Annotated in this window: 49 protein-coding genes and 2 pseudogenes (1 of these 51 running past the window's edge); 24 read left to right on the forward strand and 27 right to left on the reverse strand. The window is 70.4% G+C overall.

The features are described 5' to 3' along the window. The 5 genes and pseudogenes from NCCP_RS14990 to pgl all read left to right on the forward strand — a co-directional run. A pseudogene (locus tag NCCP_RS14990) lies at positions 1 to 206 on the forward strand (transaldolase); the annotation flags it as partial. Beyond that, positions 203 to 1,855, forward strand: a complete 1,653-nt coding sequence (locus NCCP_RS09430; RefSeq protein WP_149957001.1) for a glucose-6-phosphate isomerase — start codon at positions 203 to 205, stop codon at positions 1,853 to 1,855. The pseudogene NCCP_RS14990 and the gene NCCP_RS09430, both read left to right, overlap by 4 nt. 79 nt (positions 1,856 to 1,934) lie before the next feature. After that, entirely contained in the window at positions 1,935 to 3,476 is a 1,542-nt protein-coding gene (gene zwf, locus NCCP_RS09435; RefSeq protein ID WP_149957002.1) for a glucose-6-phosphate dehydrogenase, read from the forward strand. Beyond that, a complete protein-coding gene (locus NCCP_RS09440) occupies positions 3,473 to 4,414 on the forward strand; it encodes a glucose-6-phosphate dehydrogenase assembly protein OpcA (protein WP_149957003.1) in 942 nt (313 codons plus the stop codon). Before zwf ends, NCCP_RS09440 begins: the two co-directional genes overlap by 4 nt. Beyond that, positions 4,404 to 5,201, forward strand: coding sequence for a 6-phosphogluconolactonase (gene pgl, locus NCCP_RS09445; RefSeq protein WP_149957004.1), 798 nt, complete (start codon positions 4,404 to 4,406; stop codon positions 5,199 to 5,201). The genes NCCP_RS09440 and pgl overlap by 11 nt, the downstream gene beginning before the upstream one ends. 84 nt (positions 5,202 to 5,285) lie before the next feature. Here the strand turns inward: pgl and secG are convergent, their stop codons facing one another. From secG to rapZ, 8 genes are all read right to left on the reverse strand, one after another. Continuing rightward, complete coding sequence (secG, locus tag NCCP_RS09450; protein ID WP_149957005.1) at positions 5,286 to 5,537, reverse strand: preprotein translocase subunit SecG; 252 nt, start codon at positions 5,535 to 5,537, stop codon at positions 5,286 to 5,288. A 38-nt stretch (positions 5,538 to 5,575) separates the two neighbouring features. Beyond that, on the reverse strand, positions 5,576 to 6,391 hold the full coding sequence (gene tpiA, locus NCCP_RS09455; protein WP_149957006.1) for a triose-phosphate isomerase: 816 nt from the start codon (positions 6,389 to 6,391) through the stop codon (positions 5,576 to 5,578). Between the two features lie 9 nt (positions 6,392 to 6,400). Continuing rightward, entirely contained in the window at positions 6,401 to 7,627 is a 1,227-nt protein-coding gene (locus tag NCCP_RS09460) for a phosphoglycerate kinase (RefSeq protein ID WP_149957007.1), read from the reverse strand. A 29-nt stretch (positions 7,628 to 7,656) separates the two neighbouring features. Beyond that, positions 7,657 to 8,679 carry a type I glyceraldehyde-3-phosphate dehydrogenase gene (gene gap, locus NCCP_RS09465; RefSeq protein ID WP_149957008.1) on the reverse strand — a complete coding sequence of 341 codons (1,023 nt, stop codon included), beginning with the start codon at positions 8,677 to 8,679 and terminating at the stop codon, positions 7,657 to 7,659. 220 nt (positions 8,680 to 8,899) lie between these two features. After that, positions 8,900 to 9,529 (reverse strand): superoxide dismutase, encoded by a 630-nt coding sequence (locus tag NCCP_RS09470; RefSeq protein ID WP_149957009.1) that lies wholly within the window; start codon positions 9,527 to 9,529, stop codon positions 8,900 to 8,902. An 88-nt stretch (positions 9,530 to 9,617) separates the two neighbouring features. Further along, a complete protein-coding gene (gene whiA, locus NCCP_RS09475) occupies positions 9,618 to 10,598 on the reverse strand; it encodes a DNA-binding protein WhiA (RefSeq protein ID WP_149957010.1) in 981 nt (326 codons plus the stop codon). Positions 10,599 to 10,611: 13 nt separating this feature from the next. Continuing rightward, on the reverse strand, positions 10,612 to 11,652 hold the full coding sequence (locus NCCP_RS09480; RefSeq protein ID WP_149957011.1) for a gluconeogenesis factor YvcK family protein: 1,041 nt from the start codon (positions 11,650 to 11,652) through the stop codon (positions 10,612 to 10,614). Positions 11,653 to 11,658: 6 nt separating this feature from the next. Beyond that, positions 11,659 to 12,552 (reverse strand): RNase adapter RapZ, encoded by an 894-nt coding sequence (gene rapZ / locus NCCP_RS09485; RefSeq protein ID WP_149957012.1) that lies wholly within the window; start codon positions 12,550 to 12,552, stop codon positions 11,659 to 11,661. Positions 12,553 to 12,689: 137 nt separating this feature from the next. Here rapZ and dtd point away from each other — a divergent pair, with 137 nt between their 5' ends. After that, complete coding sequence (gene dtd / locus NCCP_RS09490) at positions 12,690 to 13,130, forward strand: D-aminoacyl-tRNA deacylase (protein ID WP_149957013.1); 441 nt, start codon at positions 12,690 to 12,692, stop codon at positions 13,128 to 13,130. A 1,149-nt stretch (positions 13,131 to 14,279) separates the two neighbouring features. Here dtd and uvrC read toward each other — a convergent pair. The 5 genes from uvrC to NCCP_RS09515 form a co-directional block, all read right to left on the reverse strand. Further along, positions 14,280 to 16,241 (reverse strand): excinuclease ABC subunit UvrC, encoded by a 1,962-nt coding sequence (uvrC, locus tag NCCP_RS09495; protein WP_149957014.1) that lies wholly within the window; start codon positions 16,239 to 16,241, stop codon positions 14,280 to 14,282. A gap of 9 nt (positions 16,242 to 16,250) precedes the next feature. After that, positions 16,251 to 16,919 carry a lysophospholipid acyltransferase family protein gene (locus NCCP_RS09500; protein WP_149957015.1) on the reverse strand — a complete coding sequence of 223 codons (669 nt, stop codon included), beginning with the start codon at positions 16,917 to 16,919 and terminating at the stop codon, positions 16,251 to 16,253. Continuing rightward, positions 16,920 to 17,633 carry an HAD hydrolase-like protein gene (locus NCCP_RS09505; RefSeq protein ID WP_225873773.1) on the reverse strand — a complete coding sequence of 238 codons (714 nt, stop codon included), beginning with the start codon at positions 17,631 to 17,633 and terminating at the stop codon, positions 16,920 to 16,922. Positions 17,634 to 17,720: 87 nt separating this feature from the next. Further along, positions 17,721 to 20,615, reverse strand: a complete 2,895-nt coding sequence (gene uvrA, locus NCCP_RS09510; RefSeq protein ID WP_149957017.1) for an excinuclease ABC subunit UvrA — start codon at positions 20,613 to 20,615, stop codon at positions 17,721 to 17,723. 60 nt (positions 20,616 to 20,675) lie between these two features. Next, the gene (locus NCCP_RS09515; protein ID WP_149957018.1) at positions 20,676 to 21,053 is read right to left on the reverse strand and encodes a GntR family transcriptional regulator; all 378 of its coding nucleotides are present in this window, start codon (positions 21,051 to 21,053) and stop codon (positions 20,676 to 20,678) included. A gap of 145 nt (positions 21,054 to 21,198) precedes the next feature. On the opposite strand from NCCP_RS09515, the gene NCCP_RS09520 reads away from it, so the two are divergent. Next, a complete protein-coding gene (locus NCCP_RS09520; RefSeq protein ID WP_149957019.1) occupies positions 21,199 to 21,870 on the forward strand; it encodes an MBL fold metallo-hydrolase in 672 nt (223 codons plus the stop codon). 38 nt (positions 21,871 to 21,908) lie between these two features. On the opposite strand, the gene NCCP_RS09525 is transcribed toward NCCP_RS09520, so the two are convergent. Then, entirely contained in the window at positions 21,909 to 22,769 is an 861-nt protein-coding gene (locus NCCP_RS09525; protein ID WP_149957020.1) for a methyltransferase domain-containing protein, read from the reverse strand. Positions 22,770 to 22,849: 80 nt separating this feature from the next. On the opposite strand from NCCP_RS09525, the gene NCCP_RS09530 reads away from it, so the two are divergent. Next, complete coding sequence (locus NCCP_RS09530) at positions 22,850 to 25,384, forward strand: DEAD/DEAH box helicase (RefSeq protein ID WP_149957021.1); 2,535 nt, start codon at positions 22,850 to 22,852, stop codon at positions 25,382 to 25,384. Positions 25,385 to 25,439: 55 nt separating this feature from the next. Here the strand turns inward: NCCP_RS09530 and NCCP_RS09535 are convergent, their stop codons facing one another. Beyond that, complete coding sequence (locus tag NCCP_RS09535) at positions 25,440 to 26,294, reverse strand: metal-dependent hydrolase (protein ID WP_149957022.1); 855 nt, start codon at positions 26,292 to 26,294, stop codon at positions 25,440 to 25,442. 258 nt (positions 26,295 to 26,552) lie between these two features. On the opposite strand from NCCP_RS09535, the gene NCCP_RS09540 reads away from it, so the two are divergent. Both NCCP_RS09540 and NCCP_RS09545 read left to right on the forward strand, forming a co-directional pair. Beyond that, positions 26,553 to 27,074: a GNAT family N-acetyltransferase gene (locus NCCP_RS09540; protein ID WP_149957023.1), complete on the forward strand. Its 522-nt coding sequence runs from the start codon at positions 26,553 to 26,555 to the stop codon at positions 27,072 to 27,074. Positions 27,075 to 27,226: 152 nt separating this feature from the next. Then, complete coding sequence (locus NCCP_RS09545; RefSeq protein WP_149957131.1) at positions 27,227 to 28,510, forward strand: alpha/beta fold hydrolase; 1,284 nt, start codon at positions 27,227 to 27,229, stop codon at positions 28,508 to 28,510. Between the two features lie 10 nt (positions 28,511 to 28,520). On the opposite strand, the gene NCCP_RS09550 is transcribed toward NCCP_RS09545, so the two are convergent. The 4 genes from NCCP_RS09550 to coaE all read right to left on the reverse strand — a co-directional run bounded on the left by NCCP_RS09550 (position 28,521) and on the right by coaE (position 34,351). Next, positions 28,521 to 29,912 (reverse strand): MFS transporter, encoded by a 1,392-nt coding sequence (locus tag NCCP_RS09550; RefSeq protein WP_149957024.1) that lies wholly within the window; start codon positions 29,910 to 29,912, stop codon positions 28,521 to 28,523. 331 nt (positions 29,913 to 30,243) lie between these two features. Continuing rightward, positions 30,244 to 31,308, reverse strand: a complete 1,065-nt coding sequence (locus NCCP_RS09555; protein ID WP_149957025.1) for a TerC family protein — start codon at positions 31,306 to 31,308, stop codon at positions 30,244 to 30,246. A gap of 278 nt (positions 31,309 to 31,586) precedes the next feature. Beyond that, positions 31,587 to 33,689 (reverse strand): excinuclease ABC subunit UvrB, encoded by a 2,103-nt coding sequence (gene uvrB / locus NCCP_RS09560; protein WP_149957026.1) that lies wholly within the window; start codon positions 33,687 to 33,689, stop codon positions 31,587 to 31,589. Continuing rightward, positions 33,686 to 34,351: a dephospho-CoA kinase gene (coaE, locus tag NCCP_RS09565; RefSeq protein WP_149957027.1), complete on the reverse strand. Its 666-nt coding sequence runs from the start codon at positions 34,349 to 34,351 to the stop codon at positions 33,686 to 33,688. The genes uvrB and coaE overlap by 4 nt, the downstream gene beginning before the upstream one ends. Positions 34,352 to 34,564: 213 nt before the next feature. Here coaE and NCCP_RS09570 point away from each other — a divergent pair, with 213 nt between their 5' ends. Together NCCP_RS09570 and NCCP_RS09575 are read left to right on the forward strand one after the other, a co-directional pair. Then, complete coding sequence (locus NCCP_RS09570; RefSeq protein WP_149957028.1) at positions 34,565 to 35,245, forward strand: IMPACT family protein; 681 nt, start codon at positions 34,565 to 34,567, stop codon at positions 35,243 to 35,245. Next, positions 35,227 to 36,390 (forward strand): class I SAM-dependent methyltransferase, encoded by a 1,164-nt coding sequence (locus NCCP_RS09575; protein ID WP_149957029.1) that lies wholly within the window; start codon positions 35,227 to 35,229, stop codon positions 36,388 to 36,390. Before NCCP_RS09570 ends, NCCP_RS09575 begins: the two co-directional genes overlap by 19 nt. Positions 36,391 to 36,553: 163 nt before the next feature. Here NCCP_RS09575 and rpsA read toward each other — a convergent pair whose 3' ends face one another. Together rpsA and polA are read right to left on the reverse strand one after the other, a co-directional pair. Then, positions 36,554 to 38,020 carry a 30S ribosomal protein S1 gene (gene rpsA, locus NCCP_RS09580; RefSeq protein ID WP_149957030.1) on the reverse strand — a complete coding sequence of 489 codons (1,467 nt, stop codon included), beginning with the start codon at positions 38,018 to 38,020 and terminating at the stop codon, positions 36,554 to 36,556. Positions 38,021 to 38,197: 177 nt separating this feature from the next. Continuing rightward, positions 38,198 to 40,828: a DNA polymerase I gene (gene polA, locus NCCP_RS09585; RefSeq protein WP_263970137.1), complete on the reverse strand. Its 2,631-nt coding sequence runs from the start codon at positions 40,826 to 40,828 to the stop codon at positions 38,198 to 38,200. 82 nt (positions 40,829 to 40,910) lie between these two features. Here polA and NCCP_RS09590 point away from each other — a divergent pair, with 82 nt between their 5' ends. Beyond that, positions 40,911 to 41,420 carry a hotdog fold thioesterase gene (locus tag NCCP_RS09590; protein ID WP_225873775.1) on the forward strand — a complete coding sequence of 170 codons (510 nt, stop codon included), beginning with the start codon at positions 40,911 to 40,913 and terminating at the stop codon, positions 41,418 to 41,420. 39 nt (positions 41,421 to 41,459) lie between these two features. On the opposite strand, the gene NCCP_RS09595 is transcribed toward NCCP_RS09590, so the two are convergent. After that, a complete protein-coding gene (locus NCCP_RS09595) occupies positions 41,460 to 42,020 on the reverse strand; it encodes a dihydrofolate reductase family protein (RefSeq protein ID WP_149957033.1) in 561 nt (186 codons plus the stop codon). 259 nt (positions 42,021 to 42,279) lie between these two features. Here NCCP_RS09595 and NCCP_RS09600 point away from each other — a divergent pair, with 259 nt between their 5' ends. From NCCP_RS09600 to NCCP_RS09625, 7 genes are all read left to right on the forward strand, one after another. Then, positions 42,280 to 43,437: a hypothetical protein gene (locus NCCP_RS09600; RefSeq protein WP_149957034.1), complete on the forward strand. Its 1,158-nt coding sequence runs from the start codon at positions 42,280 to 42,282 to the stop codon at positions 43,435 to 43,437. A 414-nt stretch (positions 43,438 to 43,851) separates the two neighbouring features. Then, complete coding sequence (locus tag NCCP_RS09605) at positions 43,852 to 44,061, forward strand: dodecin (RefSeq protein ID WP_149957035.1); 210 nt, start codon at positions 43,852 to 43,854, stop codon at positions 44,059 to 44,061. Between the two features lie 385 nt (positions 44,062 to 44,446). After that, entirely contained in the window at positions 44,447 to 44,680 is a 234-nt protein-coding gene (locus tag NCCP_RS09610) for a hypothetical protein (RefSeq protein WP_149957036.1), read from the forward strand. Between the two features lie 13 nt (positions 44,681 to 44,693). Further along, positions 44,694 to 45,659, forward strand: coding sequence for a TIGR03885 family FMN-dependent LLM class oxidoreductase (locus tag NCCP_RS09615; RefSeq protein ID WP_149957037.1), 966 nt, complete (start codon positions 44,694 to 44,696; stop codon positions 45,657 to 45,659). A gap of 16 nt (positions 45,660 to 45,675) precedes the next feature. Further along, the gene (locus NCCP_RS09620) at positions 45,676 to 47,418 is read left to right on the forward strand and encodes an alpha-amylase family protein (RefSeq protein WP_149957038.1); all 1,743 of its coding nucleotides are present in this window, start codon (positions 45,676 to 45,678) and stop codon (positions 47,416 to 47,418) included. 9 nt (positions 47,419 to 47,427) lie between these two features. Continuing rightward, a complete protein-coding gene (locus NCCP_RS15440) occupies positions 47,428 to 47,562 on the forward strand; it encodes a hypothetical protein (protein WP_263970136.1) in 135 nt (44 codons plus the stop codon). A gap of 10 nt (positions 47,563 to 47,572) precedes the next feature. After that, complete coding sequence (locus NCCP_RS09625) at positions 47,573 to 48,010, forward strand: VOC family protein (protein ID WP_149957039.1); 438 nt, start codon at positions 47,573 to 47,575, stop codon at positions 48,008 to 48,010. Between the two features lie 20 nt (positions 48,011 to 48,030). On the opposite strand, the gene NCCP_RS09630 is transcribed toward NCCP_RS09625, so the two are convergent. Both NCCP_RS09630 and NCCP_RS09635 read right to left on the reverse strand, forming a co-directional pair. After that, positions 48,031 to 49,158 (reverse strand): NAD(P)/FAD-dependent oxidoreductase, encoded by a 1,128-nt coding sequence (locus tag NCCP_RS09630; protein WP_149957040.1) that lies wholly within the window; start codon positions 49,156 to 49,158, stop codon positions 48,031 to 48,033. Between the two features lie 171 nt (positions 49,159 to 49,329). Continuing rightward, entirely contained in the window at positions 49,330 to 50,433 is a 1,104-nt protein-coding gene (locus NCCP_RS09635) for an NADH:flavin oxidoreductase (RefSeq protein WP_149957041.1), read from the reverse strand. A 377-nt stretch (positions 50,434 to 50,810) separates the two neighbouring features. Between NCCP_RS09635 and NCCP_RS09640 the strand changes: the two genes are divergently transcribed. The 3 genes from NCCP_RS09640 to NCCP_RS09650 all read left to right on the forward strand — a co-directional run bounded on the left by NCCP_RS09640 (position 50,811) and on the right by NCCP_RS09650 (position 53,564). Continuing rightward, a complete protein-coding gene (locus NCCP_RS09640; protein ID WP_149957042.1) occupies positions 50,811 to 51,959 on the forward strand; it encodes a zinc-dependent alcohol dehydrogenase in 1,149 nt (382 codons plus the stop codon). 15 nt (positions 51,960 to 51,974) lie between these two features. Further along, positions 51,975 to 52,544, forward strand: a complete 570-nt coding sequence (locus NCCP_RS09645; protein WP_149957043.1) for a hypothetical protein — start codon at positions 51,975 to 51,977, stop codon at positions 52,542 to 52,544. A gap of 96 nt (positions 52,545 to 52,640) precedes the next feature. Further along, a complete protein-coding gene (locus NCCP_RS09650; RefSeq protein WP_149957044.1) occupies positions 52,641 to 53,564 on the forward strand; it encodes a 4'-phosphopantetheinyl transferase family protein in 924 nt (307 codons plus the stop codon). A gap of 74 nt (positions 53,565 to 53,638) precedes the next feature. Here NCCP_RS09650 and ppsA read toward each other — a convergent pair. Together ppsA and NCCP_RS14995 are read right to left on the reverse strand one after the other, a co-directional pair. Next, positions 53,639 to 56,019 (reverse strand): annotated as a pseudogene (ppsA, locus tag NCCP_RS09655) (phosphoenolpyruvate synthase). 289 nt (positions 56,020 to 56,308) lie between these two features. Then, a complete protein-coding gene (locus NCCP_RS14995; RefSeq protein ID WP_172627360.1) occupies positions 56,309 to 56,470 on the reverse strand; it encodes a hypothetical protein in 162 nt (53 codons plus the stop codon). 25 nt (positions 56,471 to 56,495) lie between these two features. On the opposite strand from NCCP_RS14995, the gene NCCP_RS09660 reads away from it, so the two are divergent. Then, on the forward strand, positions 56,496 to 56,828 hold the full coding sequence (locus NCCP_RS09660; protein ID WP_149957045.1) for a hypothetical protein: 333 nt from the start codon (positions 56,496 to 56,498) through the stop codon (positions 56,826 to 56,828). Here the strand turns inward: NCCP_RS09660 and NCCP_RS15000 are convergent. After that, positions 56,757 to 56,918 carry the 3' end of a GTPase family protein gene (locus NCCP_RS15000; protein WP_172627361.1) on the reverse strand. The gene runs 1,473 nt beyond the window's last position, so only the last 162 of its 1,635 coding nucleotides appear in the window; its start codon lies off the right edge, out of view; it ends in the stop codon at positions 56,757 to 56,759. The two genes, NCCP_RS09660 and NCCP_RS15000, sit on opposite strands and share 72 nt — an antisense overlap.

Genomic DNA, 56,918 nt, shown 5'->3' on the forward strand with positions numbered 1-56,918 from the left:
GACAGGTCACCGGCAACACCATCGCCGGAACCTACCAAGCCTCCCAGGCCGTCCTCGATGCCCTCGCCGCCCAGGGCATCGACTACAACGAAGTCGTCGCCCTGCTGGAAGAAGAAGGCCTGGCCAAGTTCGAGGCCTCCTGGGGCGAGCTGCTCGAGGATGTTGCGCTGGCCCTCAACTCCGCCAAGATCGGGGGCCAGGCATGACCTCCCTCGGATTCGAAGCCACGGGCGCGGCGCTGGACGCCATCGAGGCGCACGTGCCGCAACTGGTCGCGGACAGGGTCGCCTCCCGGCTGGCCGCCAAGGACGCCACCCTGTGGGGTCCCGACGCCGTGGCCGAGGCCTCCATCCGGCTGGGCTGGACCGACCCCACGCGGGCTTCGCGGGCCCTGGTGGGGCCGATCCTGGCCCTGCGCGACGAGCTGCGCGCCGAAGGCGTGGACCGCGTCGTGCTCGCGGGCATGGGCGGCTCTTCGCTGGCGCCGGAGGTGATCGCCGCGACGGCCGACGTCGAGCTGGTGGTGCTGGACAGCACCGACCCGGAGATGGTCGGCAACGCGCTTGGGGACCGGCTCTCTTCCTCGGTCCTGGTGGTCTCCTCCAAGTCCGGCTCCACGGTGGAGACCGACTCCCAGCGCCGGGTCTTCGAGCAGGCCTTCAGCGACGCCGGCGTGGATCCGGCGACCCGCATCGTGGTGGTCACCGACCCCGGGTCCCCCATGGAGGAACAGGCCCGGGCCGCCGGCTACCGCGCCGTGTTCACCGGCGACCCCCAGGTCGGCGGACGCTTCTCCGCGCTCACCGCGTTTGGCCTGGTTCCCTCCGGCCTGGCCGGGGTCGACATCGAGGAACTCCTCGACGACGCCGAGGAGACTGCCGAGTTCCTGTCCGAGGACGACGAGGACAACATCGCGCTGTGCCTCGGGGCCGCGCTGGCCGGAACCCGGCCGCTGCGCGACAAGCTGGTCTTCGTCGACGAGGGCTCCGGGATCGTCGGTTTTGCCGACTGGGCCGAGCAGCTCATCGCCGAGTCCACGGGCAAGCTGGGCACCGGCATACTGCCGGTGGTCGTCGAACCGGGCGATCCGGAAACGCTCTGGGACGCGGACGACACGCTGCTGGTCCGTCTGGTCGGCGAGGCCGCCGGGGAGGACGACGACGCCACCGCCGTGGGGCCGCTGAACCAGCTTGCGGTCTCCGGCTCCCTGGGCGGCCAGCTGCTGCTGTGGGAATGGGCGACCGCCGTGGCCGGACGGCTGCTGGGCATCAACCCCTTCGACCAGCCGGACGTGGAGGCCGCCAAGACCGCCGCGCGCGGCCTGCTCGATTCCACTCCGGAACCGGTTCCGGCCACTTTGGTCGACGGCGACGTGGAGCTGCGCGCCACCAAGGGCCTGCTCGAAGGCGTCTCCACCCTCGACGGCGCCCTTGAGGCACTGCTGGCGGCACTCCCGAAGAACGGCTACCTGAGCGTCCAGGCGTACCTTGACCGCCTGGGCTATGCCCCCCTGCAGGGGATCCGCCCCGAACTGGCCGCAGCCTCCGGGCGCCCCGTGACGTTCGGCTGGGGCCCGCGTTTCCTCCACTCCACAGGCCAGTACCACAAGGGCGGGCCGGCCATCGGCGCCTACCTGCAGATCACGGGGGACACGGCTGCGGACCTGAGCATCCCGGGCCGCCCGTTCACCTTCGGCGAGCTGATCGCGGCCCAGGCCGCGGGTGACGCGCAGGTCCTGGCCGGCCTCAGTCGGCCGGTCCTGCGCCTGCACCTGGTGGACCGCGAGGCCGGTCTGCGCCAGCTGCGCGAAGCCGTCCGCCGGCTGGGGTCCCCGCCCGCGCGCGGGATCGGCTAGGGTCTAACACCGGCACAGCATTTCCGCGCACGGCCTTTCCCGGCACGGCGCGGCACAACGAAAGCAGCACAACCACCCCATGCCCAACACCACGTCAAGCAACCCGTTGCGTGACCGGAGGGACCGGCGGCTGAACCGCATTGCCGGCCCCTCCGCGCTGGTCTTCTTCGGAGTCACCGGCGACCTGGCCCGCAAAAAGCTCATTCCGGCGGTCTACGACCTCGCCAACCGGGGACTCCTGCCCCCCGGCTTTGCCGTGGTGGGTTTCGGCCGCCGCGGATGGTCCCACGAGGACTTCACGGCGCAGGCCCGGGAATGGGTGCGCTCCAGCGCGCGCACCCCGTTCAACGAGACCGTGTGGGAGCAGCTCTCCGGAGGCTTCCGCTTTGTGTCCGGCGGCTTCGGGGACGACGACTCGTTCGTCCAGCTCCGCGAGACCCTGGAGGAGCTCAAGGACACGCGCGGCACGCGCGGCAACCACGTCTTCTACCTGTCCATCCCCCCGAACTCCTTTGAGCAGGTCTGCGAGCAGCTCTCCCGCCACGGCCTGGCCCGCGACGAATCGGAGCACCCGGGGTGGAGCCGGGTGGTCATCGAAAAGCCCTTCGGCCACGACCTTGCCTCGGCCCGCGAGCTGAACGCGATCGTCGAGTCCGTCTTCCCCGCCGACTCCGTCTTCCGCATCGATCACTACCTGGGCAAGGAGACGGTGCAGAACCTGCTGGCGCTGCGCTTCGCCAACCAGCTGTTCGAGCCGATCTGGAACGCCAACCACGTCGACCACGTGCAGATCACCATGGCCGAGGACATCGGGATCGGCGGCCGGGCCGGCTACTACGACGGGGTGGGCGCCGCCCGCGACGTCATCCAGAACCACCTGCTCCAGCTGCTCGCGCTCACGGCCATGGAGGAGCCCATCTCCTTCGACGCGGACCAGTTGCGCGCGGAGAAGGAAAAGGTCCTTGCCGCGGTGCGCCTGCCCGAGGACCTGTCCCGGCGTTCGGCCCGCGGCCAGTACACGGGCGGATGGCAGGGCGGCGAGAAGGTCACCGGATTCCTCGAGGAGGAGGGCTTCAACCCGGCCTCCACCACCGAAACCTACGCGGCCATCCGGCTGGACATCAACACCCGCCGCTGGGCCGGGGTCCCGTTCTACCTGCGGGCCGGCAAGCGGCTCGGGCGGCGGGTAACGGAAATCGCCATCGTCTTCAAGAAGGCGCCGAACCTGCTCTTCCGCGACGTCTCTGATCCCGATTTCGGCCAAAACGCCGTCGTGATCCGGGTGCAGCCGGACGAGGGCGCCACCATCCGGTTCGGCTCCAAGGTCCCGGGCACCCAAATGGAGGTCCGGGACGTGACCATGGACTTCGGCTACGGCCACTCCTTCACCGAGTCCAGCCCGGAGGCCTACGAGCGTCTCATCCTCGACGTGCTGCTGGGCGAACCCCCGCTCTTCCCGCGCCACCAGGAGGTGGAGCTGTCCTGGAAGATCGTGGACCCGTTCGAGAAGTACTGGGCCTCGCTGCCGGACCAGCCCGAGCCCTACGCCCCCGGCAGCTGGGGCCCGGCCTCGGCCGATGAACTGCTCGCCCGCGACGGAAGGACGTGGCGGCGGCCATGATCGTCGAACTCAAAGAAACCACTACCTCCAAGGTGGCCAAGAAGCTCGTTGAGCTGCGCGAAAGCGGCGGGGTGGTGGCGCTCAGCCGCGTGCTGACCCTGGTGGTCATCAGCCGCGCCGGCTTCGAGGAGGACGCGATTGCGGCCGCCAACCTGGCCAGCCGCGAACACCCCTGCCGCGTGATCGTGGTCATCGAGGGGCGCAGGAACGCCAAGACCCGCCTGGACGCGCAGATCCGCGTGGGGGGCGACGCCGGCGCCTCCGAGGTGGTGCTGCTGCACGGGTACGGGGCCCTGTCCGTGGCGGACGAGTCCCTGGTCGCCGCACTGCTGCTGCCGGACGCGCCCATCGTGGTCTGGTGGCCCCACGGCGTTCCCGACAACCCGGCCGGCACCCCGCTGGGACGGATCGCGCACCGCCGCATCACGGACAGCGCCAGCGAAAAAGACCCCCGCGCGGCCCTGTTCCGGATCGCGCGCAGCGTCACGGCCGGCGATACCGACCTGGCCTGGACACGGCTCACCCTCTGGCGCTCCCAACTGGCATCCGTCTACGACCAGTTGGATCCCGCGCAGGTCAAGGCCGTGACGGTGAAGGGAGCCAGCGACTCCCCCAGCACCGTCCTGCTCGCGGCCTGGCTGACGCTGTGCCTGCAGCTGCCGGTGACCATCGCCTCCACCCCGGCGGGCACGGGCGTGCGCAGCGTCCGCTTCAGCAGCCTGGACGGCGACATCGAACTCTCCCGCCCCCACGGCGACGTGGCCGAGCTCTACCAGCCCGGCCATCCGGTCCAGCGCATCTCCCTGCCCCCGCGCGAACTGCCCGAATGCCTGGCCGAGGAGCTGCGCCGGCTGGATCCCGACGAAGTCTTCGGCGAGGTCGTCCGCGCCGGGCTTCCCCGCACCAACCTGAGGAGCGTGCGTGCCAGTGAGCGCTGACCGGACCCCCGTTTCCCCTCCCCGCGGCCCGGGTGCCCGCGTGGTCGTCCATCCGGACGCAGCCACCCTGGCGGCCGCGGCCGCGGCACGCCTGGTGGTTGCGCTGCAGGACGCGCAGGCCGAGCGGGGAGAAGCCACCCTGGTGCTGACCGGGGGCAGCGTTGGCATCGAAACGCTGAAGGCGCTGGCCGGCTCTCCGGCCCTGGCCGCGGTGGACTGGTCCCGGGTCAACCTCTGGTGGGGGGACGAACGCTTCGTCGAAGCCTCCAGCGGGGACCGCAACGCCGTCCAGGCCGAGGTGCTGCTGTCCGTGCTGGACCGGCTGGGCCTGGACCGCGGCCGGGTCCACCCGATGGGGTCCTCCGACGCCTTCGCCACGCCGGAGGAGGCCGCGGCCGACTACGCGCGCCAGCTCGCGGCCGAGGCCGCGGAGGGCGCGGACCCGGCCCTGCCCGTGCCGGTCATCGACGTGCTGCTGCTGGGCATGGGCCCGGACTCCCACATCGCCTCGCTGTTCCCGGACCATGCCGGGGCAAGGGTGCGGGAGGGAAGCGTCACCGCCATCCACGGCTCCCCCAAGCCGCCGCCGCTGCGCGTGTCGCTGACCTTTGGTGCGATCAACACCGCCCGCCAGGTCTGGTTCCTGGTGGCCGGGCAGGACAAGGCGCCGGCGGTCGCCGTCGCCGTGACCGGGGAGGCTCCGCGTGAGCGGGTGCCCGCCGCCGGGGCTTCCGGCACCCGGGCCACCCTGTGGATGCTCGACGCCGCCGCGGCCTCGCTGATCTAGCCCCATACGCCAGGCTAGCCCCATACGCCAGGAGGGCGGATTCCCGCAAGGGAATCCGCCCTCCTGGCGTATGGGGCCGTGCCGCTAGGCGTCCGTGGAGAACCGCATGATCAGGCCCAGTGCCACGATCACGGCGCCCCAGACCAGGCCCAGGACAATGGTGATCCGGTTGAGGTTCCGCTCGGCCACGCCGGAGGATCCCAGGCTGGTGGTCATGCCGCCGCCAAACATGTCGGACATGCCGCCGCCCCGGCCCTTGTGCAGCAGGATCAACAGGGTCAGCAGCAGGCTGGTGATACCCAGCAGGACCTGCAGGACGATCTTCAGTGCTTCCACTTCGGCCTTTCGCTCGAAGCCGTGCCGGGAGGCACGGTCTACTCGGTCACCAGGTGGTGCTCGAACCTGACAATGCTAGCAAACTCGGCCGCGTCGAGGCTGGCACCGCCGACCAGCAGGCCGTCCACGTCGCGCTCGCGCAGGATGGACGCGGCGTTGGCGGACTTCACCGAGCCGCCGTACAGCAGGCGCACCCCGGCGGCAGTCCCGGCGCCGTACAGCTTCTCCAATTCGGCGCGGATCGCCGCGCACATTTCCTGCGCGTCGGCCGGACCGGCCACCTCGCCGGTGCCGATCGCCCAGACCGGCTCGTAGGCGATGACCAGCTGGGCCGCCTGGTCCGCGGACACGCCCTCCAGGCCGGCGCGCACCTGCTCCAGGGTGTGGGCCACGTGGGTGCCGGCGGTGCGGACCTCCAGCCCCTCGCCCACGCACAGCACCGGCACCAGGCCGTGCCGGTAGGCGGCGGCAACCTTGGCGCTGATCAGGGCGTCGTTTTCGCCGTGGAGGGTGCGCCGTTCGCTGTGGCCGACCAGCACGTAGCGGCAGCCCAGCCTGGCCAGGAACTGCCCGGAAATGTCGCCGGTGTAGGCGCCCGAGTCGTGCTGGGACAGGTCCTGGCCGCCGTAGGCGACCGGCAGGTCGTCCCCGGCCACCAGGGTCTGGACGCCGCGCAGGTCCGTGAAGGGCGGGAACACCGCCACCTCGACCCGCTCGAAGTTGTGCTTGGCGTCCTCGAGGGTCCACACCAGCTTCTGCAGCAGGGTGATGCCCTGGACATGGTCCATGTTCATCTTCCAGTTGCCGGCGATCAGCGGGGTGCGGTCGAAGTTTCCGTTCGTGGAGGTGGTCATGCGGCCCTTCTAGCGGTCGAGTGCGGTGAGACCGGGCAGTTCCTTGCCCTCGAGGTACTCGAGGGAGGCACCGCCACCGGTGGAAATGTGGCCGAAGTCGTCGTCGTGGAACCCCAGGGTCCGCACGGCGGCGGCGGAGTCGCCGCCGCCCACGACGCTGAACGCCTCGGAGTCGGCCAGGCCCTGCGCCACGGCGCGGGTGCCGCCGGCGAAGGCCTCGATCTCGAACACGCCCATGGGACCGTTCCAGAACACGGTGTTGGCCGAACGGATGTAGCTGGCGAAGTTCTCGCCAGACTCCGGGCCGATGTCCAGACCCAGCCCGGAGGCACCGAAGGTGCCGTCCTCGAGCTTGTCGGCGGGCAGGACCTCGTATTCGGCGTCCGCGCCAAACTTGGACGCCACGACGATGTCGGTCGGCAGGATGATGTCGCAGCCGACCTCCTTGGCGCGGGTCAGGTAGCCGCGCACGGTGTCCAGCTGGTCCTCTTCGAGCAGGCTCGCGCCGACGGCGTGCCCCTGCGCCTTGAGGAAGGTGAACGCCATGCCGCCGCCGATGAGCAGGTGGTCGGCGCGGCCGAGCAGGTTGTCGATCACGGCGAGCTTGTCAGAGACTTTCGAACCGCCCAGCACGACGACGTAGGGCCGCTTGGGCGCCTCGGTGAGGGTCTTGAGGACTTCCACCTCTGTGCGCACGAGGTCGCCCTGGTAGGAGGGCAGCAGCGCGGCAATGTCGAATACCGAGGCGTGCTTGCGGTGCACGGCACCGAAGGCGTCGTCCACGTAGGCGCCGTTGGCTCCGGTCAGCGCCGCCAGCTCGGCCGCGAAGGCGGCGCGCTCGGCATCGTCCTTGCTGGTCTCGCGGGCATCGAAGCGCACGTTTTCCAGCACCAGCACCTCGCCGTCGCCCAGCCGGGCGGCTGCGGCGCGGGCGTCCGGCCCGGTCACGTCCTGGGCAATGGCGACGGGGAACCCGGCCAGCTCGCGCAGCCGCTCGGCTGCGGGCTTGATGGAGTACTTGGGGTCCGGGGATCCCTTCGGACGGCCCAGGTGGGCCATCACGACGACGCGGGCGCCGGCGTCGGCCAGCTTGGCGATCACGGGAAGGGACGCGCGGACGCGGCCGTCATCGGTGACGGTGGACCCGTCGAGCGGCACGTTCAGGTCGCTACGGACCAGGACGTGCCGCCCGCGGACACCAACGGCGAGCAGTTCGTCGAGAGTGTGAGAAGTCATGGGTCTAAACCTAGCCGATAAGCATCGGCCTAACCGAGCCGCGACCCGACATAGTCGGTCAGGTCCACCAGCCGGGAGGAATACCCCCACTCGTTGTCGTACCAGGCGAGCACCTTCACCGTGCGTCCGATCACCCGGGTCAATGGCGCATCGAAGACCGCCGACGCGGGGTCGCCGGCGATGTCGGAGGACACCAGGGGGTCGGTGCTGTAGGTCAGCAGGCCCTTCAGCCCGCCCTTCAGCCCGCTCTCGGCGGCTTCCCGGAACACCGCGTTGACCTCCTCGACGGTGACGTCCCGGGAGACCTGGACCGTAAGGTCGGTCGCCGATCCCGTCGGGACCGGCACGCGCATCGCGCAGCCATCGAGCTTGCCCTTGAGCTCGGGGATCACGAGGCCAATGGCGCTGGCCGCGCCGGTGGAAGTGGGGACCATGTTCAGGGCCGCGGCGCGGGCGCGCCGCGGATCCTTCTTGTGCGGTCCGTCGTGCAGGTTCTGGTCCGCTGTGTAGGCATGGATGGTGGTCATGAGGCCGTTGACGATGCCGAACGCCTCATTGAGCACCATCGCGACCGGGGCCAGGCAGTTGGTGGTGCAGGAGGCGTTGGAGATGATGTGGTGGTTCTCGGGGTCGTACCGGTCCTGGTTGACGCCCAAGACCACGGTGAGGTCGTCGCCCTTGGCCGGGGCGGAGATAATGACCTTCCGCGCACCCGCCTCCAGGTGCTTGCGGGCGTCCTCCGCATTGGTGAAGCGTCCGGTTGACTCGATCACGACGTCGACGCCGAGTTCTCCCCACGGCAGCCGCGCGGGGTCTGTTTCGGCCAGGACTTTGATGCGGCGGCCCCCCACGTCCAGGAAGTCGCCGTCCACCCGCACGTCCTCCGCCAGGCGGCCCAGGATGGAGTCGTATTTCACGAGGGGGGCCAGAGTTTCGATCGAGCCGAGGTCGTTGACCGCGACGATCTCCACGTCCGCCCCTTGAGCCAGCACGGCCCGCAGGTAGTTGCGTCCGATGCGTCCAAATCCGTTGATGCCAACACGGGTAGTCACGAGCTGTTCTCCTTGCCGACGGGTGCCACTTCCGTGGGCCCCCGCTGCGAAAGCCCCGAAAGCGACGTGTGCAAAAAGGGGTGGGACACTCCGTAGTGCCGCCGGCCCGAGGGCCGGCCGCCGCCGCGGGTTCCAGCACCCGGCCGGGTACGGGAACCCGCGGCGATCGTTGCCGCCATCCTACGTCATGGGGCGCAGGCTGTGACGGCTTCCGCGGGGGCTACTTGCCGGGGACGACCAGGACCTGGGCGCCGGCGCGGGCCGCCTCGAAGCGGGCGGACACGTCGGCCCAGTTCACGATGTTCCAGAACGCCTTGACGTAGTCGGCCTTCACGTTGACGTAGTCCAGGTAGAAGGCGTGCTCCCACATGTCCAGCATCAGCAGCGGGGTGGTCGCGACCGGAACGTTGCCCTGCTGGTCGTAGAGCTGCTCGATGACCAGGTTGCCGCCGATGCCCTCCAGCGCCAGCACGGCCCAGCCGGAGCCCTGCAGGCTCATGGCCGCGGCGGTGTAGTGGGCGCGGAACGCGTCGAAGGAACCGAACTGGTCATCGATGGCCGCGGCCAGCTCGCCCTCGGGCTTGTCGCCACCTTCCGGGGAAAGGTTGTTCCAGAAGATCGAGTGGTTGGTGTGGCCGCCCAGGTGGAAGGCAAGGTCCTTGGAAAGCTTCGGGATGTTGCCGAACTCGCCCTTGGCGCGGGCCTCGGCCAGCTGCTCCAGGGCAGTGTTCGCGCCGGCGACGTAGGTCGCGTGGTGCTTGCTGTGGTGCAGCTCCATGATGCGCGCGGAGATGTTCGGCTCCAGAGCGGCGTAGTCGTACGGCAGCTCCGGGAGGGTGTACTGGGACATGCTTCCTCCAATAGTTGTGCACCCCGGTACCGGGGCGATCGGTGGGTAATGCATCCCGCGCCGCCAGGGCACGGAAAACTGGTGCCGCTCAGCCGTCCAGCATGTCGGCGGTGACGCTGGCCTCGGTTCCCGGGATCCCCAGGTCCGCGGCTTTCTTGTCGGCCATCGCCAGCAGGCGCCGGATGCGCCCGGCGATGGCGTCCTTGGTCATGGGCGGATCGGCCAGGCGCCCCAACTCATCCAGGCTGGCCTGCTTGTGGGCCACGCGCAGCTCCCCGGCGTACTTGAGGTGCTCGGGAACCTCGTCGGCGAGGATCTCCAGGGCGCGCTCCACGCGGGCCCCGGCGGCGACGGCGGCCTGGGCCGAACGGCGCAGGTTGGCGTCGTCAAAGTTGGCCAGGCGGTTGGCGGTGGCCCGGACCTCCTTGCGCATGCGCCGCTCCTCCCACACCATGAGCGCGTCGTGCGCGCCCATCCGGGTGAGCAGGGCGGCGATGCTGTCCCCGTCGCGGATGACCACGCGGTCCACGCCGCGCACCTCGCGGGCCTTGGCCACCAGTCCCAGCCGGCGCGCCGCCCCGACCAGGGCAAGGGCCGCCTCGGGACCGGGGCAGGTCACCTCAAGGGCCGCGGAGCGTCCCGGTTCGGTGAGTGATCCGTGGGCCAGGAAGGCCCCGCGCCAGACGGCCTCGGCGTCGGCCGCCGACCCGTTGACGATCACCGACGGCAGCCCGCGCACGGGCCGGCCCCGGCCGTCAAGCAGGCCGGTCTGGCGGGCCAGCGACTCGCCGTCGCGCACTACGCGCACCACGTAGCGGTTGCCGCGGCGCAGGCCTCCTCCCGAGACGACGATGATCTCCGAGGTGTGCCCGTAGACCTCGGCGATCGCCTGGCGCAGCCGGCGGGCGGTGGATGCGAGGTCCACCTCGGCCTCGATGACGATGCGGCCGGAGATGATGTGCAGCCCGCCGGCGAAGCGCAGGATGGCGGAGACCTCCGCCTTGCGCTCGGAGGATTTCTTCACGTCCAGCCGGGAAAGTTCGTCCTTGACCGATGCGGTCAGTGCCATGGGCTTCCGCTTCCTAACTGCTTGGCAAATCTTTGTCGAACGAGGTGAACACGTCGTGGTAGGCGGCGGCGAGCCGCAGGGGATCGTGGGTCGCGCGACCGGGACCGCTGCCTACTTTACCGAAAAAGCACCGCGCCCCCAGCCGTGCGGCGGCCTGCCGGAACGTTTCTTCGTCATCGACCGACGACGGGTCCGCCAGCACCGCATCAAGCCGAAGCTCCGGCGCGTAGCGCGCAATCACGTCGAGGTGGTCGGCGGCGTTCATGCCGGTCGTTTCCTTGGTTTCGGTGGCCAGGTTCATGGTGAGCAGCCGGCGGGCCTCCGTGTCCTGGAGCGCCTGGCGCATCTCGGGGAGCAGCAGGTGCGGCAGGACGGAGGTGTACCAGGAGCCCGGACCAAGGACCACCCAGTCGGCCAGCTCGATCGCGGAGAGCGCCTCGGCGCAGGCGGGAGCGTCGGCTGGCTCCAGCCGCACGTTGCTGACGATGCCGTTCTGGCCGGCGGTGGCCAGCTTCGCCTGCCCGACGATGTGCCGGCGCACCAGCTGTCCGCCCTCCCCCGGGCCGAGCACGTCCCCGGAGATCGTCAGCGGAACCGTACTCATCGGCAGGACCGTCCCGCGGGCCCCCAGCAGGGCGCCGGCCCAGCGAAGCCCCGCCACCGGGTCGCCCAAAAGCTCCCACAGGGTCGCGATCAGCAGGTTTCCCAGCGCATGGTTCTCCAGCGAGCCCGGGCTGCCGGACTTGGAGGTGAAGCGGTGCTGCATGACATCGCGCCAGGTGCGTCCCCAGTCGGTGTCGTCGCAGAGAGCGGCCAGCGCCATCCTCAGGTCCCCCGGGGGCAGCACGTCGAGTTCCTCGCGCAGGAGCCCGGAGGAGCCGCCGTCGTCGGCCACCGTCACGATCGCGGTGATCTCCGTGGTCAGGCGGCGCAGCGCCGAGAGCGAGGCGGACAGGCCGTGCCCGCCGCCCAGGGCGGCCACGCGCACCGTGCCGTTGCCCTCCCGCGGTGCCGGCCGCGGAACCAGCGGGAGCTGGCTGGTGTAGAAGGACATGGCCGCCTACTCCCGGCCAAGGTCGCGGTGGGAGACCTGCACCGTGACGTTAGGCAACTGGCGCAGCCGGCGGGCAAGCTCCTCGCTGACTGCCACCGAGCGGTGCTTGCCTCCGGTGCAGCCCACCGCCAGGGTCGCATAGTGCTTGTTCTCGCGGCGATACCCGTCGAAGACCGGTTCCAGGGCCCGTAGGTAGGTGGAGACGAATTCCTCGACCCCCTCCGCCGCGAGCACGAAGTCCCGGACATCGGCCTCCAGGCCGGTGTGCCGGCGAAGTTCCGGAACCCAGTGGGGGTTGGGGATGAAGCGCATGTCCGCCACGTAGTTGGCGTCCGCGGGCAACCCGTACTTGAAGCCGAAGCTCATCACGTTCAGGCGCAGCACCACGGTTCCGGTCTCGGAAAACAGCTCGGTAATGGCCGTGGCCAGGGCATGGACGTTCATCGGGGTGGTGTCCAGGACGATATCGGCAGCCTCGCGCAACTCGCGCAGCACCTCGCGTTCGGCGGCGATCCCGTCGAGGATCCGCCCGGGGCCCTGCAGCGGGTGCGGGCGGCGGCCCATCTCGAACCGGCGCACCAGCAGGTCGTCGCTGGCATCCAGGAACAGCACCCGGTAGTTCACTCCCGCAGCGCTCAGGAGCGCCAGGTTTTCCCTGACCTGCGGGAACAGCGCCTTGCTGCGCACGTCCATCACGACCGCGAGCTTCGGGATCGCCCCGTGCATGCGGGCCACCAGTTCCGTCAGCGTGCCCAGCATCTGCGGCGGCAGGTTCTCCACGACGTACCAGCCATGGTCCTCAAGGGCGTGCGCGGCGGTGGTGCGTCCGGCACCGGACATGCCAGTGATGATCAGGAGTTCGGATTCGACGGCGGTGACCTCGGACTGCTCGGTGGACATGGCCCCAGCCTATCCCGGGCACGCTCGCCCCAGCGCCTTTTTGCCCCGTGCCGGAGGCTGGATGCGGACCGCCGCGTAAAGTCTGTTCCGGCCCGAAGCCCGGGACCGGCGACGAGAAATTGAGGAGAAACCGCACCATGAAGGCCGTACTGCAGCGTGCCCGCACCGCTTCCGTCAGCGTCGACGGGGAAACCGTTGGCGCCCTTGACCGGCCCGGCCTGCTGGTGCTGTTGGGGGTTACGCACACCGACGGTCCCACCGAGGCTGCCCGGCTGGCCGAAAAGGTGTGGCGGCTGCGCATGCTGGAGGACGAGCAGTCCTGCGAATCGGCCTCCGCTCCCCTGCTGGTGGTCAGCCAGTTCACGCTCTACGGCGAGGTGCGCAAGGGCCGGCGCCCGTCCTGGACCGCAGCCTCCGGCCGGGACCACTCCGAGCCGCTCTATGAGGAGTTCATCTCCTGCCTGCGCTCGCTCGGCGCCGAGGTATCCACCGGCCTCTTTGGCGCCATGATGGAGGTTTCCCTCGTGAACTCCGGGCCGTTCACCCTGATTGTCGACACCGCCGACCTGCCCGGCTGAGTGCCGCACCCGCCGGCCCGTGCCGCAGGGCCCGGCCCTTTTGTCGTGGATTTTCTGTGGTGGTTCGGTGTGTCCGGAACTCTTTTACGGAGAGTAACGACTAAGTCAGAAACCGATCTAGATTACAAATACAAACCCGTTTTCACGATCCGGCACGCGCCGGGGCCCCGCCTCTGCGCACCGCAGCGGCGGCAACAGACAAGGACTTTGTGCCACCAGCAGCAGCAGCGGCCTCCCCCGCCCGCCTGACCTCGGGCGGGCCATCCCCGCGGGTCCGCGGCCTGCCCGCGCCAGGACGACAGGACCCCACGCGGGGGCTCAGCCCCCACCTCGCGCACTACGCTCCCGCCACCCGTCTCCCGCATCCCCTGCCCGAGATCCCCCGGCCCTCCCGGGCCGCCGCATACCCCGTGCCGGGGCGGCCAGCTTCGCGCCAGGGCCCCCGTCTCCTGTTGGACCCCTCCCCCGTCCGTCGATTGTTTTCCGTTCGGCAGGGTTGTTTGTTGCATACGCTGGACCTGACTAAGTCAGAAACCGATCTAGCATAGATATTTCTTCATAGGGGAGTCCCCCCGCGCCGGCGCCTTCCCGCGCCAGGGGACCCGCCGCGCCAAAACATCCACGGCGGCAGGACATCCATGGGACTGAACCATTCGCGGCACCAAGACGTCCGGGGCACCCTCAGCCGGGGCATCCACGAGACCGGGTTTTCACGACACCAGGGTCTTCACGACACCAGGGCCTCCTCTACGCCAGGGCCTCCACTGTCGACGTCCCCGCACCCCCTTTCCGGCAGGCCTGCGCCCTTCCGGGCCGGACTTCCCGGGCCCCGCCTGCCGGGCCCACCCCTCCCCCATCCGCGATCTTTTTCCTGCTGAACCGTGGTGCCGTTGCTGCACACGGCCCAATGGCAGTAGGTCAGAAATCGATCTAGCATATATATGTCATTAGGGGAGCGGGGCGTCCCGCACGCCAGGCGTGGGCCACGGACGACGCAGGCGCACCCGGCAGGGGGCGGGCAGGGCCCGCGCAGCAGGCGGCAAGACATGGCCCGCGCAGCAGGCGGCAGGACAGGGCCCGCGCAGCAGGAAGGCGCCGCCGAGGCAACGGTGGCGGCGGAGCGAGCGGTACCGAGGCCGGAACGGGTTCCTAGTCGAGGACCTCGCCGGTGGTCATGTTCACGGCAGGTGAGGCCGGCTCCCCCTCGGCCAGGACGGCCACCAGTTGCGCGGCGAGGGCGGGTCCGACGCCGGGCACCTCGCGGAACTCTTCTTCGGTGGCCGCACGCATGCGCTTGAGTGAGCCGAAGTGCTTCAGCAGCGCCGCACGCTTGGCCGGGCCCAGCCCCGGCACGTCGTCGAGCGTCGAGGAGATCATGGAGGCGGAGCGCTTCTTGCGGTGGAACGTAATGGCGAAGCGGTGCGCCTCGTCGCGGATCCGCTGGAGCAGGTACAGGCCGTGGGAGGCGCGCGGAAGGATGACCGGGAACTCGTCGCCGGGCAGCCACAGCTCCTCGAGCCGCTTGGCCAGGCCCACCACGTACACGTCGTCGATGCCCAGGTCCTCCAGCGCCTTCACCGCCGCGGCGACCTGCGGCGGGCCGCCGTCGACCACAACCAGCGAAGGCGGATAGGCGAACTTCCGCGGGGCGCCGCGCAGGGCGTCCTCCTCGGGGTCGACGGCACCGCTGATTGCCGGAGCCGTGTGCGTCTGGTCGGCCAGGTAGTGGCGGAAGCGGCGGGTGATGACGTCGTACATCGAGGCAGTGTCGTCGCGGGCGGCGTCCCCGGTGATGTTGAACTTGCGGTAGTCGGATTTCTTGGGCAGTCCGTCTTCGACGACCACCATGGAGGCCACCACGTTGGTGCCCTGGACGTGGGAAATGTCGTAGCACTCGATGCGCATCAGCGGCACCGGCAATCCCAGCGCCTCCTGCAGCTCCTGCAGGGCGGCGCTGCGGTTGCTGATGTCGCCCGCCCGGCGGGACTTGTGCAGGCGCAGCGCCTGCTCGGCGTTCTCCCGCACCGTCTCCATCAGCGCCGCCTTCTCGCCGCGCTGCGGCACGCGCAGGCTGACGGCGGCGCCCCGCAGCCCGCGGAGCCATTCGGCCAGGTCGGCGGCATCGGCCGGCTCCACCGGCACCAAGACCTCGCGCGGGATGCGTTCGGTTCCGGCCCCTTCCCCGTACACCTGCTGGAGCAGGTGGCCGATGAATTCCTCGGGCGTGGAATCCTCCACCTTCTCCACGACCCAGCCGCGCTGGCCCCGGATGCGGCCGTTGCGCACGTGGAAGACCTGCACGGCGGCCTCGAGCTCGTCCTCGGCCACGGCGAACACGTCCGCCTCGGTGTCCTCGGCCAGGACCACCGCGTTGCGCTCGAACACACGGCGCAGCGCGGCGATGTCGTCCCGGTAACGGGCGGCGTTCTCGTACTCCATGGCCGCGGCGGCCGCGGCCATCTTGGCCTCCAGGTCGCGAATGAAACGGGTGCCTTCCCCGCCCATGAAGCGGCAGAGGTCCGCGGCCAGCTCCCTGTGCTCCTCCGGGCTGATCCGGCCCACGCAGGGGGCGGAGCACTTGTCGATGTAGCCCAGCAGGCAGGGCCGGCCGCTGGCCTCGGCGCGGCGGAACACGCCCGCGCTGCAGGTCCGCACCGGAAACACGCGCAGCAGCGCATCGAGGGTGTCGCGAATGGCCTTGGCCGGGTAGAACGGCCCGAAGTACTTCACGTCCTTGCGCCGGTCCCCGCGCATCACTTGGGCGCGCGGGTACTTCTCCCCCATGGTGACGGCCAGGTAGGGGTAGGACTTGTCGTCGCGGAAGACAATGTTGAACCGCGGCGCGAACTCCTTGATCCAGGTGTACTCGAGCTGGATCGCCTCCAGCTCGTTACCCACCACGGTCCATTCGACGCTGGCGGCGGTGTGCACCATCGCGTGGGTCTTGGGCGTGAGGGTGGAGACGTTCGCGAAGTAGGAGTTGAGCCGCTGGCGCAGGTTCTTGGCCTTGCCGACGTAGACGACGCGTCCGTGCGGGTCTCGGAAGCGGTAGACGCCGGGGGCCGTGGGAATCTCCCCGGGCCGCGGCCGGTAGCTGGACGGGTCGGCCATGGGGAGAGGCTACTCCGCCGCGGGGGCCTGGTTGTACCCCTCGGCGCGCTGCTGGCCGCTGAGGGCGGCGATGGCGTCCACGATCGCGTCGGTGGCGCGGCGGCGCTCGGGCAGCGGGTGCTTGGGTCCGACCTTGTCAAAGCGCAGCGGCTCGCCGACCTTGAGCGTGAAGTGGCGCGGCACGATCCGGTTGCTGCCGGGACGCTGCAGCTTCTCGGTGCCGATCAGGCCCACGGGCACCACGGGAGCGCCGGTGGACAGGGCCAGCCAGCCGACGCCGGTGCGGCCGCGGTAGAGCAGGCCGTCGCGGGAGCGGGTGCCCTCGGGGTAGATGCCCACCGCTCCCCCGCCCTCGAGCACCCCGACCAGGGACTCCAGGGCCGCGACGGAGGCGGCCTGTTCGCCGCGCTCGACCGGAATGGAGCCGACCGACTCGAAGAACGCCTTCATGAGGGCTCCCTTCGCCCCGGGGGTGGTGAAGTACTCGGCCTTGGCGAAGAAGGCGACCGGCCGCGGCATCAGGGCCTGGATGATGATGCTGTCCAGGAAGGACAGGTGGTTGGAGGCCACGATGAACGGCTCCTCGGCCGGAATGTGCTCCATGCCGGTGACCGTTGGACGGCACGTGGCCTTAATGGTCCCGCGGAAGGATGCGCGGACGACCTCGAAGAATGGCACCTACTCTGCCTTGCCTTTCGTGTCGGGGACCGGGGTCCCGCGGAGGCCTCCGAAGAGGATTTCCTCCAGTTCATGGGCCGAATCGACGATCGCGGCGGCACCGGCCGCCTCCAGCTCGCCCGGAAGGGCGAAGCCCCAGGAGACGCCGATGCATTCGAGCCCGCAGACAGCGGCACCCTGGACGTCGTAGTGCCGGTCGCCGACCATCACGGCCGCCTCGGGATCCGCGGCCAGGGCTTCGAGGGCGGTGCGGACGATGTGTCCCTTGCCCGGGCCCTCCGCCAGGGAGTCCTGCTCGGCCGCCGTGGCTCCGCGGACGGCGTCGAACCTGTCCAGCAGTCCCTGGGCCTCCAGCAGGGCCAGGGCGATGTGCTCCGGCTTGGAGGTGGCCACGGCCAGGGCAATCCCCGCCGCGCGCAATCCGTCAAGCAGTCCGGGGATGCCGGGGTACGGATGGCCCTCGAAGATGCCGTGCCGCAAATACTCGTAGCGGTAGTCGCGGATCACCGCGGGCAACTGGTCCTCGGTCATGCCCGGAACGGTCATGAGTCCGTGGGCCAGCGGCGGGCCCACCAGCGTGTCCAGCAGCTCCTGCCCGGGGTCGGGGATTCCGCTGCTCAGCAGCGCGTGCCGGATCCCGCCCGTGATGGCTCCGGCGGGGTCGACGAGGGTGCCGTCGAGGTCGAAGAGCACGTAGCGGGGGGGAAAGTTCACCCGGATATTCTCGCACGTCGGAGCCGCCCGGCCGGTGCCCATGCCGCGCGCGGCATGCGTCCGGGCCGGGCCGGGCCGGCGGCGGGCTCAGAGGATCTCGGCCAGGAACCGCCCGGTGTGGCTCTCGGACACCTTCGCAACCTCCTCGGGGGTCCCCTGCGCCACCACCTGGCCGCCACCCGAGCCACCCTCCGGGCCCATGTCGATCACCCAGTCCGCGGACTTGACGACGTCGAGGTTGTGCTCGATCGTGATGACCGAATTGCCCTTCTCGACCAGCCCCTGCAGGACCAGCAGCAGCTTGCGGATGTCCTCGAAGTGCAGGCCGGTGGTCGGCTCGTCCAGCACATAGATGCTGCGGCCGTTGGAGCGCTTCTGCAGCTCCGCCGCCAGCTTCACGCGCTGGGCCTCCCCGCCGGAAAGCGTGGTGGCCGGCTGGCCCAGGCGGACATAGCCCAACCCGACGTCCACCAGGGTCTTCAGGTGGCGGGCGATCGGGGTGAAGGCCGCAAAGAACTCGGCGCCCTCCTCGATCGGCATGTCCAGCACCTCGGCGATGTTCTTGCCCTTGTAATGGACCTCCAGCGTCTCGCGGTTGTAGCGGGCGCCGTGGCAGACCTCGCAGGGGACATAGACGTCCGGCAGGAAGTTCATTTCGATCTTCAGCGTGCCGTCGCCGGAGCAGGACTCGCAGCGCCCGCCCTTGACGTTGAAGGAGAAGCGGCCCGGCTGGTAGCCGCGGACCTTGGCTTCGTTCGTCTCCGCGAACAGCTTGCGGATGTGGTCGAAGACACCGGTGTAGGTGGCCGGGTTGGAGCGCGGGGTCCGCCCGATGGGGCTCTGGTCGACGTGGATGACCTTGTCCAGGTGCTCCAGGCCCTCCACCCGGGTGTGCCGCCCGGCAACCTGCTTGGCGCCGTTGAGCTTGTTGGCCAGGACCTTGTAGAGGATGTCGTTGACCAGGGTCGACTTGCCCGAGCCGCTGACCCCGGTGATGGCGGTGAACACGCCGAGCGGGAATTTCACGGTGAGGTCGCGCAGGTTGTTTTCGCGGGCGCCCAGGACCACGAGCTGGCGCTTCTTGTCCACGGCGCGGCGCGTGGCGGGGACTTCGATCCGGCGGCGTCCGGACAGGTAGTCGCCGGTAATGGAGGCGGTGTTTTCCCGCAGGCCGGCCAGGGACCCCGAGTGGACGACCTGCCCGCCGTGCTCGCCGGCGCCCGGGCCGATGTCGACGATCCAGTCGGCCTCGGCGATGGTGTCCTCGTCGTGCTCCACGACAATGAGCGTGTTGCCCAGGTTGCGCAGCCGCGTGAGCGTCTCGATCAGGCGGCGGTTGTCCCGCTGGTGCAGGCCGATCGAGGGCTCGTCCAGCACGTACAGCACCCCCACCAGCCCGGAGCCGATCTGGGTGGCCAGCCGGATGCGCTGGGCCTCCCCGCCCGAGAGCGTGCCGGCGGCGCGCTCCAGGTTCAGGTACTCCAGGCCGACGTCGAGCAGGAAGCGCAGCCGGGCCTGGATCTCCTTGAGCACCTGGGCGGCGATCTGCGCCTCGCGGCCGGTCAGCTCCAGCCCCTCCAGGAACGCGGAGCACTCGCGCATCGGCAGCGCGCAGACCTCGGCGATGGACTTGCCGTTGATGCGCACCGAGAGCGAGGCCGGGTTCAGGCGGGCGCCGCGGCACTCCGGGCACGGGACCTCGCGCATGTACTCGGCGTACCGCTCGCGCGCGTTCTCGGACTCGGTTTCCTCGTGCTTGCGGTGGATGTACTGCACCACGCCCTCGAAGCCGGTGCTGTACTTGCGCTCGCGGCCGAAGCGGTTGCGGTACTGGACCACGACCTTGTGGTCCTTTCCGTGCAGGATCGCCTGGCGGGCCACCGCCGGAAGCTTGCCCCAGGGGGTGTCCATGGAGAAGTCCAGTTCGGCCGCCAGGCCCTCCAGCAGCCGGTTCCAGTACTCGGTGGTGGCCGTGCCCAGCGACCAGGGGGCGATTGCCCCCCCGCGCAGCGAGGCGTCCGGGTCCGGGACGATCAGGTCCTCGTCCACCTCCAGGCGGGTGCCGATGCCGGTGCAGGCCGGGCAGGCGCCGAACGGGTTGTTGAAGGAGAAGGAGCGCGGCTCGATCTCGTCGATGGCCAGCGGATGCTCGTTCGGGCAGGCCAGGTTTTCCGAGAAGGCGCGCACGCGTTCGTCGTCGGAGGCATCCAGGTCCACGAAGTCGGCCAGGACGCGGCCGTCGGCGAGCGCGAGGGCGGTTTCGATGGAGTCGGTGAGGCGCTGGCGGATGCCGTCCTTGACGACGAGGCGGTCGACGACGACCTCGATGGTGTGCTTGAACTGCTTGCCGAGCTTGGGGGGGTCGGTGAGTTGGATGGTTTCGCCGTCGACGCGGGCGCGGGAGTAGCCCTTGGCGGCGAGTTCCTTGAAGAGGTCGGCGAATTCTCCCTTGCGTCCGCGCACGACGGGGGCGAGTACCTGGAAGCGGGTCTTTTCGGGGAGTTCGAGGAGTTGGTCGACGATCTGCTGGGGGGTTTGGCGGGCGACGGGTTCGCCGCATTCGGGGCAGTAGGCCCGTCCCACGCGTGCCCAGAGCAGGCGCATGTAGTCGTAGATCTCGGTGATGGTGCCGACGGTGGAGCGGGGGTTCTTGCTGGTGGACTTCTGGTCGATGGAGACGGCCGGGGAGAGTCCTTCGATGAAGTCGACGTCGGGTTTGTCCACCTGGCCCAGGAACTGGCGGGCGTAGGCGGAGAGGGATTCGACGTAGCGGCGCTGGCCTTCGGCGAAGATCGTGTCGAAGGCGAGGGAGGACTTGCCGGAGCCGGAGAGGCCGGTGAAGACGATCATGGCGTCGCGGGGCAGGTCCAGGTCCACGTTGCGCAGGTTGTGTTCGCGTGCGCCCTTGACGATGATCCGGGTCAGGTCGTGGTGCTTGGCGGGGGCGGGGCTGACGTCGAAGATGCTGTTGGTGTTGGCCACGGACTTATGGTAGTCGAAAAGGCTTTCGAAGACACGTTCGAAGGCGGGGCTGGGGGCGGGCTAGCGGGCGCGGAAGGCGGCGCGCACGTAGTCGAGGGCGGCTTCCTCGTCGATCCCCCAGCGGGCGGCTTCGGCGGCGAAGGCCGCGGCTGCCTCGCCCAGGTGGCGGCCGGCGTCGTCGCGGGAGGCTTCGACGACGGTGCCGTTGCGCCCCCGGGTGGAGACGGCTCCGGCGTGTTCGAGTTCGCGGTAGGCGCGGGCGACGGTGTTGACGGCGACGCCGAGGTGTCCGGCGAGCGCGCGGACGGGGGTGAGGCGGGTGCCGGGAAGGAGGGTCCCGTCGGCGATGGCGTCGAGGATCTGGTGCCGGATCTGGTCGTAGGGGGCGCGGGGGTCCTCGGGCCTTACGGTCACGAATGCGAGCACCTCGGGGTCCATGGTTCCTCCGTTCCGGACGGTCCGGCGGGCGCCGGGTCCGCGGCCAGCGTACCGTTCGGGCGCACCGGGCGGCAGGGGCAGGGGCCGGTGCGGAGGTGGGGTAAAGGCGGGGCGGCGATGGGGTGGAGGTGGGTAGTGTGGGCCCATGACTGGTACATCCACACTGCTCCATGACCTGGCCCGCGTGAGCATCCGCTCTGTCGCGGTGTCCGGGCACGACAACAACGTCTACCTGCTGACGGCGAAGGATTCGGGCGCGCAGGTGCTGATCGATGCGGCGGATGACCTGCCGGCGATCCGCTCCCTGCTGGCGGAGGGGGCGGCGGATGCTGCCGGTGCGGCCCGGCTGGAGCTGGTGGCCACCACCCACCAGCATTGGGACCATGTGCGTGCGCTGCCGGAGCTGGTGGCGCAGACGGGGGCGCGGACGGCGGCGGGCGCGGAGGATGCCCCGGCGATCCTCGCGGAGAAGGGGGTGGCCACGGACACCGTGCTGCGCCATGGGGACGTGCTGGAGTTTGATGGCTTCTCGCTGGCGTGCGTGCACCTGCGCGGGCACACCCCGGGCTCGATTGCCTTTGTGTATGCGCCCCCCGAGGGTCCGGTGCACATCTTCAGCGGGGATTCGCTGTTCCCGGGAGGGGTGGGAAATACGCAGAAGGACCCGGAGCGGTTCGCCTCGCTCTACCGCGACGTGGTCGAACGTTTGTTCGAACAGTATTCGGATGATGCCCTGGTGCACCCGGGCCACGGGGCCGGAACCACCCTGGGCGCGGAGCGTCCGCACCTGGACGAATGGAGGGAGCGCGGCTGGTAGCGGCACCTTCCGCGCCCCTGCACGGGGGCGGATGCTCCTCAGCCGGCCTTGCGCCCGACGAGGAAGATCCTGCGAAACGGGAACACCGTCAGGGCCTGGCCCCGGGGGCCGGGGAAGGCGGGGTAGGCGGTGCGCAGCGCCGCGCCGTACTGGTCCTCGAAGGCTGCCGCCTCCTGCGCGTCCAGCGCGTCCAGCACCGGGCGCAGCGCGGCCCCGCGGACCCATTCCAGCACCGGGTCGGTTCCTTCGAGCACGTGCTGGTAGGTGGTTTCCCACACGTCGGCCTCGAACCCGTGGGCGAGCAGCAGCCGCAGGTATTCGTCCGGTTCGGCGACTGCCTCGGCGTGGTGCAGGGTCCGGCCCAGCCTCCCGGCCCACCGGGGGGAGGCTGCCAGGCCGCGCAGCAGCGCATGCGAGGGCGCCCCGAAGTTCCCCGGGACCTGTGCGGCGAACCAGGCGCCGGGGGCCAGCGCGTCCAGCCACCGTCCCACCAGCTCCAGGTGTCCGGGGATCCACTGGAGCATCGCGTTGGTGACCACCACGTCCGTCCGGGCGTCCGGTTCCCACGCTCCGGCGTCGGCCTGCTCGAAGGCGAGGTTGGGGCGGTGGGCGGGGGCGTCGGGGCCGTGCGCGGCACGGGCCTTGGCGACCATCTGCGGGGAGGAGTCCAGGCCCAGCACCCGGGCCCCGGGCCAGCGGTCGGCGAGCGCTGCGGTCAGGTGGCCGGGACCGCAGCCCAGGTCCACGACGGTGCGGGGCTCCCAGCTGCCGGGCTCACCGGTGCCGGACTCCCCCATGCGCGGCACGGGAGCAATGCGGGCAACGAGGTCGAAGAAGGGGCGGGCGCGGGGATCCGCGTGCCGCAGGTACAGGTCGGGATCCCAGCGGGTGGAGGACATGGGCCCAGCCTACGGCGCAGCGGGCCGGAACCGCACCCGACCGGAACCGCACCGGGCAGGGGCTATAGGCTGGGAGGACCATGAAACTCACCGAGCTGATCCCTGCCACCGCGCCCCGCGGCACCACTGCCGAATCGACCTACGCCGCCTTCATCGAATGGGTGGAGGACCGGGGCATCGGCCTGTACCCCGCCCAGGACGAAGCGGTGATGGAGCTGGTGCAGGGCCACAACGTCATCCTGGCCACCCCGACGGGGTCCGGGAAGTCGCTGGTGGCGGTGGCCGCGCACTTCCACGCGCTGGCCCGCGGGGAGGTGAGCTTCTACACGGCCCCGATCAAGGCCCTGGTCTCGGAGAAGTTCTTCGACCTGTGCGGGATTTTCGGGGCCGAGAACGTGGGCATGGTCACGGGGGATTCCTCCGTGAACGCGGACGCCCCGATCATCTGCTGCACCGCGGAGATCCTGGCGAACATCGCCCTGCGCGAGGGCCGGGAGGCGGACGTGGCCACCGTGGTGATGGATGAGTTCCACTTCTATTCCGACCCCCAGCGCGGCTGGGCCTGGCAGGTGCCGCTGCTGGAACTGCCGCAGGCGCAGTTCCTGCTGATGTCCGCCACCCTCGGGGACGTGTCCCGCTTCGAGGACGAACTGACGCTGCGCACCGGCCGGCACACGGCCACCGTGGCCCATGCTGAACGGCCCATCCCGCTGCACTACTACTACTCGCAGGACCCGGTCCAGGAGGCCATCGAGGAGCTGCTGTCCACCCGCCAGACCCCGGTCTACGTGGTGCATTTCTCGCAGCTGGAAGCGATCGAGCGCGCCCAGAACCTGATGAGCATCAACGTGTGCACCCGCGAGGAGAAGGACCGCATCGGGGAGCTGATTGCCGGGTTCCGCTTTTCCGCCGGTTTCGGCAAGACGCTGAACCGGCTGGTGCGGCACGGGATCGGCGTGCACCACGCCGGCATGCTGCCCAAGTACCGGCGCCTGGTGGAGCAGCTGGCCCAGGCGGGCCTGCTGAAGGTCATCTGCGGCACCGACACCCTGGGCGTGGGCATCAACGTGCCCATCCGCACTGTGCTGCTCACGGCGCTGAGCAAGTACGACGGCGTGCGCACCCGCCTGCTCAATGCCCGCGAGTTCCACCAGATTGCCGGCCGGGCCGGACGGGCCGGGTTCGACACCGCCGGCACCGTCGTGGTGCAGGCCCCCGAGCACGCGATCGAAAACAAGAAGGCCATGGACAAGGCGGTTGCCAAGTTCGGCGACGACCAGCGCAAGCTGCGCCAGGTGGTGAAGCGGAAGCCGCCGCAGGGTTTCGTCACCTGGGGGGAAAAGACGTTCGAGAAGATGGTCGCCTCCGTCCCGGAGCCGCTGACCTCCTCCTTCACGGTCACCCACGCGATGCTGCTGAACCTGCTGGAGCGTCCGGGCGACGCGTTCGCCGCGGCCCGGCGCCTGCTCACCGAGAACCACGAGCCCCCGGCCCGCCAGCGGGCCCTGCAGCGCCGGGCCCTGGGCATCCTGCGCGAACTGCTCGCCACCGGCGTCGTGGTGCGCCTGGAGGAACCGGACGCGTACGGCAACCGGCTGGCCCTGACGGTGCACCTGCAGCAGAACTTCGCGCTGAACCAGCCGCTGTCCCCCTTCGCGCTGGCGGCGCTGGACCTGCTGGACAAGGAGGCGCCCTCCTACGCCCTGGATGTGGTCTCCGTGATCGAGGCGACGCTGGAGAAACCGCGCCAGGTACTCAACGCCCAGGAGAAGAAGGCCCGCGGCGAGGCCGTGGCCGCCATGAAGTCCGAGGGCCTGGACTACGACGCCCGCATGGCCGCGCTCGAGGAGATCACCTACCCCCAGCCCCTGGCCGGGATGCTCGGGGAGGCCTTCGAAACCTACCGGCGCGGCGCCCCGTGGCTGGGGGACTTCGAACTGGCGCCCAAGTCCGTGGTCCGCGACCTGTACGAACGCGCCATGAGCTTTGGCGAATACGTCCAGTTCTATTCGCTGGCCCGCTCCGAAGGCATCCTGCTGCGCTACCTCACCGACGCGTACAAGGCGCTGAACCAGACCGTGCCGCAGGACGCGCTGCGCGAGGACCTCGAGGACCTGATCGCCTGGCTGGGAGAACTGGTCCGCCAGATCGACTCCAGCCTCCTGGACGAATGGGAACAGCTGGCCTCCGGGACCGTCCCCGGCAACCCCGCCGAAGACATCCTGCCCCCCGCCCCGGACCGGCTCACCTCCAACGAGCGCGCCTTCCGCGTCATGGTCCGCAACGAGATGTTCCGCCGCGTGCAGCTGTTCGCGGACGAAAAGGACGAGGAGCTGGGCGCCCTGGACGGAGCTGCCGGGTTCGACGCCGACGCCTGGGCCGACGCAATGGACGCCTACTTCGAGGAGCACGGGGACATCGACGACGGCCCCGGCGGCCGCGGCCCGCAGTACCTGCTCATCACCCCCGGCCCCGCGGAGTGGAAGGTGCGCCAGATCTTCAAGGATCCGGCCGGCCACAACGACTGGGGCATCGACGCCACCGTGGATTTGGCCGCCTCCGACGAGGCCGGCGCGGCAGTGGTCACCGTGACCCGCGTGGGCCGCCTGGACTAGCCGGTCCGGGGCGGTCGCCGCCGTGCCCGGGCGGGCACGGCGGCGGACGGCTGTCCTAGCCGCGCAACAGGCCCAGCGCGATCTGCGCCCCGGAACGCCCCCAGGCGTAGGCGGCGGTGCCGATGCCGACCACCGCGTAGGCCGCCACCGGGATCCCGAACAGCCATTCGCGCCAGGAGCCGGCCGCACCCAGGATCGGGAAGGCGACGCGCCCGCTGGGCTTCCACACGTCCTTGAGCACCGGCACGCGGCCCAGGGCCCGCGGACGGCGCACCTTCATGGGCCACAGCAGGTTGCAGCCGCCCAAGGTCAGCATGTCGCCCAGGATGTGCACCGCCGCGCCCAGGGCCACCGCCAGGACGAACCAGTACTGCTCTTCGGGGGCGTTCACCGCCACGAAGGCGCCCAACGGCAGCGCGATCACCCACGGCACGCGCTGCATGCGGTCGGGAATGAAGCGCAGCGCCTTGACCGCGAAGGCAATCAACAGCACCGCCAGGATCCCGGCACCGGGGTACACGGTCCCGAAGTCCGCGGTGTGCACGGTCCACAGGCTGGCCACCAGGGCCAGCGCGGAGAACGCGGCAATCCCCAGCAGGGAGTGGGTGCCGTTGCGGTGCCCGCCGGAGATGTTCCCGATGCCCGCGCAGATGGCGTTGGACACCGGCGGCAGGGACTGGGCGATGGTCGCATGGCGGTGGTCGGCGTCCGGGGCCAGCGCGGCGCCGGCGCAGACCATGGCGCCGGTGACCACCCCGGCCGGGGACAGGTCCATCAGCCCCAGGCCCAGCGGCACGGAAGCCGGCAGCCAGGGCGCGGCCCCGGCGAGCGCGGCGAGCGGGACCTGGAACGGGCTGGTCACGGCGATCCACGCGGCGGCGCCGGTGGCGGCGTGGTTTCCTCCCATCATGCGGGCGGTTCCCCTTTGCTTGTTCGAAAGGCGTGCGCGCAGCGCGGGTGCGGTGCGGGCCGGGCCCTTCCGGCGAGCACGGCAGTCAATGGAGCTCGTGGACTGCCGTTGGGCGCCTGCCGACCATCCTATAGCGTTGTTCGAACTTAGATACGAATTTCCCCGGCGGCGGGCCCGGATCCATCGGGCCCGGTCCGCCCCCGTTTTTCCGCCCTGCAGGGCGGGACCGGCGGCCATCGCCGCGGGTACGCTGGGCCCATGAACGCCATCCGTGATGCCCGCCCGTCAGATGTCCCGGCGATTTTGGGACTGATCCAGGACCTGGCCGCGTACGAGCGCGAGCCCGACGCCGTGAAGAACACGCCCGCCCTGCTGCATGAGCACCTCTTCGGCCCCGGGGCGCGGGTGTACGCGCACGTCGTGGAGGACACGCTGCCCGGGGCCGCGGCCCCGCAGGTGGTCGGGATGGCCGTGTGGTTCCTGAACTACTCCACGTGGGAGGGGGTGCACGGAATCTACCTGGAGGACCTGTACGTGCATCCGGCCGCGCGCGGGGCCGGGCACGGGAAGGCCCTGCTGGCCAACCTGGCCCGGATCGCCGTCGATCGCGGGTACGCGCGGGTTGAATGGTCCGTGCTGGACTGGAACGAGCCGGCGATCGGGTTCTACGACGCACTGGGCGCGGCGTCGATGGACGGGTGGACCGTGCGCCGCCTGACCGGCGAGGCGCTGCGCTCCGTCGGAGCGGCCGCGGCAGCCCCGGCGGGGGGCTTTGCGTGAACGGGCCCGGCGTGAACGGGCCCCAGGGCGCGCCCCTGCCGGCCACCGCGCGGCCCAGGGCCCACCACGTGCCCCGGCCCGCCGTGCGGGCCGGGTGGGAGGCGGCGGCCGCGGGCGAGCACCGGGTCGGGGCGGTGCACGAGTACCGCGGGATGCGCGCGACCGAGCACCATTTCACCGTGCCGCTGGACCACGCCGACCCGGAAGGGGAGGCGATCCGGGTGTTCGGCCGGGAGGTCGTTTCCCTGGCGCACCCGGACCCGGAGCGGCTGCCGTGGCTGCTGTACCTGCAGGGCGGACCGGGCGGGCAGTCGCCCCGGGTCAGTTCCCTCTCCGGGTGGATGGCGGAGGCGGCCAGGACGTTCCGCATCTTCCTGCTGGACCAGCGCGGGACCGGCCTGAGCACCCCCGCAACCCGGCAGACCCTGCCCCTGCGCGGGGATGCCGCGGCGGCGGCCGCCTACCTGGAGCATTTCCGCGCCGATTCGATCGTGCGCGACGCCGAGTGGATCCGCCGGCTGCTGGTGGACGGGCCCTGGACGGCTTTCGGGCAGAGCTACGGCGGGTTCTGCGTGCTCACCTACCTGTCCCTGGCCCCGGAGGGGCTGGAACGGGCGCTGGTCACCGGGGGCCTGCCCCCTTTGGACGGGCCTGCCGAGCGGGTGTACCGGGCGACGTTCGCGCGCATGGCCAGGCGCAACGCCGAATACTTCCGGGCCTATCCGGAGGACCGCGCGGTGCTGACCCGGATTCTCCGCCACGTCGGGGACACCGAGGAGAACCTCCCGGACGGGCGCCGCCTGACCGCCGGGACGGTGCAGCTGCTGGGCCAGTACCTGGGCGGGAACGCGCGCATCGACCAGCTGCACTTCGTCCTGGAGGCAGCGTTCGTGCCCACCCCGGCGGGACCGCGGCTCTCCGACGCGTTCCTGGACCTGCTGCAGGCCCAGGTCTCCCGCAGCTCCAATCCCCTGTACGCGCTGATGCACGAGTCCATCTACGCGCAGGGAGAAGCCACCAACTGGGCGGCGTGGCGGGTGCTGGAGGAATTTCCGGAGTTCTCCCCGGAGGCCCCCGAGCCGCTGCTCACCGGCGAGATGGTCTATCCGTGGTACTTCGAGCTGGATCCGGCGCTGCGCCGGCTGGAACAGGTCGCCGGGCTGCTGGCCCAGAAGGACGATTGGCCCGCACTCTATGACCGGGCGCGGCTGGCCGCGAACACGGTGCCGGCGGCCGCCGCGGTGTACACCCACGACGTCTACGTGGACCGGGACCTGAGCCTGGAAACCGCCGCCGCCGTGCGCGGGTTGCGGGTGTGGGAGACCGACAGGTTCCACCACGACGGGATCTCCGACGACGGCGCCGCCATCTTTGCGCGTTTGCTCGCCATGACCGGCCCGGAGGCGGGCGGGCCCCAAACGGGCGGGCTCGACTAGGCGGACCGGACTAGGCGTGGGCCGCCGGGCCGGGGGAACGCCGGTGTCCGTGCGCCTTGGCCAGGGCGTTTCCCAGCAGCGCCGTGATGGCGGCCACCACGGCGAGCGCGGCAAGGTTGAGCCCGGCGAATCCCCCCAGCGCCAGCACCAGGCCGCCGCCGGCGCCCCCGGCGGCACCGGCGAGGCCCATGAGCATGTCGGAGACGCCCTGGGCCGGCACGGCCGCCGCCCCGCGGACGCTTTCGGCAATGTAGGCGGAGGCGGCCACCGTCGCCATCGACCAGCCCAGGCCCAGCACGACCAGCCCTGCGGCGACCACTGCCGGCAGGGCCTGTCCCAGCGCGGCGGCGAACAGGCCGGCGGCGAACAGCAGTTGGGCCCCGGCCATGAGCCCCAGCCGCCCGTGGCGGTCCGCGAGCCATCCCATCACCGGGGAGAGCCCGAACATGCCGGCCACGTGCACGGAGATGACGATCCCCACCAGCACCAGGGTGTCGGCGGTGAGGCCGTATTCGTCCCCGGACGCCGGCAACGCCGCGTGGTTGCCTTCCACCAGGTGCTGCAGGTGCACCGGAGCCATCCCCATGACGGCCACCATGGTCATGTGCGCGGCGACGATCGTGGCTGCGCCCAACCGGGCGGGGGCCGATTCACGCAGCGCCCCGAACCCGGCACCGAGGGCACGGAGCGGGGCCGCGGGACCGGGGACTTCCGGATCAGGGACCTCCGGACCGGGAGCTCCGGAGTACCTGGCAGCGAGGGCCCGTGCGGCGAACAGCGGATCCGGGCGCAGGCCGGCTTCCAGGACGGCGAGGGCCATGGTCAGCCCGGCGGACGCGAGCAGGAACGGGCCGCTCAGCGCCGGCAGGCCGAGGGCGAGCCCGAAGTCCGAGCCGGCGCGGGCCAGGTTGGGCCCGGCCACGGCACCGATGGTGATGGCCCACATAACCAGTCCCAGGTCCCGGGCCCGGGTGGCGTCCTCGGCGAGGTCGGTTGCGGCGAAGCGGGACTGGAGGTTTGCGGCGAACCCGAAGCCGATCAGCGTGGCCCCGGCCAGCATGGCGGGAACACTGCGCCAGAGGGGGGCCGCCAGCAGCAGCAGGGCCCCCAGGACGGCCAGCGAGAGGCCTGCGGCGAGTGCGGCCCGCCGGCCCCGGCGCACGGCCCGGGCGGCCAGGGGCAGGGCACCGAGCGCACCGCCCAGGGCCAGGGCCGTGGTGGGGGCTCCGGCGTACGCCTGGCTGCCGGTGAGGTCCACGGCCATCAGCGCGCCCACGGACAGCGTCGAGGAGAGCCCCAGGGCGCTGAACAGCTGGCCCAACGCCAGGGCCAGGACCATGCGGCGTTGCAGCGATCTTTTGTCCCCGGGGTACGGGGCCGGGGCGCCGGATGAACCGGTCATGCCGCAAGGCTATGCCCGGCCCCGTCCGCAGGAGCTTGTGCGGAAGCCACAGTCCGGTGCCGCAATCCTTAGCCGGGCAACCCTTGGTGCGGCGTTCCGTACGGCTGCACAGTTCCATGCGGCTGCACAGTTCCGTACAGCCGCGCCCCGCGTCGCGTCCGCCGTCGGGCCAGGGACTGGGGGCAGGGTACTGGGGGCAGGGTACTTAGGGCAGGGTACGGCGACGGCCCGGGGCCGGCCGCTGCATGCGGCCGGCCCCGGGCCGTCGTGGCCCCCGAAGGCTCGGGTGCCGGGAAGCTGTGGTACCGAAAAGCTGCGGCACCGACAGAGGCTACTTGGAGTCGATCTCCGCGCCGCCGCCACCGTTCGCGTGCTCGGCGATCTCGATGTCCCTGGCCAGGCGCGCGTCCATGGCGGCCTTCTTGCCCGCCGGGGAGAGCAGGCTCAGGGCGGTGGCAACAACCAGGGTGCCGACGATGACCGCCAGGGAGGTGGTCGTGGAGATGTCCGGAACCCATTCGATGTGGTGGCCGCCGTTGATGAACGGCAGTTCGTTCACGTGCATCGCGTGGAAGACCAGCTTGATGCCGATGAACGCCAGGATCACGGAGAGGCCGTGCTTGAGGTACACGAGCCGGTCCATCAGCCCGCCCAGCAGGAAGTAGAGCTGGCGCAGGCCCATCAGGGCGAAGATGTTCGCCGTGAACACGATGAAAGCGCTCTGGGTCAGCCCGAAGATGGCCGGGATCGAGTCCACCGCGAAGAGCAGGTCGGTCATGCCGATGGTGATGAAGACGACGACCATCGGGGTGAAGACGCGGCGGCCGTTGACCGTGGTGCGCAGCTTGTTGCCGTCGAAGTCCTGGCTCATCGGGAGCCTGCGGGTGAGCTTGGCAATGAGGCCGTTCTCCGCGCCCTCCTCCTCGTCCTCGCCGGAGTCGGTGGCCTGCTTCCAGGCGGTCCACAGCAGGAACGCGCCGAAGAGGTAGAACACCCAGCTGAAGTTCTCGATGACGGCCGCGCCGAGCAGGATGAAGATGCCGCGAAGCACCAGCGCGATGATGATGCCGAACATCAGCACTTCCTGCTGGTAACGGCGGGGCACGCTGAAGCGGGCCATGATGATGATGAACACGAACAGGTTGTCGACGCTGAGGCTGTACTCGGTGACCCAGCCGGCCACGAACTGCTGCCCGAATTCGGGGCCCGCCTGCCAGAAAAGGATGCCGGCGAAGGCCAGGGCCAGGGCCACGTAGAAGCTGACCCACAGGCCGGCTTCCTTCATGGACGGCTCGTGCGGACGCTTGACCACATACAGGAGGTCGAACAGGAGAATGGCGCCAAGGACTGCGAACGAGATGAGCTCGAACTCCGTGGACAGGTGTTGGGAACCCATGAATGCCTTTCGAAAGGGTGCGGGGATGCGTGAAATCGCCGTAAGTCTCTCCGCCGACACCCAGATTGGTCGGCCGCCGCGCCCGGCCAGGCTGCACTGCCCGGCGTGTTGACGTTCACGGCACTTGGGATACTCCCCTACGCGGGATCCAGTCTAGCTGACATCGTGCGGCGGTCGCGGCAACAGGCCATGACAAGGCGGGGGCGATGCCGGCGCGCAGGTGCCCGCGCGCCGGCATCGCCCCCCACAAGGGTCACGCAAGAGCCGCGCAAGAGCCGCTAGGCGTGCCCGGCGCTCTTCATCTGGCGCAGTTCCTTTTTCAGTTCGGAGACCTCGTCGCGCAGCCGGGCGGCCAGCTCGAACTGCAGTTCCGCGGCGGCGCCGTGCATCTGCTCGGTGAGCTGGGTGATCAGCTCCACGAGGTCCTCCGCCGGGACGGCGGCCAGCCCGTCGCGGCGGACCGTCTCCGCGGCCCGGTCCTTGGCAGCGGTGTTCCGCCGGGCTCCCTTGGCCAGGCGCTGGTTGTTGAGCAGTTCCTGGGTGTCGGCATCCTCGCGGGCCAGCTGGTCGGTGATGTCGGCGATCCGCTTGCGCAGCGGCTGCGGGTCGATGCCGCGCTCGGCGTTGTACCTCTGCTGGATCTCGCGGCGGCGGTTGGTCTCCTCGATCGCCTGCGCCATCGAGTCGGTAATCCGGTCCGCGTACATGTGCACCTGGCCGGAGACATTGCGGGCCGCGCGGCCGATTGTCTGGATCAGCGAGGTGGCCGAGCGCAGGAACCCCTCCTTGTCCGCGTCCAGGATCGCCACCAGCGAGACTTCGGGCAGGTCCAGGCCCTCCCGGAGCAGGTTGATGCCGACCAGCACGTCGAATACGCCCAGGCGCAGTTCACGCAGCAGTTCCACGCGGCGCAGGGTGTCCACGTCGGAGTGCAGGTACTGGACCTTCACGCCGTGCTCGGTGAGGTAGTCGGTGAGGTCCTCGGCCATCCGCTTGGTCAGCGTCGTGACCAGGACGCGCTCGTCGCGCTCGACGCGGGTGCGGATCTCGTCAAGCAGGTCGTCAATCTGGCCCTTGGTGGGCTTGACGATGATCTCCGGGTCCACGAGGCCGGTGGGACGGATGATCTGCTGCACCACGCCGTCGGCCTTGCCCAGCTCGTACTTGCCCGGAGTGGCCGAGAGGTAGACGGTCTGCCCGATGCGCTCAAGGAACTCGTCCCACTTCAGCGGCCGGTTGTCCATTGCCGAGGGCAGCCGGAAGCCGTGCTCGACCAGGGTGCGCTTGCGGGACATGTCCCCTTCGTACATCGCCCCGATCTGCGGCACGGTCACGTGGGACTCGTCGATGACCAGCAGGAAGTCCTCGGGGAAGTAATCCAGGAGGCAGTGCGGGGCCGTTCCGGGCCCGCGTCCGTCGATGTGCCGGGAGTAGTTCTCGATGCCGTTGCAGAAGCCCATCTGCTGCATCATTTCAAGGTCGTACGTGGTGCGCATGCGCAGGCGCTGGGCCTCCACCAGCTTGTTCTGGGACTCCAGCACCTCCAGCCGCTCGCGCAGCTCGTCCTCGATGGCCGTGATCGCCCGGTTCATCCGCTCCGGCCCCGCGACGTAGTGCGAGGCGGGGAAGACGTACATCTCCGTCTCTTCGCGGATCACCTCGCCGGTGACGGGGTGCAGCGTGTGGATCGCCTCCACCTCGTCGCCGAAGAACTCGATGCGGATGGCCAGTTCCTCGTACATCGGGATGATCTCCACGGTGTCCCCGCGCACGCGGAAGGTTCCGCGGTGGAAGTCCGTGTCGTTGCGCGCGTACTGCATCGAGACGAACTTGCGCAGCAGCTGGTCCCGGTTCAGTTCCATCCCCTGGCGCAGCGTCACCATCCCGGCGATGTACTCCTCCGGAGTGCCCAAGCCGTAGATGCAGGAGACCGTGGCCACCACGATCACGTCGCGCCGGGTGAGCAGGGCGTTGGTGGCCGAGTGGCGGAGCCGTTCCACCTCCTCGTTGATGGAGGAGTCTTTCTCGATGAAGGTGTCCGTCTGCGGGACGTACGCCTCCGGCTGATAGTAGTCGTAGTAGGAGACGAAGTACTCGACGGCGTTGTTGGGCAGCAGTTCGCGGAACTCGTTGGCCAGCTGGGCGGCCAGGGTCTTGTTCTGCACCATGACCAGGGTGGGCCGCTGGACCTTTTCGACCAGCCAGGCGGTGGTGGCGGACTTGCCGGTGCCGGTGGCACCCATCAGGACAATGTCCTTCTCCCCCGCCGCGATGCGGCTGGCCAGTTCCTTGATCGCCTGCGGCTGGTCGCCTGCCGGCTGGTACTCGCTGACAACTTCGAACGGTGCGACGACGCGGTTGATCGGCTGGGCAAGACTCATGCTTCTAGGCTACGCCCCGCATCCGACACTTCGCGGGGCGCCGGCGGGGCGGCCGCGTCCCTGAGGGGGAGGATCCGTTCCCGCCATACCCGGTCCACCGCCGCGCGCAATTCCTCCAGCGTGCCGGAATTCTCCAGCACGACGTCGGCGATGGCCGCGCGCTCCCCGTCCGTGGCCTGCGCGGCGATGCGGGCGCGGGCATCGGACTCGGCCATTCCGCGATCCCGGACCATGCGCCGGATCCGTTCCGCCAGCGGGGCCTGCACCGTGATGACCAGGGCGAAGCGGTGCGCCTGGCCGCTTTCGGCCAGCAGCGGGATGTCCTCGACGACGACGGCGTCCGGGGCAGCCTGGGCTGCCTGGGCGCGCCGCTCCAACGCCGCCGCGCGCACCAGCGGGTGGACGATGCCGTTGAGGCGTTCCCGGGCGCTGGCGTCGGCAAACACAAGCGCGCCCAGGGCGGCCCGGTCAAGGGTTCCATCGGGGGCGATCACGCCGGGACCGAAGGCCTCGGCGATGGCGGCCAGGCCGGGGGTGCCGGGCTCAACCACGGCGCGCGCGAGGCGGTCGGCGTCGATCAGGACCGCGCCGAGTTCGGCCAGGCGGGTGGCTACAGCCGATTTGCCGGCGGCGATGCCGCCCGTGAGTCCAATGTCAAGCATGCGGCCAGTGTAGGCGGCGAGGGTCCCGCGTCGAGCGAAGCCAGGTGCGGGAGCCGCCGGAACGGTAGGCGGCGAGGGTCCCGCGTCGAGCGAAGCGAGGTGCGGGAGCCGCCGGAACGGTAGGCGGCGAGGGTCCCGCGTCGAGCGAAGCGAGGTGCGGGAGCCGCCGGAACGGTAGGCGGCGAGGGTCCCGCTCCCGCTAGGCTGGTAGGCGTGAATCCCGCCGACCAGTCCGCCACCACCACCTACACCACCGTCGACGGCGGCCACCGGCACGAGCTCGAGATCAAGCGCTCGCGCTTCATCACCCACCTGCGCCGGGTCGAGTCCGAGGAGGAGGCCCGCGCCCTGGTCGCTGAGCTGCGCAGGACCCATTTCGACGCCCGCCACCACTGCAGCGCGTTCATCCTGGGCCCGGACCGGTCCGTGCAGCGCAGCAACGACGACGGCGAGCCCTCCGGCACCGCGGGCCTGCCCATGCTGGAGGCGCTGGCCAGGCGCGAGACCTTCCCCGGGGCCACGGACCTTTCCGACGTCGCCGCCGTCGTGGTGCGCTACTTCGGCGGGGTCCTGCTGGGCGCGGGCGGACTGGTCCGCGCCTACTCCGAATCCGTCTCCGCGGCGCTGGACACCGCCCGGCTGCTGCGCCGCCAGCGCATGCGCCTGTACGGGGTGGGGGCCGGCTACGCTGACGCGGGCCGGCTGGAAAACGACCTGCGCGCCGCCGGGACCGAAGTCCTCGGCACCAGCTACGGACCCACCGAGGCGACGCTGAAGGTGGCGCTGAGGGACAGCCCGGAGGCCTCGCGGGCGTTCGCCGAGCGCCTGGCGGCGCTGACCGCCGGCGCCTCCACCGCCGTCGACCTCGGGACCGAATGGGTGGACCTGCGGTGAGCGGGGCACTGGACCACGCACGGCTGCGGCGCTGGCCGGACGTGGAGGCGGAGAACCTTTTCGCCTATGACGCCGGGGACCAGTACCTGCTGGAATCGGCCGCGGCCGCCGGGCTGCCCCCGGGGCGGGAGATCGTGGTGGTCAACGACCACTACGGGGCACTGACCCTGGGTCTTGCCGCGCAGGGGGCCACCGGCCTGCGGGTGCACCAGGACGCCCTGTCCGGGGAACGGGCCATCGATGCCAATGCCGCGCGGCTGGGGCCGGAGCTGGGGCTGGACCTGTCCGGGGCATACCGGCACCTGCCGCTGGGGCGGGAACTGTTCGAGGGCGCCACGCTGGTGCTGCTGCAACTGCCGCGCTCGCTGGATGCGCTGGACGAAATCGCCTGGCAGGCCGCGCGGTGGGCGGACCCGCGGGCGCGCCTGCTGGCCGTGGGCCGGGTCAAGCACATGGGTTTGGCCATGAACGAGGTCCTGGGCAAAAGCTTCGCCTCCGTTACGGCCGGGCTGGCCCGGCAGAAGTCCCGGGTGCTGGCCGCGTCCCTGCCGCGGGGCGCCGGCCTGCCCCCGGCGCGGTTCCCGCTGCGGGCCCGCCACCGCGCCGCCGGAACCGCGCTGGAACTGCGCGCCTTCGGCGCGACGTTCGGCGGGGCGAAGCTGGACCCGGGCACCCGGTTCCTGCTGGAGCACCTGGACGGGCTGCCCGCCGCCGGCGAGGCCGTCGACCTGGGCTGCGGCAACGGCACGATTGCCGCGTTCGTGGCCCTGGCCCGGCCCGGGCTGCGCGTGCTGGCGTGCGACCAGTCGGCTTCGGCGGTGGCCTCCACGGCCGCGACCGCGGAGGCCAACGGCGTTGGCGGGCGCGTGGTGGCGGTGCGCGACGACGCGCTGTCCGCCCTGGGCGACGGCTCCAGGGACCTGGTGCTGCTCAATCCCCCGTTCCATATGGGCAACACGGTGCACGCGGGCATCGCGTTGAAGCTGTTCGCCGACGCGGGGCGGGTGCTGGCTCCGGGCGGGCAGCTGTGGTGCGTGTGGAACTCGCACCTGCGCTACCGGCCACAGCTGGAGAGGCTGGTGGGGCCGACGCGGCAGGTGGCCCGCAATGCCAAGTTCACCGTGACGGTGTCCGCCAAACCGTAGCCGTGCCGCGCACCGGCAGGGCCGGAGCCGTGCGGGTGCGCGGCAACGCGAAGGGCCCCGCACCGTTTCCGGTGCGGGGCCCTTCATGGTCCAGCCGATGCTTCAGCCGGCTGCCCTGCCTGGGGCCGGCCCTGGGCGGGCCGGCTCAGGCCGGCATCGGTGCCTAGGCGCCGGTGAGCTTCTCGCGCAGCGCGGCGAGGGCCTCGTCGGACGCCAGGGTGCCCTGCTCCACGGCCGGAGCCTCGGAGGAGTAGCTGGTGGCGGCGGACTCGCCGGCACCGGACTCGGCGGCGGCGTCGTCGGAGATCGCCTGGGCAACCTGCTTCTTGTGCGACTCCCAGCGGGCCTGGGCGTTCGCGTACTGCTGCTCCCAGGCGGCGCGCTGGGTCTCGAAGCCCTCGAGCCACTCGTTGGACTCCGGGTCGAAGCCCTCCGGGTACTTGTAGTTGCCCTCTTCGTCGTACTCGGCGGCCATGCCGTAGAGCGCCGGGTCGAACTCGGTGCCCTCCGGGTCGACGCCCTCGTTGGCCTGCTTCAGGGACAGCGAGATGCGGCGGCGCTCGAGGTCGATGTCGATGACCTTGACGAACAGCTCGTCGCCCACGGAGACAACCTGCTCGGCCAGCTCGACGTGGCGCACGGCCAGCTCGGAGATGTGCACGAGGCCCTCGATGCCGTCCTCGACGCGAACGAACGCACCGAACGGAACCAGCTTGGTGACCTTACCCGGGACAACCTGGCCCAGCGCGTGGGTGCGGGCGAAGGTCTGCCACGGGTCTTCCTGGGTGGCCTTGAGGGACAGGGACACGCGCTCGCGGTCCAGGTCCACCTCGAGCACCTCGACGGTGACTTCCTGGCCAACCTCGACAACCTCGGACGGGTGGTCGATGTGCTTCCAGGACAGCTCGGAAACGTGAACCAGGCCGTCGACGCCGCCCAGGTCCACGAACGCACCGAAGTTGACGATGGAGGAGACAACGCCCGGACGGACCTGGCCCTTCTCCAGCTTGTTGAGGAACGTGGAGCGGACCTCGGACTGGGTCTGCTCGAGCCATGCACGGCGGGACAGCACAACGTTGTTGCGGTTCTTGTCCAGCTCGATGATCTTGGCTTCGATTTCCTGGCCGATGTACGGGGCCAGGTCGCGCACGCGGCGCATCTCGACGAGGGAAGCCGGCAGGAAGCCGCGCAGGCCGATGTCCAGGATCAGGCCGCCCTTGACCACCTCGATGACGGTGCCGGTGACGACGCCGTCCTCTTCCTTGATCTTCTCGATGTCGCCCCACGCACGCTCGTACTGCGCACGCTTCTTGGACAGGATCAGACGGCCTTCCTTGTCCTCCTTGGTGAGGACGAGGGCCTCGACGTTGTCGCCGACGGCGACGACGTCGCCCGGGTCAACATCGTGCTTGATGGAAAGCTCGCGGGAGGGGATGACACCTTCGGTCTTGTAACCGATGTCGAGCAGAACTTCGTCGCGGTCGACCTTGACGACGACGCCTTCGACCAGGTCGCCATCGTTGAAGTACTTGATGGTGGCGTCGACGGCTGCGAGGAAGTCTTCAGCGGTACCGATGTCGTTGATGGCGACCTGCGGGGTACCGGTCTTCTCGTTGGAGGTGATGGTCATGTAGAAGGGGCTCCGATGTGGATAGTTAGCTCAGTCGGGCAGCCGGAAGTCCCGGCATTTTCCGAAATTGGTTCTTGTGGCGCGTCCCGCCGCGCGCGCAAATGCGCGCAGAAAACGCGTTCCTAGTCTAAAGCCCCCTGTGCAATCCGGTCAAAAGGACAATCCGGCTGCGCGGACCTAGTGGCCGGCGTCCTGCCAGCTGCGGCCCAGGCCCACCTGCACGTCCAGGGGCACGCGCAGGTCGGCGGCGCCCCCCATGCACTTGCGCACCAGCGCCTCCAGGGCCTCGGCCTCTCCGGGGGCCACCTCGAAGACCAGTTCGTCGTGGACCTGCAGCAGCATCCGCGAGGCGAGCCCGGCCTCGGCCATCGCGGCGTCGACGTCGAGCATGGCCTTCTTGATGATGTCCGCGGCGGAGCCCTGGATGGGGGCGTTCAGCGCGGCGCGCTCGGCCATGTCCCGCAGCTGGCGGTTGTCGCTGGCCAGTTCCGGCAGGTAGCGGCGCCGGCCCTCGATGGTGGAGGTGTAGCCGTCCACGCGGGCCTGCTCGACGACCGAGCGCAGGTAGTCCCGCACCGCGCCGAAGCGGGCGAAGTAGTCCTTCATCAGCGTGCGGGCCTCATCCACGGGGATGTTCAGCTGCTTGGAGAGGCCAAAGGAGCTCAGCCCGTAGGCCAGTCCGTAGGACATGGCCTTGACCTTGGCCCGCATGTCGGGCGTGACGTCGGCGGGCGCGACGTTGAAGACGCGCGAGCCGACGAAGCGGTGCAGGTCCTCACCGTCAAGGTAGGCCTGGACCAGCGACTCGTCCCCGGACAGGTGGGCCATGATGCGCATCTCGATCTGCGAGTAGTCCGCGGTGAGCAGGGTCTCGTAGCCCTCCCCCACGGTGAAGACCGCGCGGATGCGCCGACCCTCCTCGCTGCGTACCGGAATGTTCTGCAGGTTCGGGTTCAGCGAGGACAGGCGCCCGGTGGCGGCCACGGTCTGCGCGTAGGTGGTGTGGATGCGCCCGTCGTCTGCGACGGCCTTGCGCAGCCCCTCCACGGTCTGGCGCAGCTTGGCGGCGTCGCGGTAAGCCATCAGGTGGACCAGGAACGGGTGCTGGGTCTTGGCCAGCAGGTCGGCCAGGGAGTCGGCGTCGGTGGTGTACCCGGTCTTGATCTTCTTGGTCTTGGGCAGGCCAAGCTCCTCAAAGAGGACCACCTGCAGCTGCTTGGGCGAACCCAGGTTCACCTCATGGCCGATCGCCGCATAGGCCTCGGCGGTGGCGGCGTCGATGGTGCGGGTGAAGTCGGCCAGCAGCCCGTCGAGCCGCTCCGCGTCCACGGCGATGCCGGTGCGCTCCATCTTGGCCAGCACGACCGACAGCGGCAGCTCCATTTCGGACAGCAGCCTCAGGGACCCGCGTTCGAGGACCTGCCCGGCCAGGTGCCCGGAAAGCAGGCGCACCACGTGGGCGGCGCGCACGGCCGGGGACACGACGTCTTCGCCGCCCAGGTCCAGGGCCAGCTGGCCGGCGTCGGCGGGGGCGGTGGCCTCGAGCGGAATGCGCAGGTGGTGCTGGGCGATATCCGCCAGTTCGTGGCTGCGCCGGTCCGGCTGGATGAGGTAGGCGGAGATCATCGTGTCGTCCTCGACGCCACGCAGTTCGATTCCGCGCTCCAGCAGCAGCTTGTAGGCCGCTTTGAAGTCGTGGACGGCCTTCTTGTGGTCCGCGGAGCCCAGGATGCGCGCCAGTTCGGCCTCGGTCTCCGCGTCCGCGGCTTCCAGGTCGGCGTAGGCGGCCGCCTCCACGGTCGCGAAGGCGACGCCGACGGCGTCGTTCCCGGCCGGGCCGGCGACGGTGCGCAGGTGCACGCCGAAGGTGTGTCCCCCGTTGGCGGCGAACCAGTCATGGACGGCCGCCGCCGAATCCAGCAGCACGTGGGCCGGAACCTCCTCGGTTTCCGGGGCCTCCGCCTCCTCCTCGCCGAAGAGGTCGAAGAGGCGCTTGCGCAGGGTGTTGAACTGCAGGGCGTCGAAGAGTTCCTCGACGGCGTCGCGGTTGGGCCGCTCCAGCTCCAGGGCCTCCAGGGTGACCGGAAGCTCCAAATCGCGCAGCAGCTGGTTGAGGCGGCGGTTGCGCCTGACGTCCTCAACGTGCTCGCGCAGGGAATCCCCGACCTTGCCCTTGATGGCGTCCAGGTTTTCCAGGATGCCCTCGAGGCCGCCATACAGGTTGATCCACTTGGCCGCGGTCTTGGGCCCGACCCCGGGCACGCCGGGCAGGTTGTCGGCGGTCTCGCCAACCAGCGCCGCCAGGTCGGAGTAGTGTTCCGGGCGCACGAAGTACTTGGCCTCCACCGCGTCGCCGTCCATTGGCGGGATGTCGGAGACGCCCTTCTTGGGGTAGAGGACAGTGGTCTTGTCGGTGATCAGCTGGAACGCGTCGCGGTCGCCGGAGACGACGACGACGTCCCAGCCGGCCGCCTCGCCCCGCGCGGCGAGGGTGGCGATGATGTCATCCGCCTCGTACCCGTCCTTGGTCAGGGTGGGGATGTTCATGGCTTCCATGACCTTCTGGATGAGGTCGATCTGGCCGTGGAACTCCTCGGGGGTCTTGTTCCGGCCGGCCTTGTACTCGGTGTACTCCTCGGACCGGAAAGTCGGGGTGTCCAGGTCGAAGGCGACCCCCACGTGGGTGGGGGCCTGGTCCTGGATCATGCGGATGAGCATGGAAACGAAGCCGTAGACCGCGTTGGTGTGCTGGCCGGTGTCGGTTGCGAAGTTTTCCGCGGGGAGGGCATAGAAGGCGCGGAAGGCCATGGAATGCCCGTCGATGACAAGAAGGCGCGGGGAACCGGCGTCGTTTTTGGTTGTAGAGCTCACGGGTGCCAGCCTAGTTGGCATGACGGACAATTTCACGCGGACCGCGGGCCTCCCAAAGCACGCCGCCGGAGCCGCCGGACCCGACGCCGGCCACCCCTTCCGGGGGCAGTTGGTGGCGCATGGGATTCCGGAGGAGATGCACGGGCGCTTCGCGGCGCACGGCGTGGGCACGCTGGTGGAGAAGTTGGGAATCGTGTTCCGCGAGATCACGGTGGAGCGGGTGGTGGCCACCATGCCGGTGGAGGGCAACCAGCAGGTGGCCGGGATCCTGCACGGCGGCGCGTCGGCGGCGCTGGCCGAGACGCTGGGCTCGGTTGCCGCGGCGGCCTACGGCGGGGAGGACCGCCGTCCCGTAGGGGTGGACCTCAATGTCACGCACCACCGCCCGGGACTCTCCGGGCTGGTCACCGGCACCTGCATGCCGATCCACCTGGGCAGGACGCTGACCACCCACGAGATCGTGATTACCGGCGAGGACGGCAGGCGGGTGTGCACGGCGCGCATCACCAACATGCTGCTGGACAGCTAGGCCGGACCCGGCCGGCCCGGCCTCAGGGCTGCCCCGCCCTCAGGGCTGTGCCGCGGGGGTGTCTTTGAGGACGGTGTAGCGCGTCTCGCGGATGCCGCCCCCGTACTCGCGGGAGGACGTCACCTCCAGCCGCAGCGGGGTGCCGGCCGCCAGGAGCGGCCGGCCGCCGCCCAGCACCACCGGCATGGTGAAGAGGATAATCTCATCCAGCAGCCCGGCGTCGGCGAATTCCCCGGCGACGCGGCCGCCGCCGACCACCCACACGTCCTTGTCTCCCGCGTCCGCGGCGATGTCCGGGGCCCACTCGGAGAGGTCGCCCCGGATGAACGTCAGGTCGGCGCCGGGCCAGCCGGCCTGCTCATGGTGCGTCAGGACCCAGGTGGGCAGCCCCGGGTAGGGCCACGCGCCCGGAGCGTGGGCGTGCATCCATGCGTAGGTCTCGCCTCCCATGACCAGGGCGCCGATGCCGGTGAGGAAATCGTCGTAGTTCTGCTGGTGCCCCTCGAAGCCGTCAAAGGCCAGCAGCCAGCCGAGGTCGTTGTTTCTGTCGGCAATGAAGCCATCCACCGATGCCGCCACGTAGTACCGGAAGCGTGCCATGGGGCACATCCTAGCGGCAGCATGGCGAACCGGCACCGCCTGGGGCAGGCCGGCCGGTGGCCCGGCCGGAGGCGCACTTTTGGGCCACACGGTGCCTGGCTGCCGCGGAAAGAGCTTGACTTGGGCATATGATCTTGGCGGGGGGGACTTTCGAGGGGGACACCAGGACCGCAGGCCGCACGCCGACCTCGCCTCCTGCACCCGTGTCCACGCGGTGCCTCCGCGCGCTTGAGAGGAAGCCAGCCCGATGAGGTTGCGTATGCGTTCCATCCTTGTTTCCGCCGGGGTCGGCGGAGCCCTTCTCCTGGGGGCCGGACCGGCCCAGGCCGATCCGGCGGCCTCAGACGCCGCGGCTGCGCAGGCACCGGCGGAAGAAGGTTCCGCCTTCCTGCAGGGCGCCGGGAACTCCACCGCCGGCCCGGCAAGCCCGCTGGAGGAAACCCCCGACGGCGGGGCATCGGATGCCGCTCCGGCAGCCCAAGAGGGTCCCGAAGACGCCACCCAGGCCCCGCAGGCCCCCGAGGTCGCAGGCCAGGAAACCGCGGGCCAGGAAACCGCGGGTCAAGACACCGCGGGCCAGGAAACCGCGGGCCAGGAGGACTCCGTGCCGTCCGAAGCTCCCACCGAGGTATCCCCCTCGCTCCTCACCGGGACCGTGGAACTGCTTCCGGTGGAGGCGGACACCGCCCCGGGCGGGGATGGAAGCCCGGCGGGGAACGCGGCGCCGGACTCCGGCGAAGGGACCGTCCCCGACGTCCCCAGCGACGTCTCCAACAACGTCCCCACGGACGGGGAGACCGGCACCCCGGCCAACGAACCGATCAGGATCGGCGACAGGCTCTTCGACCCGGAAGACTTCAACATTCCCGCCGGGGTCGCCAGCGACCCGGCCCTGCTGGAGGAGTGGCTCCTCGACGAGGCGAACCTGGACCTCCTCCTGGAATCGGAGGGAATGCTGTACCTGATGGACCTGATGACCGAACTCCTGCTGGCCGGAGACTGGGAAGGCCTCGAAGCCCTGTTCCTGGACCTGCTGGCCGGCGACGAGGAGGCGGTCGCGGAACTCATCGGCGGGATCCGGGGAATGTTCGAGTTCCTCGAGGAGGCCGGGAACGACGGGGCGGACGCGGGCACCGATCCGGCATCCGCCGGGACAGGTGCCGAAGCCGGAGCCGAAGAAGCTCCCGCCGCCGTGGAGCCTGCGGCCGGGAAGACGCCCGCACGCCTTGCCGTCACCGCAGCCGGGCTGGCCGCTCCCCTGGCCCACTCCGCTGCGCTGGCCGAAACCGGTGCCGGAAGCACTGCCGGGATCGCCGCCGGCGGGTTCTCGCTGGTCCTCGCCGGGGCTGCCCTGACCGCCTGGCGGCGCCGCACTGTCCAGCTCCAGCCGGTCCAGCTCCAGCAGGTCCAGCTCTAACCGGTCCTGCTCGGCCGCGCCTTGACCGGTCCAGTCGGGTCCGACCCCGGCGGCGCCCCTCCGCCTCCGGCCGGGCGCCGCCGTCCGCCGCTGGCCACCGTCGCTGGAAGTGGGAGTGGACGTGGATTTCGTGGCGCCACTGATCCGCCTGCCGTGGCGGCACCACCGGCAGGTCAGCGTGGTACCGGCCGGCCAGGGGCCGCCGACGGCGGTGAGCTTGCCGCCCGCCCGCGCCCTGCCCGCAGCCCGGACGGGAACGGCGTCCCGGCCGCCAAAGGGTCCAGGCCTCCGGCCCGATCCTGTTGGCCCGGAGGCTAAAGCTGCCGGGGATTCCCCTAGTCCCATACGGTCCATGGCGCTAGCGTGGCCGGTGACACCCGGGGACAAGCCCCGGCCCGCCATCCAGGAGGAACCATGGCCAACCACGTCTACAACGTCACGGAAATCGTCGGATCCTCTCCCGAAGGGATCGAAGCGGCGGTCAACAATGCCATCGGCGAAGCATCCAAGACCCTCCGGAACCTTGACTGGTTCGAAGTCACCTCGGTACGCGGGAACCTCGACGAAGGACGCGTGGCCGACTGGCAGGTCACCATCAAACTGGGTTTCCGCCACGAAAGCTGAACATCACAAAAGCCGAACACCGAATTTTCGCGGCCGCGCCCGGCCCCGGCACGAGCCTGGCTCCAGGCCGTGCCGGGGCCGGGGCGGCCGAGAGCCATCGAGCTGTCCTGGTTCCGGCGTTTCCGGCCCTGCTCCGTATGAGTGCACCCGTGTGGGTGCACCCCCGCGGGCGCACCCCGGGGCGTCCGACGCCGGAGGCGGGAGCGCGGTGACGGCTTCACATGCCTCCGGGGTGTTGTTAGCGTGAGGGGCACAGGCGCGCCGGAAACCCGCCAGCGGAAGGAACCCGAGGGTCGGATCCGGCCGGAATCACCACCCGAACCACAGCCGGCACCACGCCCAGTGGGCCCGTCAGTCTTCTGGGAAGCCGGCGCGAGGAGGAACGATGGCCACCTGCGACATGTGCGGCAACGAGTACCAGAACACCTTCACCCTGAGCCGCGCCGGCGAAACGATGACCTTCGACAGTTTCGAATGCGCCATCCACATGATGGCGCCGAAATGCGGCCACTGCGGCTGCCGGATCCTCGGCCACGGGGTCGAGGCGCCCGAAGCGGTGTACTGCTGCTCCCACTGCGCGCGCCAGGCCGGCCATGAGCAGGCCAGCGACCGCGCCTGACCAGGGACGGACCATGGCGCTCATCGGATTCCATGCCTCCCACGAACAGGCCGGCCCCACGCAGCTTCTCAACGACGTGCGCCACGCCGAGGCGGCCGGCTTCCAGGCCGCCATGTGCTCGGACCACTTCAACCCCTGGACCTCGGCGCAGGGCCATTCGGCCTACACGTGGGCTTGGCTGGGTGCGGCGCTGGCCACGACGGGCCTGCGCTTTGGCACCGTCACCGCCCCCGGCCAGCGCTACCATCCGGCCATCCTCGCGCAGGCAGCCGCCACGCTGGCCACGATGTATCCGGGACGGCTGTGGATGGCAGCCGGAACCGGGGAGAACCTCAACGAGTCGGTGACCGGGGAACCGTGGCCGCCCAAGGACGTGCGCAGCCGGCGCCTCGCCGAGTCCGTGGACGTGATGCGCCGGCTCTTCGCCGGTGAACGGGTCACCCACCGCGGAACCATCCACGTCGAGGACGCCAGGCTGTGGGACCGGCCCGGGGAAGCGCCCAAAATCCTGGCCCCGGCCATTTCCACCGAGACGGCGGCCTGGTCCGCCGGATGGGCCGAGGGACTGATCACGATCAACCAGCCGGAGGAGCAGCTCCGAAAGGTTATCGACGCCTACCGCGGCGCCGGAGGCACCGGCCCGCTGGCCCTCCAGGTCCACCTTTGCTGGGCACCGGAGGAGTCTGAGGCGGAACGGATCGCCCATGAACAATGGGCGGGGAGCAGCGTCGCGCCGCCCGTCACCTGGGACCTGCCGACGCCCGAACACTTCGAGGCCATCGCCGCGCGCACCTCACCGCAGGAGGTCCGCGGGTCCGTGCTGGTCTCCTCCGACCTCTCCGAACTCACCGACCGTGTGGCGGCGCTGGCCGCACTCGGATTCGACGAGGTCTACCTGCACCACGTGGGACAGGAGCAGACGGCGTTCATCGACGCATTCGGGGACCACGTCCTGCCGCATCTGGCTGAGCAGCCATGAGCGTGGCTAAGGCGCCATGAGACTCACCGACACCTCCGACCTCTGGTGGAAGACCGCCGTCATCTACTGCGCGGACGTCGAAACCTTCCACGACGCCAACGGGGACGGCATCGGGGACCTTGAGGGACTCGGCCGGCGGCTGGACCACCTGGTGGAGCTGGGCGTCACCTGCCTCTGGCTCATGCCGTTCTATCCGACGCCGGAGCGGGACGACGGGTACGACGTCGTCGACTTCTACGGCGTGGACCGGCGCCTGGGCAGCCTCGGCGACGTCGTCGAACTGGTCCGCACCGCCAAGGACCGGGGCCTGCGCGTCATCGCCGACCTGGTGGTCAACCACACCTCCAGCCAGCACCCCTGGTTTCTCCAAGCGCGCGAGGACCCAAAAAGTCCCTACCACCAGTACTACGTGTGGCGCGAGGACAAGCCGCCGGACACCTCGGGGATGGTGGTGTTCCCCGGCGAGCAGGAGGCGATCTGGACCAGGGACCGCAAAGCCGGAAAGTGGTATCTGCACCACTTCTACAGGCACCAGCCGGACCTGAACCTGTCCAACCCGGCCGTCCGGACGGAGATCGCGAAGATCGCCGGATTCTGGCTGGAACTGGGCTTCGACGGGTTCCGCGTGGACGGCGTTCCGCAACTGCTCTCCCTGGGCCCGCCGAACAAGCCGAAAAATGACGACGTCGCCAACCCCCACGAGGTGCTGCGGGACCTGCGCTCCTTCATCGGGCGGCGACGCGGCGACGCCGTGCTGCTCGGCGAGGTGAACATGCCCTACGACGGGCAGCGGTCCCTCTTCGGGGAGTCCGGTGCCGCCGAACTGGACCTGATCTTCGATTTCGTGGCGATGCAGTACCTCTACCTCTCGCTGGCCCGCGGTGATGCCAGCGCCCTGGCCACCGCCCTCAAGAACCGCCCGGCCATCCGGCGCGAGGCCCAGTGGGCGGTCTTCGTGCGCAACCACGACGAGCTCACCCTGGACCAGCTCACCGAGGCCGAGCGCGGCGAGGTGTTCGCCGCCTTCGGCCCCGCCCCCGAGCACCAGGTCTACGGCCGCGGCCTGCGCCGGCGGCTGCCGCCCATGCTTGATGGCGACCAACAATGGCTGCGGATGGTGTATTCGCTGGTCTTCTCCCTGCCGGGGACCCCCACGCTGCTCTACGGCGAGGAGATCGGCATGGGCGAGAACCTGGCCGCCCCGGGCCGGCACGCCGTGCGCACCCCGATGCAGTGGTCCCCGGATCCGGGCGCGGGCTTCTCCACCGCAAACCCCAAGGCGTTCCCTGCTGCGCTGGTCGAGGGCCGGTTTGGCCCGGAACGCGTCAACGTCGAAGAGTGCAGGTCCGACCCGGAATCCCTGTTCAACTTCCTGCGCCATGTGATCGACGTCTACCGGCGGCACCCCGAGCTCGGCTGGGGGGAGCTGGAAATCCTCGACCAGCCGCTGCCCTGCGTGCTGGCGCACCGCGCCGCCACCGGCGAGGCCTCGATCGTCGCGGTCCACAACTTCTCCCCCGAGCCGGTCAGCACCTCCGTCAAGCTGCCCGGCGTCCAGCCCGGACACGAGCTGCACGACCTGATCTCCGCGCGATGGCGCCCCGGGCCCGGCGCCCCCCAGGGCTCGGACCCGCCGCTCGTGGTCGACGGCGAAGGCCGGGTCGCGGTCCAGCTGGGCGCCCGCGGCTTCCGCTGGTTCGGCGCCCCGCAGGCACCGGGAACACGGGGTTCACAGGCGGACCTCCCCGATCTGGGGTGAAAGGCCCGGGTGGCCGGTTCGAAACAGTCCAGCCAGCGGGTCCCGGAGCTGGTGCCGGGCGGCGACGGCCACCGCTGCGCCGGGCTGTTCCAGCGCCTGCGCGGCCACTCCCGGATGCTGGTGACGGCGGGTCCGGCTCGGTAGCGTGAAGCGCATGGCCATCAAACTGGAGAATGTTGGCATTGCGGTGCGCGACCTGGAAGAAGCCATTGCCTTTTTCACCGACCTTGGCCTCACGGTCATTGGCCGTGACACCGTCCGGGGCGCGTGGGCCGACACCGCCGTCGGACTGGACGGCAACCATGCCAACATCGCACTGCTCCAAACACCGGACGGCCACGGGCGCCTGGAACTGTTCGAGTACATCCACCCCGAAACGGTCGACCCGGGACCCGCCCGGCCCAACGGGATCGGGATGCACCGCGTCGCCTTCTCGGTCGACGACCTCGACGCGGCCCTGGAGACCGCCGCGAAGCATGGCTGCCGGCCGCTACGCGGTGTGGCAGCGTACGGGGACACCTACAGGCTCACCTACGTCCGCGGTCCCAGCGGCATCATCGTGATGCTCGCCGAGGAACTGAAGAAGGCCTGACGGCCCGGACCGGCGTGGCACTAGGACCTGAACCAGCGTGCGCGCCGCACCGCTCCGAACTGCGCCTTCTCGGCAGCGTACGCCCGCGTCGGACCAAGGAACGGCGCGGTCGGCCCGCCGGGGGCAAGGAAGTCGACGTCGACGCGCCCGACCTCGCCGTCGCCGTACTCGATGTAGCACAGCCCCTTGCCGCCGCGCTCGGGACCGCCCCGGCCCCTGACCTCCCGTACGATCTGCGCGGCGACGACGCGGGCGGCGCTCTCGGCGAACGTCCCGGCCTTGGGGATGCCGGACTCGGCGCAGTCCCCGAGCGCGTAGACGCCCGGGAACCGGGTCCCGTACGTGAGCGGATCGACCGCGACCCACCCGTCCTGGGTGAGGCCGGCGCGGACGGCAACCTCGGGGACCCGGTGCACGGGGATGCCGATGAACAGGTCGTAGGGCTCCTCGTGATCCTTGTATTGGGCCATTTTCCTCGCGGGGTCGATCCCGTAGACGCGATGGCGCTTGGTGTACTCGATGCCGCGTTCGGCCAAGGCGCGCTCCAGGGCCGCGGACGCCTCCCGCGAGACCGGGATCGGCGCGTGCTGGGGCGAGACGATGTGGAGCGCGCTGGCCTCCCGGATCCCGCGGGCGGCGAGCGCATCGTGCACCAGCAGGATCCCCTCGTACGGGGCGGGCGGGCACTTGAACGGGATGCCGAGCACCGCGAGCAGCACCCTGCCGCCGCCGAATGCGGCGAGTTCATCGCGCAGCCGCGCCGCGCCGGCCACGGTGTAGTACTCGAAGCCGCCATCAGCGAACCCGGGCGTGGCGGCCATGTCGTACTCGGCGCCGAGGGCGACCACCAGCAGGTCGGGATCGTAGGTTGCCGCATCGGTCACTACGCGCCGCGCCGCGGGATCGATCGCCACCACGCGCTCGCGGCGGAACTCCACGCCCGGCTTGGCGAACCGCGCGTACGGGATGCGCACCTCGTCGCCGGTGCACCTGCCGGCGAGCACGTCGAGCTTCGAGAACCCGAAGACGAACGCGTCCTCCTGGTCGACGAGGGTCACCGCGACGTCGGCCGCGAGGCGCTCGGACAGCAGGGTCGCCAGCTCCAGGCCGCCGAAGCCGGCACCGAGGATCATGACGTTGGTCGCCATGCCCCCACTATCCGCCCCGAAGGGCGCCGCGTCCATGCCGGCCACGGTACCGGTGGCCGGCATGGCTCAGAGCGGGGCCGGGCCCGTGGGGCCGGGAGGGAAGGACCATTCCATCCCTTGGTACAGGCCTTGGTACAGGAGGCCCCCGCGCTGGGAAAGCGGAAAGCCCCCTTAGGAGAGCAGTTCCAGTTCCCAGTCCTTAACGTCGGCCACCGGGTCGAACAGGCTGGCGTCGAGTTCGTTCAGGGGCCGTCCGGTGCGGACCCGGTCCGGCCAGTCCCTGTTGCCCAGGGCCGCCTTGCCCAGGGCGACGACGTCGGCCGCGCCCTCGGTCAGCATGGACACGGCCGTCTCCGGGTCGTCCAGGTGGCCGTTGGCGATCACCGGCAGCCCGGAATGCCGCTTGGCCAGGGCGGCCAGTGAGGGTCCCCCGTCGCCGAAGGCCGGCGCGTAGGCCTTGTACTCGGTGGTGTGGAGGAAGTCGATGCCCGTGGCGGCCAGGGTGGAGAAGATGACTTCGGCCTCCGCGGCGCCGCCGGCCCACCGGTGGTCGTGGTCGCTGACCTTGGCCTGGGAGATCCGGATGCCTACAGTCAGGTCCGGGCCGGCGGCCTCGCGCACGGCCCGGCAGATTTCCGCGGGGAAGCGCACCCGGTTCTGCGGGGAACCGCCGTACTCGTCGGTCCGCTGGTTCAGGTAGTCGGTGAGGAACTCATCCAGCAGGTACCCGTTGGCGCCGTGGATCTCCACGCCGTCGAAGCCGGCGTCCCGGGCCCGCAGCGCAGCGGCCACGAAGCCCTCCCGGACCTCCTCCATCTGTTCCCGGGTGATTTCCGCGGGCACCCGGTACGGGCCCTCGCCGCGGTAGAAGCCCAACTGCTCCCCCTTGGGGGCAACGGCCGAGGGGCCGATGGTGGAGTCCACGAAGCGGTTGCCCTGGGCCTGGGAGCCGGCGTGCATGAGCTGGGCGAAGATCGTGGACCCGGCGGCGTGGACCGCGTCCACCGCCGCTGCCCAGGATCTGGCCTGGTCGTCGGTGGCCAGGCCGGGCTGGTACAGGTAGCCCTGGCTGTAGGCGGTGTCGGGGTAGATGCCCTCGGTAACCAGCAGGGCGAAACCGCCCCGGGCAAAGGCCTCGTAGTAGGAGACCATCTTCTCGGTGACCAGCCCGTCCGAGGTGGCGCTGACGCGCGTCATGGGGGCCAGCGCCACGCGGTGGGGCAGTTGCGTGGAACCGATCTGCAGGGGCGACCAGAGCGGAGCGAGGTTCGTCATGGGATCTCCTTGGATTCTTCAGGGTTGGGGCCCACCCTATGGTGACAGGGTTACACCGAACCGGGCCGGCCAGTAAAGGCCGGTGCGGGCCTGCGCCGCGTTACGGCTTTGTACCCCGTTTGAGCTTTGTCCCGTTTCGTCTTTTGTCCCACGGGGCCTTCGGACGTGCCGGCCATGCCTGAAAACGCACCCGCGCGGGCGGGGATCCGGCCCCCAGGCCCCTTATCCGGCTCCTCCACGAACTCCCGCCGGAACCCGGGGACGGGGTCCAAGGACAGGGCCGGGCATCCATGCCGTGGCGCGGCCAGCCTTGACCCCCGCGCCCATTGGTAGGACGGTTGTAGGGATCTGGCGGCCGGCGTGAAGGTGGCGGTGTGATGCGGGCAATGGTGTATCGGGGGCCGTACAAGGTCCGGGTGGAAGAGAAGGACATGCCCAGGATTGAGCATCCGAACGATGCGATCGTGAAGGTTACCCGGGCCGCGATCTGCGGCTCGGACCTGCACATTTACCACGGGATGATGCCGGATACGCGGGTGGGCTCGACGTTCGGGCACGAGTTCGTCGGCGTGGTCCACGAGGTCGGCCCCTCGGTGCGGAACCTCCGTCCCGGTGACCGGGTCATGGTGCCTTTCAACATCTATTGCGGTTCCTGCTACTTCTGCGCGCGCGGGCTCTATTCGAACTGCCACAACGTGAACCCCAATGCCACGGCCGTCGGGGGCATCTACGGGTACTCCCACACCTGCGGGGGGTACGACGGCGGGCAGGCCGAATACGTGCGGGTCCCCTTCGCCGACGTCGGACCCGCGCCGATCCCGGACTGGATGGACGAGGAGGACGCGGTCCTGCTCACCGACGCCCTGGCGACCGGGTACTTCGGCGCCCAGTTGGGGGACATCGCCGAGGGCGACACGGTGGTGGTTTTCGGCGCCGGGCCCGTGGGGCTGTTCGCGGCCAAGTCTTCGTGGCTGATGGGTGCGGGGCGGGTGATCGTGGTGGACCACCTTGAGTACCGGCTCGAGAAGGCGCGGACGTTCGCCCATGCCGAGACGTACAATTTCGCCGAACACGACGACATCGTGGTGGACCTGAAGAAAGCCACCGACCACCTCGGCGCCGACGTGGTGATCGACGCCGTCGGCGCCGAGGCCGACGGCAACCTCACCCAGCACATCACCGCCGCCAAGCTCAAGCTGCAGGGCGGATCGCCCGTGGCGCTGAACTGGGCGATCGACTCCGTCCGCAAGGGCGGAACCGTCTCCGTCGTGGGGGCCTACGGCCCGATGTTCAGCGCCGTGAAGTTTGGCGACGCCGTCAACAAGGGCCTGACGCTGCGCATGAACCAGTGCCCGGTCAAGCGGCAGTGGCCCAGGCTCTTCGAACACATCCGCAACGGCTACCTCAAACCCAGCGACATCGTCACGCACCGCATCCCGCTGGAACACATCGCCGAGGGCTACCACCTGTTCTCCTCCAAGCTCGACGGCTGCATCAAGACACTGATCGTTCCGAACAACCACTAGGCGGGAGAGACGACCATGCCCTACACGGCGCAGAAACCGCCCCGGCCCAGGACCGCCGACCAGTTGCGGCGGGAGATACCCGGGTGGGGCGTGGACCTGGACCCGGCCGACCGTCCGTCCGTTCCCCGGGAGCGCACGGACCTGGACACCGGGGCCCATTGGGACTTTCCGGAGCGCCAGGAGGAAAGGCAGCCCCGGGAACGGTCCATTGAGCACAAGTTCCTCCCCCCGGTGTTCGGCACCTCGATTCCCCTGAAGGGCCTGTCCGGGAAGGTCAGGAGGCTGGCCTACACCCGCTACAGCGAGGCGCGGGCAGCGCACTGGCTCCTTCTGCTTGCCGGGGACCGGATCGACGCCTGGGAAAGCCATCTCCGGTCCCTGGCAGGCCCGCGCCCGGACAACCCCCTGTCCGAAACCGGCATCCCCGCCGAACTGCACGGACACGGAATCACCTCCCGACGGGAGGGCAGGCGGGCGGACCTGGCCCATCAATGGATGGACCCGCTGGTCGTTGCCGGACCGTGGGTCCTGGCCGTGACGGGTGCCGCCCTGGCGGTCAGGGCCCTGTGGCGCCGCCGGTCCTGACCCACGGGCACACCCGGTGGTCCACGCCTGAAGGCGCGCCCGGCCACCTCCGCAGGCCATCGCCGCGGCGGACCTTCCAGCGCCTAGGATGGCCCCGTGAAGTCCCTCCGCCGCCGTGCCGCCACCACCGCTGCAGGCTCAATTGCGGCCGGCTCGATCGCGGCCGTCCGGGAGGATGCCGCCTCGGCGGCGGCACCGCGGGGAACGATCCGCTACGCGTTTGCCGCTCCCGCCGAGGTCCGGGCCGCGGTGGCGGCCTTGGGCGGTTACCCGGCCGTGCTGGGCGCCGAGGCCGGCAGGGCCGCGGGGCTGCGGGTGGCCGCGGATGCGGAGGCGTTCCTGGCCTCACGGGCCCTGCTGCGCCTGCTGGCCGCGTACGTGCTCACCGGGTCCGCCGCTTCCGCCGCACTGGTGGAGATCACCCGCCGCTGCGGAGACTGCGGCGCCGCGGACCACGGCAAGCCTGAGGCGGGCGGCGCCGCGGTGTCGCTCTCGCGCACGCGCACCCTGGTGATGGCCGCCGTGGGACCGGCCGGCACGATGCTGGGCATCGACGTCGAACAGGTCATGGATGCCGGACAGGACTCCGAGGCAGGACAGGGCACCGACGCCGGAGAAGGCACCGCGCCCGTGCGCCCGGGACCGGTTGGCGGCTTCGTTGACGGCTTCGATGCCCTGGCCCTCTCCCCCGCCGAACGGGCGCTGCTGGCGGCCTCCCCCAACCCGGGCCTGCTGCGGATGGCCGCGTGGACGGCCAAGGAGGCGGTGCTGAAGGCCACCGGGGACGGGCTGCGGATCGAGCCCCACCGGCTGACCGTCCTGGACCCGGCCCTGGCGGCAGGGCGCCTGTTCCCGCCGGAGGCGGCCTTCCCGGTCTCGGCCCCGGACCTGCCGGCGGCAAAGGCGCTGTGGGTCCGCTGGATCGGTGCGGGCCCGGCCCACGTGGCGGCCCTCGCCTCCGCCCCCGCGCTGCCGGCCCTTGAGGTTCCGCTGTCCGGGTTGGCCCCCGGGGGCGGGTAGCGCTCCCCGGAGGCCGGTGCGCCGGGATACGGAAACGCCAGGCTGCTGAAACGCCCGGCTACTGAAACGCCCGGCTACTGAAACGCCTCGGCCTCGGCGATCGTGCGCACGGTGCGCAGGAAACTGTCCGGATTGAGGGAGATCGAGTCGATGCCCTCCCGCACCAGGAAGGCCGCGAAGTCGGGATGGTTGCTGGGCCCTTGCCCGCAGATACCGATCTTGATGCCCGCGGCGTGGGCCTTGCGGATGGCCTCGGCGATCATGGCGGTGACCGCCGGGTCGCGCTCGTCGAACAGGGCCGCCAGGTCCGCGGCGTCGCGGTCGACGCCCAGGACCAGTTGGGTGAGGTCGTTGGAGCCGATCGAGAAGCCGTCGAAACGCCGGGCGAACTCCTCGGCCAGCACCACGTTGGAGGGGATCTCGCACATCACGTAGACCTGCAGGCCGTCGCGGCCGCGCTCCAGCCCGTTGGCCGCCATCACCCCCAGGACCTTGTCCGCCTCCCCCGGGGTGCGGCAGAAGGGCACCATGGGCACCACGTTGGTGAAGCCCAGGTGCTCGCGCACCCGTACCAGGGCGCGGCATTCGAGCTCGAACCCGGCGCGGTAGCGCTCGTCGTAATAGCGGGAGGCACCGCGGAAGCCCAGCATGGGGTTCTCCTCCGCCCGCTCGAAGCCCTCCCCGCCGAGCAGGTGGGCATATTCGTTGGACTTGAAGTCGCTCAGGCGCACGATGGCCGGACCCGGATGGTAGGGGGCCGCCAGCCGGGCGATTCCGTGGGCAAGCGTGTGGACGAAGTATTCGGAAGGGTCCGCGAAGCCGGCCGCCAGCTCGCGGATGCGTCCGAGGGCGGCGGGGTCCCGGACGCGTTCGGGGTGCACCAGGGCCATCGGGTGGGCCTTGATCAGGTTGCCGATGATGAATTCCATCCGGGCCAGGCCCACCCCGGCCGCCGGCAGGCGCCACCAGCGGAAGGCGGCCGAGGGATCGGCCATGTTCACCATCACGTCCGTGCGGGGGCGGGGCAGGCCGCCCAGGTCGACCTCCTCGGCCTCGAAGGCCAGGGCGCCGGCGTAGACGCGCCCCTGCTCACCTTCGGCACAGGAGAGCGTGATCGTGTCCCCGTCGGCGAGCAGGGCGGTGCCGTTTCCGGTGCCAACGACGGCGGGAACGCCCAGTTCGCGGCTGACGATCGCCGCGTGGCTGGTCGGGCCGCCATGATCAGTGACGATTCCGGCGGCCCGGCGCATCACCGGAACCCAATCCGGATCCGTCATCTCGGCGACCAGGATGGCGCCGTCGCGGAAGCTGGCCAGGTCGGCCGGGCTGCGGACCAGGCAGGCCCCACCGACGGCGATCGATTCCCCCACCGCACTGCCGGTGAGCAGCAGGGGCCCCTTGCCGGTGAGGTGGTGGACGGTGAACCGGTCCCCGCTGCGCCGGGCCTGGACGGTCTCGGGCCTGGCCTGGCCTGGACCATGAAGAGTTCGCCGGTGGCCCCGTCCCTGGCCCACTCAAGGTCCATCGGGCGGCCATAGTGCTCCTCGACGGCCAGGGCCCAGCGGGCCAGGTGGATGACCTCCGGCTCGTCCAGGACCCGGGCACGGCGTTCCTCCGGGCTGGTGTCCACCGTGAGGGTGCTTCCGTCCCCGGCCAGGACCATCTTGCGCTCCTTGCCGCCGGTGGCGGCACCGATGATGGGCACGGCCCCCGGGCGGGCGAGCAGCGGCTTGAAGACGGTGTAGCGGTCCGGATCCACGGAGCCCTTTACGACGGTTTCTCCCAGGCCCCAGGCCGCGCTGATCACGACGGCGCCCGGGAAGCCGGTGTCCGGGTCGATGGAGAACATCACCCCGGAGGCGCCAAGGTCGGAGCGGACCATGCGCTGGACCCCCACGGAGAGCGCGACATCGAGGTGGCCGAACCCCTGCGCCTGCCGGTAGCTGATTGCCCGGTCGGTGAACAGTGAGGCGTAACAGCGCAGGCAGGCCCGGAGCAGGTCCTCCTCCCCGGTGATATTCAGGTACGTTTCCTGCTGTCCGGCGAAGCTCGCATCAGGCAGGTCCTCGGCGGTGGCGCTGGAGCGGACGGCGACCGCCGGCCCGTCCAGTCCGGCCCGGGCTGCCAGGGTGCGGTAGGCCTGGCGGAGCGCACCCGCGAGCGCGTCCGGCAGGGTGGAGGCAAGGACGAGGTTGCGCAGCGCCGAGCCGGTGGCCTGCAGGCCGGCGCGGCCTGCGCGAAACTCTTCGAGCAGGGCTTCCAGGCGGGGCTCGAGCCCATTGGCGGACAGGAAGGAACGGTAGGCGGCGGCGGTGGTTGCAAAACCGTCCGGAACCCGGACGCCGGCCGTTTTCAGGGCCCGGGTCATCTCCCCCAGGGAGGCGTTCTTGCCGCCGACCTGGTCGATGTCGCCGAGCCCGACCTCCTCGAACCACAGGATGTGCCGATGCCCCATTGCGTCCTCCCGTATGGCGCCCTTCCCCTGCGTGCTGGACTGGTGCTGCGCCGTGGTCCCGGCGCCGCCCGCTGTCAGGGTACGCCGCAGGGAGGGGAAAAGCACCGCCCGCGGGGCGGCCCGAAGCGGCGTCCGATCGGCGCCGGGGCCCGTGAGAAGCACCACAGTTTCCCGAAAATGCGTGTGATGTCCGTTACATTACGTGCATGGCTGCACGAACGGACGCGAACCAAGGCAACGGCGGACCACCCTCGGCGCGTCCGGACGGACCCCCGGGAGCGGGGGCTCCTCACAAGCCGGCGCGGCCCGGGATGTCCAGCACGGCGCCGGCACCGATCCGGGTGTCCCCGCCGCCTCCGCGCGTGGTCCAGGCGATGAGGTCCGCCTGGGTCGCCAGCTTCACAGTGGGGGTGGCGGCCTGCCTGGTGGCGTATTTTTCCCGCGACGCCACGCTGGAGCACCTTAAGGGGCTGGTCATGCAGCGCCAGACCGTCGGGCACGAGGTGGCGCTGGATGCCCTGGTGTCGACGCTGTTTTGGGGATGCCTGGGCACGCTTTTGGCCGTCATGGCCATCCAGGCCCTGCTGGTGAAAGTGATGATGAACCGGCACGGCCGCCTGCGTTGGGCCCTTCTGGCCGTCCTGCCCCTGCACGGGTTCGCCGTCGTCGTGGTGGACGCTTTCCTGGTTTTGCCCTCGGGCGCGGGAACGGCCACCAGCGTCCTGCTGCTGGCGCAGCTAGCGTTGAGCGGGGTGGCGCTGGTGCTGGGCGTGCTGGACGGGACCAGTGCCTGGTTCCGGGCGAAGTAGGACCCGGACCCTGTCCGGGCCGGCCGCGGGTGCCAGAAGGGCCAGCGCGGCCTCGCAGCTGCGGATGACGGTCCGGTAGTCCTCAAGGGC

This window comes from Zafaria cholistanensis, assembly GCF_008580665.1.
Classification (GTDB): domain Bacteria; phylum Actinomycetota; class Actinomycetes; order Actinomycetales; family Micrococcaceae; genus Zafaria; species Zafaria cholistanensis.

Coding starts and splice junctions, on each gene's coding strand:
- NCCP_RS09430 (WP_149957001.1), top strand. CDS start 203: ATGACCTCCCTCGGATTCGAAGCCACGGGCGCGGCGCTGGACGCCATC.
- zwf (WP_149957002.1), top strand. CDS start 1,935: ATGCCCAACACCACGTCAAGCAACCCGTTGCGTGACCGGAGGGACCGG.
- NCCP_RS09440 (WP_149957003.1), top strand. CDS start 3,473: ATGATCGTCGAACTCAAAGAAACCACTACCTCCAAGGTGGCCAAGAAG.
- tpiA (WP_149957006.1), bottom strand. CDS start 6,391: ATGACCACCTCCACGAACGGAAACTTCGACCGCACCCCGCTGATCGCC.
- NCCP_RS09460 (WP_149957007.1), bottom strand. CDS start 7,627: ATGACTTCTCACACTCTCGACGAACTGCTCGCCGTTGGTGTCCGCGGG.
- NCCP_RS09470 (WP_149957009.1), bottom strand. CDS start 9,529: ATGTCCCAGTACACCCTCCCGGAGCTGCCGTACGACTACGCCGCTCTG.
- whiA (WP_149957010.1), bottom strand. CDS start 10,598: ATGGCACTGACCGCATCGGTCAAGGACGAACTTTCCCGGCTGGACGTG.
- NCCP_RS09480 (WP_149957011.1), bottom strand. CDS start 11,652: ATGTCCTTCTACACCAGCCAGCTCCCGCTGGTTCCGCGGCCGGCACCG.
- rapZ (WP_149957012.1), bottom strand. CDS start 12,552: ATGTCCACCGAGCAGTCCGAGGTCACCGCCGTCGAATCCGAACTCCTG.
- dtd (WP_149957013.1), top strand. CDS start 12,690: ATGAAGGCCGTACTGCAGCGTGCCCGCACCGCTTCCGTCAGCGTCGAC.
- uvrC (WP_149957014.1), bottom strand. CDS start 16,241: ATGGCCGACCCGTCCAGCTACCGGCCGCGGCCCGGGGAGATTCCCACG.
- NCCP_RS09515 (WP_149957018.1), bottom strand. CDS start 21,053: ATGGACCCCGAGGTGCTCGCATTCGTGACCGTAAGGCCCGAGGACCCC.
- NCCP_RS09520 (WP_149957019.1), top strand. CDS start 21,199: ATGACTGGTACATCCACACTGCTCCATGACCTGGCCCGCGTGAGCATC.
- NCCP_RS09525 (WP_149957020.1), bottom strand. CDS start 22,769: ATGTCCTCCACCCGCTGGGATCCCGACCTGTACCTGCGGCACGCGGAT.
- NCCP_RS09530 (WP_149957021.1), top strand. CDS start 22,850: ATGAAACTCACCGAGCTGATCCCTGCCACCGCGCCCCGCGGCACCACT.
- NCCP_RS09535 (WP_149957022.1), bottom strand. CDS start 26,294: ATGATGGGAGGAAACCACGCCGCCACCGGCGCCGCCGCGTGGATCGCC.
- NCCP_RS09540 (WP_149957023.1), top strand. CDS start 26,553: ATGAACGCCATCCGTGATGCCCGCCCGTCAGATGTCCCGGCGATTTTG.
- NCCP_RS09545 (WP_149957131.1), top strand. CDS start 27,227: ATGCGCGCGACCGAGCACCATTTCACCGTGCCGCTGGACCACGCCGAC.
- NCCP_RS09550 (WP_149957024.1), bottom strand. CDS start 29,912: ATGACCGGTTCATCCGGCGCCCCGGCCCCGTACCCCGGGGACAAAAGA.
- NCCP_RS09555 (WP_149957025.1), bottom strand. CDS start 31,308: ATGGGTTCCCAACACCTGTCCACGGAGTTCGAGCTCATCTCGTTCGCA.
- uvrB (WP_149957026.1), bottom strand. CDS start 33,689: ATGAGTCTTGCCCAGCCGATCAACCGCGTCGTCGCACCGTTCGAAGTT.
- coaE (WP_149957027.1), bottom strand. CDS start 34,351: ATGCTTGACATTGGACTCACGGGCGGCATCGCCGCCGGCAAATCGGCT.
- NCCP_RS09575 (WP_149957029.1), top strand. CDS start 35,227: ATGGGTGGACCTGCGGTGAGCGGGGCACTGGACCACGCACGGCTGCGG.
- rpsA (WP_149957030.1), bottom strand. CDS start 38,020: ATGACCATCACCTCCAACGAGAAGACCGGTACCCCGCAGGTCGCCATC.
- polA (WP_263970137.1), bottom strand. CDS start 40,828: ATGGCCTTCCGCGCCTTCTATGCCCTCCCCGCGGAAAACTTCGCAACC.
- NCCP_RS09590 (WP_225873775.1), top strand. CDS start 40,911: ATGACGGACAATTTCACGCGGACCGCGGGCCTCCCAAAGCACGCCGCC.
- NCCP_RS09595 (WP_149957033.1), bottom strand. CDS start 42,020: ATGGCACGCTTCCGGTACTACGTGGCGGCATCGGTGGATGGCTTCATT.
- NCCP_RS09600 (WP_149957034.1), top strand. CDS start 42,280: ATGCGTTCCATCCTTGTTTCCGCCGGGGTCGGCGGAGCCCTTCTCCTG.
- NCCP_RS09605 (WP_149957035.1), top strand. CDS start 43,852: ATGGCCAACCACGTCTACAACGTCACGGAAATCGTCGGATCCTCTCCC.
- NCCP_RS09610 (WP_149957036.1), top strand. CDS start 44,447: ATGGCCACCTGCGACATGTGCGGCAACGAGTACCAGAACACCTTCACC.
- NCCP_RS09615 (WP_149957037.1), top strand. CDS start 44,694: ATGGCGCTCATCGGATTCCATGCCTCCCACGAACAGGCCGGCCCCACG.
- NCCP_RS09620 (WP_149957038.1), top strand. CDS start 45,676: ATGAGACTCACCGACACCTCCGACCTCTGGTGGAAGACCGCCGTCATC.
- NCCP_RS09625 (WP_149957039.1), top strand. CDS start 47,573: ATGGCCATCAAACTGGAGAATGTTGGCATTGCGGTGCGCGACCTGGAA.
- NCCP_RS09630 (WP_149957040.1), bottom strand. CDS start 49,158: ATGGCGACCAACGTCATGATCCTCGGTGCCGGCTTCGGCGGCCTGGAG.
- NCCP_RS09635 (WP_149957041.1), bottom strand. CDS start 50,433: ATGACGAACCTCGCTCCGCTCTGGTCGCCCCTGCAGATCGGTTCCACG.
- NCCP_RS09640 (WP_149957042.1), top strand. CDS start 50,811: ATGCGGGCAATGGTGTATCGGGGGCCGTACAAGGTCCGGGTGGAAGAG.
- NCCP_RS09645 (WP_149957043.1), top strand. CDS start 51,975: ATGCCCTACACGGCGCAGAAACCGCCCCGGCCCAGGACCGCCGACCAG.
- NCCP_RS09660 (WP_149957045.1), top strand. CDS start 56,496: ATGCAGCGCCAGACCGTCGGGCACGAGGTGGCGCTGGATGCCCTGGTG.